The organism is Nocardioides sp. F233, from assembly GCF_057813895.1.
Map to the genome: position 1 here is coordinate 57,672 of NZ_JBVASH010000005.1, position 56,587 is coordinate 114,258.

Annotated in this window: 53 protein-coding genes (2 of these 53 only partly in view); 35 read left to right on the forward strand and 18 right to left on the reverse strand. The window is 72.0% G+C overall.

From position 1 onward, the window contains the following. A protein-coding gene (locus ACZYRU_RS19280; protein WP_488958715.1) for a TetR/AcrR family transcriptional regulator crosses the window boundary here: on the reverse strand, positions 1-477 show its 5' portion. It extends 138 nt beyond the left edge of the window; only the first 477 of its 615 coding nucleotides appear in the window; it begins with the start codon at positions 475-477; the stop codon falls past the left edge of the window. Between the two features lie 96 nt (positions 478-573). Here ACZYRU_RS19280 and ACZYRU_RS19285 point away from each other — a divergent pair, with 96 nt between their 5' ends. Together ACZYRU_RS19285 and ACZYRU_RS19290 are read left to right on the forward strand one after the other, a co-directional pair. Beyond that, entirely contained in the window at positions 574-1,665 is a 1,092-nt protein-coding gene (locus tag ACZYRU_RS19285) for a GlxA family transcriptional regulator (RefSeq protein ID WP_488958716.1), read from the forward strand. A 66-nt stretch (positions 1,666-1,731) separates the two neighbouring features. Beyond that, positions 1,732-2,556 carry an alpha/beta fold hydrolase gene (locus tag ACZYRU_RS19290; RefSeq protein WP_488958717.1) on the forward strand — a complete coding sequence of 275 codons (825 nt, stop codon included), beginning with the start codon at positions 1,732-1,734 and terminating at the stop codon, positions 2,554-2,556. A 23-nt stretch (positions 2,557-2,579) separates the two neighbouring features. Here ACZYRU_RS19290 and ACZYRU_RS19295 read toward each other — a convergent pair whose 3' ends face one another. Both ACZYRU_RS19295 and ACZYRU_RS19300 read right to left on the reverse strand, forming a co-directional pair. Beyond that, positions 2,580-4,271, reverse strand: coding sequence for an amidase (locus tag ACZYRU_RS19295; RefSeq protein WP_488958718.1), 1,692 nt, complete (start codon positions 4,269-4,271; stop codon positions 2,580-2,582). Continuing rightward, positions 4,268-5,329, reverse strand: a complete 1,062-nt coding sequence (locus tag ACZYRU_RS19300) for an agmatine deiminase family protein (RefSeq protein ID WP_488958719.1) — start codon at positions 5,327-5,329, stop codon at positions 4,268-4,270. Before ACZYRU_RS19300 ends, ACZYRU_RS19295 begins: the two co-directional genes overlap by 4 nt. Positions 5,330-5,438: 109 nt before the next feature. On the opposite strand from ACZYRU_RS19300, the gene ACZYRU_RS19305 reads away from it, so the two are divergent. Both ACZYRU_RS19305 and ACZYRU_RS19310 read left to right on the forward strand, forming a co-directional pair. Next, positions 5,439-6,038, forward strand: coding sequence for a TetR/AcrR family transcriptional regulator (locus ACZYRU_RS19305; RefSeq protein ID WP_488958720.1), 600 nt, complete (start codon positions 5,439-5,441; stop codon positions 6,036-6,038). Next, the gene (locus ACZYRU_RS19310; RefSeq protein ID WP_488958721.1) at positions 6,035-6,637 is read left to right on the forward strand and encodes a TetR/AcrR family transcriptional regulator; all 603 of its coding nucleotides are present in this window, start codon (positions 6,035-6,037) and stop codon (positions 6,635-6,637) included. The genes ACZYRU_RS19305 and ACZYRU_RS19310 overlap by 4 nt, the downstream gene beginning before the upstream one ends. Positions 6,638-6,660: 23 nt before the next feature. On the opposite strand, the gene ACZYRU_RS19315 is transcribed toward ACZYRU_RS19310, so the two are convergent. Beyond that, positions 6,661-7,629, reverse strand: coding sequence for a helix-turn-helix transcriptional regulator (locus tag ACZYRU_RS19315; protein WP_488958722.1), 969 nt, complete (start codon positions 7,627-7,629; stop codon positions 6,661-6,663). Positions 7,630-7,807: 178 nt separating this feature from the next. Between ACZYRU_RS19315 and ACZYRU_RS19320 the strand changes: the two genes are divergently transcribed. Beyond that, positions 7,808-9,250: an amidase gene (locus ACZYRU_RS19320; RefSeq protein ID WP_488958723.1), complete on the forward strand. Its 1,443-nt coding sequence runs from the start codon at positions 7,808-7,810 to the stop codon at positions 9,248-9,250. Positions 9,251-9,282: 32 nt separating this feature from the next. Next, positions 9,283-10,116, forward strand: coding sequence for a pyrroline-5-carboxylate reductase (proC, locus tag ACZYRU_RS19325; protein WP_488958724.1), 834 nt, complete (start codon positions 9,283-9,285; stop codon positions 10,114-10,116). A gap of 18 nt (positions 10,117-10,134) precedes the next feature. Here proC and ACZYRU_RS19330 read toward each other — a convergent pair whose 3' ends face one another. Then, positions 10,135-11,343, reverse strand: coding sequence for a helix-turn-helix domain-containing protein (locus ACZYRU_RS19330; RefSeq protein ID WP_488958725.1), 1,209 nt, complete (start codon positions 11,341-11,343; stop codon positions 10,135-10,137). 216 nt (positions 11,344-11,559) lie between these two features. On the opposite strand from ACZYRU_RS19330, the gene ACZYRU_RS19335 reads away from it, so the two are divergent. From ACZYRU_RS19335 to ACZYRU_RS19380, 10 genes are read left to right on the forward strand one after another with little or no spacing between them, the layout of a single operon-like run. Next, positions 11,560-12,579, forward strand: a complete 1,020-nt coding sequence (locus ACZYRU_RS19335; protein ID WP_488958726.1) for an ABC transporter permease — start codon at positions 11,560-11,562, stop codon at positions 12,577-12,579. Next, positions 12,576-13,478, forward strand: coding sequence for an ABC transporter permease (locus tag ACZYRU_RS19340; protein ID WP_488958727.1), 903 nt, complete (start codon positions 12,576-12,578; stop codon positions 13,476-13,478). Before ACZYRU_RS19335 ends, ACZYRU_RS19340 begins: the two co-directional genes overlap by 4 nt. Further along, complete coding sequence (locus ACZYRU_RS19345) at positions 13,478-14,362, forward strand: ABC transporter ATP-binding protein (protein WP_488958728.1); 885 nt, start codon at positions 13,478-13,480, stop codon at positions 14,360-14,362. Before ACZYRU_RS19340 ends, ACZYRU_RS19345 begins: the two co-directional genes overlap by 1 nt. Continuing rightward, positions 14,355-15,185 (forward strand): ATP-binding cassette domain-containing protein, encoded by an 831-nt coding sequence (locus ACZYRU_RS19350; protein ID WP_488958729.1) that lies wholly within the window; start codon positions 14,355-14,357, stop codon positions 15,183-15,185. The genes ACZYRU_RS19345 and ACZYRU_RS19350 overlap by 8 nt, the downstream gene beginning before the upstream one ends. Continuing rightward, positions 15,182-16,249, forward strand: a complete 1,068-nt coding sequence (locus tag ACZYRU_RS19355; RefSeq protein WP_488958730.1) for a sugar phosphate isomerase/epimerase family protein — start codon at positions 15,182-15,184, stop codon at positions 16,247-16,249. The genes ACZYRU_RS19350 and ACZYRU_RS19355 overlap by 4 nt, the downstream gene beginning before the upstream one ends. Before the next feature lie 7 nt (positions 16,250-16,256). Then, positions 16,257-17,699, forward strand: a complete 1,443-nt coding sequence (locus ACZYRU_RS19360; protein WP_488958731.1) for an FAD-binding oxidoreductase — start codon at positions 16,257-16,259, stop codon at positions 17,697-17,699. Between the two features lie 4 nt (positions 17,700-17,703). Beyond that, positions 17,704-18,795, forward strand: a complete 1,092-nt coding sequence (locus ACZYRU_RS19365; protein ID WP_488958732.1) for a sugar phosphate isomerase/epimerase family protein — start codon at positions 17,704-17,706, stop codon at positions 18,793-18,795. Further along, positions 18,792-20,012 (forward strand): M24 family metallopeptidase, encoded by a 1,221-nt coding sequence (locus tag ACZYRU_RS19370; RefSeq protein WP_488958733.1) that lies wholly within the window; start codon positions 18,792-18,794, stop codon positions 20,010-20,012. The genes ACZYRU_RS19365 and ACZYRU_RS19370 overlap by 4 nt, the downstream gene beginning before the upstream one ends. An 11-nt stretch (positions 20,013-20,023) precedes the next feature. Further along, positions 20,024-21,118 carry an amidohydrolase family protein gene (locus ACZYRU_RS19375; protein WP_488958734.1) on the forward strand — a complete coding sequence of 365 codons (1,095 nt, stop codon included), beginning with the start codon at positions 20,024-20,026 and terminating at the stop codon, positions 21,116-21,118. 22 nt (positions 21,119-21,140) lie between these two features. Then, on the forward strand, positions 21,141-22,703 hold the full coding sequence (locus tag ACZYRU_RS19380; RefSeq protein WP_488958735.1) for an ABC transporter substrate-binding protein: 1,563 nt from the start codon (positions 21,141-21,143) through the stop codon (positions 22,701-22,703). Between the two features lie 51 nt (positions 22,704-22,754). On the opposite strand, the gene ACZYRU_RS19385 is transcribed toward ACZYRU_RS19380, so the two are convergent. From ACZYRU_RS19385 to ACZYRU_RS19405, 5 genes are all read right to left on the reverse strand, one after another. Next, the gene (locus ACZYRU_RS19385) at positions 22,755-24,203 is read right to left on the reverse strand and encodes a hypothetical protein (protein WP_488958736.1); all 1,449 of its coding nucleotides are present in this window, start codon (positions 24,201-24,203) and stop codon (positions 22,755-22,757) included. 298 nt (positions 24,204-24,501) lie between these two features. Continuing rightward, a complete protein-coding gene (locus ACZYRU_RS19390; RefSeq protein WP_488958737.1) occupies positions 24,502-25,650 on the reverse strand; it encodes an acyl-CoA dehydrogenase family protein in 1,149 nt (382 codons plus the stop codon). Positions 25,651-25,669: 19 nt separating this feature from the next. Further along, complete coding sequence (locus ACZYRU_RS19395) at positions 25,670-26,362, reverse strand: SDR family NAD(P)-dependent oxidoreductase (protein WP_488958738.1); 693 nt, start codon at positions 26,360-26,362, stop codon at positions 25,670-25,672. Beyond that, positions 26,359-27,222 (reverse strand): ABC transporter permease, encoded by an 864-nt coding sequence (locus ACZYRU_RS19400; RefSeq protein ID WP_488958739.1) that lies wholly within the window; start codon positions 27,220-27,222, stop codon positions 26,359-26,361. Before ACZYRU_RS19400 ends, ACZYRU_RS19395 begins: the two co-directional genes overlap by 4 nt. A gap of 31 nt (positions 27,223-27,253) precedes the next feature. Beyond that, on the reverse strand, positions 27,254-28,084 hold the full coding sequence (locus ACZYRU_RS19405) for an SDR family NAD(P)-dependent oxidoreductase (RefSeq protein WP_488958740.1): 831 nt from the start codon (positions 28,082-28,084) through the stop codon (positions 27,254-27,256). Between the two features lie 229 nt (positions 28,085-28,313). On the opposite strand from ACZYRU_RS19405, the gene ACZYRU_RS19410 reads away from it, so the two are divergent. From ACZYRU_RS19410 to ACZYRU_RS19465, 12 genes are all read left to right on the forward strand, one after another. Then, positions 28,314-29,144 (forward strand): ABC transporter ATP-binding protein, encoded by an 831-nt coding sequence (locus tag ACZYRU_RS19410; RefSeq protein ID WP_488958741.1) that lies wholly within the window; start codon positions 28,314-28,316, stop codon positions 29,142-29,144. After that, the gene (locus ACZYRU_RS19415) at positions 29,141-29,935 is read left to right on the forward strand and encodes an alpha/beta fold hydrolase (protein ID WP_488958742.1); all 795 of its coding nucleotides are present in this window, start codon (positions 29,141-29,143) and stop codon (positions 29,933-29,935) included. The genes ACZYRU_RS19410 and ACZYRU_RS19415 overlap by 4 nt, the downstream gene beginning before the upstream one ends. Positions 29,936-29,950: 15 nt before the next feature. Continuing rightward, entirely contained in the window at positions 29,951-31,858 is a 1,908-nt protein-coding gene (locus tag ACZYRU_RS19420; protein WP_488958743.1) for a flavin-containing monooxygenase, read from the forward strand. A 20-nt stretch (positions 31,859-31,878) separates the two neighbouring features. After that, a complete protein-coding gene (locus ACZYRU_RS19425; RefSeq protein WP_488958744.1) occupies positions 31,879-32,745 on the forward strand; it encodes an alpha/beta fold hydrolase in 867 nt (288 codons plus the stop codon). After that, entirely contained in the window at positions 32,732-33,553 is an 822-nt protein-coding gene (locus tag ACZYRU_RS19430; protein ID WP_488958745.1) for an SDR family NAD(P)-dependent oxidoreductase, read from the forward strand. The genes ACZYRU_RS19425 and ACZYRU_RS19430 overlap by 14 nt, the downstream gene beginning before the upstream one ends. 211 nt (positions 33,554-33,764) lie before the next feature. Further along, complete coding sequence (locus ACZYRU_RS19435) at positions 33,765-34,874, forward strand: ABC transporter substrate-binding protein (protein WP_488958746.1); 1,110 nt, start codon at positions 33,765-33,767, stop codon at positions 34,872-34,874. 63 nt (positions 34,875-34,937) lie between these two features. Continuing rightward, positions 34,938-35,834 (forward strand): LysR family transcriptional regulator, encoded by an 897-nt coding sequence (locus ACZYRU_RS19440; protein WP_488958747.1) that lies wholly within the window; start codon positions 34,938-34,940, stop codon positions 35,832-35,834. A gap of 120 nt (positions 35,835-35,954) precedes the next feature. After that, positions 35,955-38,150, forward strand: coding sequence for an acetate--CoA ligase family protein (locus ACZYRU_RS19445; RefSeq protein WP_488958748.1), 2,196 nt, complete (start codon positions 35,955-35,957; stop codon positions 38,148-38,150). A 36-nt stretch (positions 38,151-38,186) separates the two neighbouring features. Then, positions 38,187-39,719 carry an acyl-CoA carboxylase subunit beta gene (locus ACZYRU_RS19450; protein WP_488958749.1) on the forward strand — a complete coding sequence of 511 codons (1,533 nt, stop codon included), beginning with the start codon at positions 38,187-38,189 and terminating at the stop codon, positions 39,717-39,719. A 14-nt stretch (positions 39,720-39,733) separates the two neighbouring features. Next, a complete protein-coding gene (locus ACZYRU_RS19455; protein WP_488958750.1) occupies positions 39,734-41,086 on the forward strand; it encodes an acetyl-CoA carboxylase biotin carboxylase subunit in 1,353 nt (450 codons plus the stop codon). Positions 41,087-41,101: 15 nt separating this feature from the next. Beyond that, a complete protein-coding gene (locus tag ACZYRU_RS19460) occupies positions 41,102-41,323 on the forward strand; it encodes a biotin/lipoyl-binding carrier protein (protein ID WP_179728960.1) in 222 nt (73 codons plus the stop codon). A gap of 12 nt (positions 41,324-41,335) precedes the next feature. Beyond that, the gene (locus ACZYRU_RS19465; protein ID WP_488958751.1) at positions 41,336-42,319 is read left to right on the forward strand and encodes an NADPH:quinone oxidoreductase family protein; all 984 of its coding nucleotides are present in this window, start codon (positions 41,336-41,338) and stop codon (positions 42,317-42,319) included. A gap of 245 nt (positions 42,320-42,564) precedes the next feature. Here the strand turns inward: ACZYRU_RS19465 and ACZYRU_RS19470 are convergent, their stop codons facing one another. Next, positions 42,565-43,539 (reverse strand): YeiH family protein, encoded by a 975-nt coding sequence (locus ACZYRU_RS19470; RefSeq protein WP_488958752.1) that lies wholly within the window; start codon positions 43,537-43,539, stop codon positions 42,565-42,567. A 131-nt stretch (positions 43,540-43,670) separates the two neighbouring features. Between ACZYRU_RS19470 and ACZYRU_RS19475 the strand changes: the two genes are divergently transcribed. From ACZYRU_RS19475 to ACZYRU_RS19485, 3 genes are read left to right on the forward strand one after another with little or no spacing between them, the layout of a single operon-like run. Beyond that, positions 43,671-44,639 (forward strand): LysR family transcriptional regulator, encoded by a 969-nt coding sequence (locus ACZYRU_RS19475; protein ID WP_488958753.1) that lies wholly within the window; start codon positions 43,671-43,673, stop codon positions 44,637-44,639. A 36-nt stretch (positions 44,640-44,675) separates the two neighbouring features. Continuing rightward, positions 44,676-45,893, forward strand: a complete 1,218-nt coding sequence (locus ACZYRU_RS19480; protein ID WP_488958754.1) for an acetyl-CoA C-acetyltransferase — start codon at positions 44,676-44,678, stop codon at positions 45,891-45,893. A gap of 9 nt (positions 45,894-45,902) precedes the next feature. Continuing rightward, on the forward strand, positions 45,903-46,550 hold the full coding sequence (locus ACZYRU_RS19485) for an HAD family hydrolase (RefSeq protein ID WP_488958755.1): 648 nt from the start codon (positions 45,903-45,905) through the stop codon (positions 46,548-46,550). Here the strand turns inward: ACZYRU_RS19485 and ACZYRU_RS19490 are convergent. Continuing rightward, complete coding sequence (locus tag ACZYRU_RS19490; RefSeq protein WP_488958756.1) at positions 46,538-47,128, reverse strand: TetR/AcrR family transcriptional regulator; 591 nt, start codon at positions 47,126-47,128, stop codon at positions 46,538-46,540. The two genes, ACZYRU_RS19485 and ACZYRU_RS19490, sit on opposite strands and share 13 nt — an antisense overlap. Positions 47,129-47,281: 153 nt before the next feature. Here ACZYRU_RS19490 and ACZYRU_RS19495 point away from each other — a divergent pair, with 153 nt between their 5' ends. From ACZYRU_RS19495 to ACZYRU_RS19505, 3 genes are read left to right on the forward strand one after another with little or no spacing between them, the layout of a single operon-like run. Further along, positions 47,282-48,532 carry a cytochrome P450 gene (locus tag ACZYRU_RS19495; RefSeq protein ID WP_488958757.1) on the forward strand — a complete coding sequence of 417 codons (1,251 nt, stop codon included), beginning with the start codon at positions 47,282-47,284 and terminating at the stop codon, positions 48,530-48,532. Then, the gene (locus tag ACZYRU_RS19500) at positions 48,529-48,723 is read left to right on the forward strand and encodes a ferredoxin (RefSeq protein ID WP_488958758.1); all 195 of its coding nucleotides are present in this window, start codon (positions 48,529-48,531) and stop codon (positions 48,721-48,723) included. The genes ACZYRU_RS19495 and ACZYRU_RS19500 overlap by 4 nt, the downstream gene beginning before the upstream one ends. Next, a complete protein-coding gene (locus ACZYRU_RS19505) occupies positions 48,710-49,876 on the forward strand; it encodes an NAD(P)/FAD-dependent oxidoreductase (protein WP_488958759.1) in 1,167 nt (388 codons plus the stop codon). The genes ACZYRU_RS19500 and ACZYRU_RS19505 overlap by 14 nt, the downstream gene beginning before the upstream one ends. A gap of 3 nt (positions 49,877-49,879) precedes the next feature. On the opposite strand, the gene ACZYRU_RS19510 is transcribed toward ACZYRU_RS19505, so the two are convergent. From ACZYRU_RS19510 to ACZYRU_RS19525, 4 genes are all read right to left on the reverse strand, one after another. Beyond that, positions 49,880-50,857, reverse strand: a complete 978-nt coding sequence (locus ACZYRU_RS19510) for an aldo/keto reductase (RefSeq protein WP_488958760.1) — start codon at positions 50,855-50,857, stop codon at positions 49,880-49,882. Positions 50,858-50,904: 47 nt separating this feature from the next. Next, positions 50,905-52,587, reverse strand: coding sequence for a SulP family inorganic anion transporter (locus ACZYRU_RS19515; RefSeq protein ID WP_488958761.1), 1,683 nt, complete (start codon positions 52,585-52,587; stop codon positions 50,905-50,907). 7 nt (positions 52,588-52,594) lie between these two features. Then, positions 52,595-52,930, reverse strand: a complete 336-nt coding sequence (locus tag ACZYRU_RS19520; RefSeq protein ID WP_488958762.1) for an ArsR/SmtB family transcription factor — start codon at positions 52,928-52,930, stop codon at positions 52,595-52,597. A gap of 127 nt (positions 52,931-53,057) precedes the next feature. Further along, entirely contained in the window at positions 53,058-54,263 is a 1,206-nt protein-coding gene (locus tag ACZYRU_RS19525) for an aminotransferase-like domain-containing protein (protein ID WP_488958763.1), read from the reverse strand. Positions 54,264-54,333: 70 nt separating this feature from the next. Between ACZYRU_RS19525 and ACZYRU_RS19530 the strand changes: the two genes are divergently transcribed. Then, positions 54,334-55,398 carry a hypothetical protein gene (locus ACZYRU_RS19530; protein ID WP_488958764.1) on the forward strand — a complete coding sequence of 355 codons (1,065 nt, stop codon included), beginning with the start codon at positions 54,334-54,336 and terminating at the stop codon, positions 55,396-55,398. Here ACZYRU_RS19530 and ACZYRU_RS19535 read toward each other — a convergent pair. Beyond that, the gene (locus ACZYRU_RS19535) at positions 55,353-56,264 is read right to left on the reverse strand and encodes an LLM class flavin-dependent oxidoreductase (protein ID WP_488958765.1); all 912 of its coding nucleotides are present in this window, start codon (positions 56,262-56,264) and stop codon (positions 55,353-55,355) included. The two genes, ACZYRU_RS19530 and ACZYRU_RS19535, sit on opposite strands and share 46 nt — an antisense overlap. 5 nt (positions 56,265-56,269) lie before the next feature. Continuing rightward, on the reverse strand, positions 56,270-56,587 hold the 3' portion of the coding sequence (locus ACZYRU_RS19540) for a TetR/AcrR family transcriptional regulator (RefSeq protein WP_488958766.1). Its footprint extends 276 nt past the window's final position; 318 of the gene's 594 nt are visible here — the last part of the coding sequence; its start codon lies off the right edge, out of view; it ends in the stop codon at positions 56,270-56,272.

The window sequence follows — 56,587 nt, forward strand, 5'->3', positions numbered from 1 at the left end:
GTAGTGCGCGCTGAGCGCGGCGACGTCGACGTGCGCCGAGCTGCCGTCGAGGTCGCGGAGGAGTCGCTCCTGGAGGATGGCCTCCAGGTCTCGGGTGGTCCGGTCGATGATCGGGCGCAGCTCCGGGATGCGGTCGAGCAGGATGAGGCTGTTGAGCATGAGGCAGCCCCGGCGTCCGGGCTGGCTGGTGCAGTCGCAGATGATGAGCTCGAGGTAGTCGCGCAGGGTGGCCGCGGCGTCGCCGGAGCTCCCCGTCATCCCCGTCCTGACCATCTCCGTCAGGCCCTGGCAGTAGCGGGTGACGGCGCTGACGTAGAGGCCGTTCTTGGAGCGGTAGGCGGCGTAGATGCTCCCGTTGCCGACGGTCGTCGCTCGGGCCACGTCCTCGATCGAGGTGCCGGCGTACCCCTGGCTCCAGAACAGCTGGATCGCGGCGTCGAGCAGCGCTGGCTCGTCGAACTGACGCGGGCGTGGCATGGAGAGAACCTAGTCGTGGTGGTCGACGTCACGAAACGCGTTGCGACGTCCGGCCCCGGGTAGCCGTCGGCGTGGTTATGGAGGCATCATTCCACAATGACGTCGTCACGTGGTGCTCGCCGGATCGGGTTCCTGGCCTTCGACGGCGCGATGCTCCTCGACCTGAGCGGCCCGGCGGAGGTCTTCGTCGCTGCCAACAGGCAGGCTCGCGGGGCATACGACCTCGAGGTGCTCACCGCGACGGGGGGACCGTTCGAGACCTCGGTGGGGGCGCCCATGGTCGCGGCACCGGTGCCGGCGTCAGGTGACTACGACACCGTCCTCGTCGTCGGCAGCGCCGTACCTGCCGCGCGGTTCGTCACTCCCGAAGTGGTGGCCGCCACCCACGACCTGGCCCGGCGCACTCGTCGTCTCGGCTCGATCTGCACGGGCGCCTTCGCGTTGGCCGAATCCGGGCTGCTCGATGGACGAGTCGCGACGACGCACTGGAAGTTCACCGCCGACCTCGCCAGCCGCTACCCGCGCGTCGCCGTCAAGCACGACGCGATCTACGTCCGCGACGAGCGGATCTACAGCTCCGGCGGCGCTGCCGCGGGCATCGACCTCGCCTTGGCGCTGGTCGAGGAGGACCTCGGCACCGACGTGGTGCAGGCGGTGGCTCGCGACCTGCTCGTCTACCTCCAGCGCGGAGCGGACCAGTCCCAGTTCTCTCCCTCCGCCGCCGCGAGGGTGGCAGAGGCAGGTCTGGTCAGGCGTGTCACCGACCACGTGCGCGCCAACCCGCAGCTGCCGCACACCGTCCGCTCGATGGCGTCCCTGGTCAGCCTCAGCGAGCGGCAGCTCACGCGCCTGTTTCGCGAGGAGTTGGACACGACGCCGGGATCGTACGTCGCCGACCTGCGTTTCGGCATCGCCTGCGACTCCCTGCGCGCAGGCTCGACGATCGCCGCCGCTGCTGCCGCGGCGGGCTACTCCGGCACCGAGATGATGCGGCGAACCTTCATGAATCGGCTCGGCCGGTCGCCACGCGCGTACCGCAACGAGGTGTACGACGGGCCGGCCGGTCGCGTCGGAGGAACGGCTCGCGGACGAACGATCAGCGACCTGCGGCCGGTACTCGCCGATGGTGGCGCAATCCGAGGGAATCCTGTCCCACGAGGTGCAGGTACGGGCGCTGCTGCTCGGTAGAGACTCGAGGAGCCGAGCCCAGAGGGCGGGCGCCCGACTCCAGATCCCCTACCCAGGAGCACACCCATGCCCACCATCACCACCGATGACAACGTCGAGATCTTCTACAAGGACTGGGGATCGGGTCAGCCGGTCGTCTTCAGCCACGGATGGCCGTTGTCTTCGGACGACTGGGACGCCCAGCTGATGTTCTTCCTCAGCCACGGCTTCCGCGTGGTCGCCCACGACCGTCGCGGTCACGGGCGCTCGGAGCAGGTTGCCGACGGACACGACATGGATCACTACGCCGACGACCTGGCGGCCGTGGTGAAGCACCTCGACCTCCGCGACGCCGTCCACGTCGGCCACTCGACCGGCGGCGGTGAGGTGGTGCACTACCTCGCCCGCCACGGGCAGGACCGTGCGGCGAAGGCTGTGCTGATCAGCGCCGTCCCGCCGATCATGGTGAAGACCGAGGCGAACCCCGGTGGTCTGCCGAAGGAGTTCTTCGACGGGGTCCAGCACGAGGTCGCCACTCGCCGTGCGGCCTTCTTCCGTGAGTTCGCCGAAGGCCCGTTCTACGGCTACAACCGACCGGGAGCCGAGCCGAAGGAGGGCATCATCGCCAACTGGTGGCGTCAGGGGATGGCTGGAGGCGCCAAGGCGCACTACGACGGCGTCGTTGCCTTCTCGCAGACCGACTTCACCGCCGACCTCGAGGCAGTGACGCTGCCGGTCCTCGTCCTGCACGGCGAGGACGACCAGGTCGTGCCGATCGCCGACTCCGCCGAGCTCTCGGCGAAGATCCTGCCCAACGGCACCTTGAAGACCTACCCCGGCTTCCCCCACGGGATGCCGACCACCCATGCCGACGTCATCAACGCCGACATCCTGGAGTTCATCAGGGACTGACCGGGCAGAAGCGGTCCGAGGGATCAGGCCAGCGGCGGCGTGCGCGGGGGGACCGTGCGCCGCTGGCCGGTGGCCTCGAAGGCCGCGGCCAGCTGGAGCAGCGCCGTGTCGTCGTACGCGCGGCCGACGAAGGTCAGGCCGACCGGCATCCCGGTGTCGGCCATGGTGCCCATCGGCACGGTCACCGTCGGGATGCCGAGGTGCCGGATCGCGAGGTTGCCGTTGGCCACCCAGACGCCGTTGCGCCAGCCGAGGTCGGCCGACGCCGGGTCGACGTCCATGTCGGCCGGGGCGACGTCGGCCATCGCCGGGAACACGACCGCGTCGATGCCCAGGGCGTCCATCCAGTCCTCGAGGTCGAGGCGTCGGGTCTCCTCGAGCCCGCGCACGCCCTCGCCGAGGTGGGGGATGTCGGCGAACGCGTCGTACGGGTGCTCGCGCACCTGCGCGGGGTACGACGCGATGTCGTCGTCGAACCCGGCGTAGCGGTCGGGGAGGGCGCCCTCCGGGGCCGGGAAGATCAGCGCGCCGTCGACGCCGGCGAGGGAGGACAGCTGCGGGTCGCCGTTCGCGGCGAGGAAGTCGTCCCAGGCCCAGGCCGAGAGGTCGACGATCTCGTGCTGGAGGAACTCGGGAGAGACCAGGCCGCGGGTGCTGAGCGTCGGGGCACCGGCGCGGTCGCCCTCGTAGTTGGTCACGACCGGGAAGCCGACGTCCACCACCTCGGCGCCGGCGGCCTCGAGGTCGCGGCGGGCGGCGTCCCAGAGCGCGATGACGGAGGCCCGGGTCTCGATCCGCTCGCCGGTCGGTCCGCCGATCGTCGTACCGGTGCCGGCCTCGGGGTCGGCATTGACGTACATCCGGGGGACGCCGAACCGCTTGCCGGCCACGGAGCCCTGCAGGTCGCGGTAGGTGGACGGACGCACGCTGGAGGATGTGGGGATCTCGACCCACGGCTGCCGACGCCAGAAGTCGCCGCGGGTGTCCTCGTCGTCGGCGACGATGACGTCGAGGAGCTCGAGCAGGTCGGCCATGGTGCGGGTGTGCGGTACGACGACGTCCATGGTCGGGACGAGCGGCCAGTTCCCGCGCACCGAGATCACACCGCGGGAGGGCGTGTAGGCGCACAGGGCGTTGCAGGACGCCGGTGCGCGGCCGCTCGACCAGGTCTCCTCGCCCAGCCCGAACGCCGCGAACGACGCTGCCGTCGCGGTGCCCGACCCGTTGGACGAGCCCGAGCCGAACGCGGAGGTGAGCCAGGCGTCGCTGTAGGGGCTCTCGGCCCGCCCGTAGACCCCGCGCTGCATGCCGCCGTTGGCCATGGGCGGCATGTTGGTCAGGCCCAGACAGATCGCGCCGGCGGCCCGGAGGCGCTCGATGGTGAACGCGTCGCGCTGGGCGACCAGGCCGGCGAAGGCGGGCGAGCCCGAGGCCGCGGTCAGGCCGCGGACGAGGTAGCTGTCCTTGGCCGTGTAGGGGATGCCGTCGAGGGGGCCCAGCGACTCGCCGCGTGCCCGCCGCGCGTCGGACTCGGCTGCCTCGGCGAGGGTGTCGGGGTTGCGCACCACGACGGCGTTGAGGGCGGTCGGCGTGCCGGGGGCGTCGTACGCCGCGATCCGCGCCTCGTAGGCGCGCACGAGCTCCACACTGGTCGTCCCGCCCGACTCGAGGGCGGCGCGCAGCTCGGCGATGCTCGCCTCGACGACCTCGATCATCGCGCCGCGCCCGACGTGGCGCCCGGGCCGGGGAGGGCGGGCTGCTGCTGGGTGATGCAGTGGATGCCGCCGCCCCGCTCGAAGATCGCGCGCGAGTCGACGGTGACGGCGCGACGGCCGGGGTAGGCCTGCTCGAGGATCTCCCGCGCCACGGCGTCAGCCTTCTCCTCGCCGAACCCGCACACCACGATGCCGTCGTTGACGACGAGGTGATTGATGTAGCTCCAGTCGACGAAGCCCTCGTCGTCGGTGATGTTCTCGGGGGCCGGTACGTCGACGATCTCGAACGGGCGTCCGGCCGCGTCGGTCTGCGTGGACAGGAAGGCGCGCAGGTCGCGGGTCACGGCGTGGTCGGGGTGGTCGGGGTCGGGCTGGTGGTGGAGCAGGACCTGCCCGGGGGCGGGCATGCCGGCCACGATGTCGACGTGGCCGTTGGTGCCGAACTGCTCGTAGTCCCGGGTGAGGCCGCGCGGGAGCCAGACGAAGTTCGTCGCGCCGAGGGTCCGGGCGAGCTCGGCCTCCACCCGGGACCGGTCGGCCCACGGGTTGCGGCGCGGGTCGAGCTGCACGGTCTCGGTCAGCAGCACCGTTCCCGCGCCGTCGACGTGGATGCCGCCGCCCTCGTTGACGAGGAGCGAGCTGATCCGTTCGGCGCCGCTGGCCTCGCCGACGATCCGGGCCATCGCCGCGGACTTCTCCCACTCCGACCAGCCGGGGTCGCCCCAGCCGTTGAAGATCCAGTCCACGGCGCCCAGGACGTCGGGCCGGTCGGCGTCGAGCACGAAGGTCGGGCCGATGTCGCGCATCCAGAACTCGTCGAGGGGCGCCTCGAGGATCTCCACGTCCGAGCCCAGCAGGTCGCGTGCGCGACCGGTCTCGCTCGGGTCGACGACCATCGTGACCGGCTCGAACGCCGCGATGGTGTGCGCGACTGCGGTCCAGGACCGGTAGCACTCGTCGGCCGCCTGCGGGGTGTCGCCGAGCGTCGGTCCCGCGCAGGGGAAGGCCATCCAGGTGCGCTCGTGAGGAGCGGATTCAGCAGGCATGCGCCACGTCATGTCCCGAAGGTACAACTAGTCTCGACTAGTGACAAGTTCAGTTTTGCGCCTCGAGGGTGTGCCCCGGCGGTGGCAGGCGACCGCCGCCGTGCCTCCTACGATGGGCGCCATGTCCTCCGCGTCGGTCGCCTCCAAGCGCGCCGCGACCCGTGCGCAGATCCTCGACGCCGCCGTCGCCACGATCGGCGCCGAGGGTGTGGCCGGCGTCCGGATCGACGACGTCGCCGCGGCGGCCGGGGTGTCCCCCGGGTTGATCTACTACCACTTCGCGAACCGGCAGGCCCTGGTGCGCGCCGGCCTGGCGGAGGCGCTGGACCGGTACGCGTCCGCGGCCGGACCGGCGAGCGGGCGTGACCCGGTGGCCCACCTGGTCGACGAGCTGCAGCGACATCTCGGCCTGCCGGACGACGACGGCGCGGCCCGGGGGCGGGTCCGCAGCGCCGCGCTCCAGGCAGCGGTGTTCGACCCGGACCTGCTGCCTGCTCTCGAGCAGTCCACGGGCCGTTGGGTGGCGGGTGTGGCGGGGCTGGTCGACCGGGCCCGGGGCGGTGGTGGCGATCCGACGGACCTCGTGCGGGTGGCGGAGGTGCTCACGGCTCTCGCGGACGGGCTGCGCCAGCGCGTCATGTCGGGGACGTTGGCGCCGGCCGAGGCCCGGCAGCTGGTCGCCGCGATGGTGCCGGTCCTCCTCGCCGGAGCGCCCCGATGAGCCAGGCGACCGCGGAGTCGAGCCGCAGCCGGATCCTCGCGGCGACCTGCGAGGTCATCGGGGGCCAGGGCATCGCCTCGTTCGCGGTGAAGGACGTGGCCCGGGCGGCCGGGGTGACGACCCAGCTGCTCTACTACCACTTCCCCAACCGCGAGACGCTGGTCGCCGCGGCGCTCGAGTACGCCAACGAGCGGGCTCCGTCGGTCAACCTCCTGCAGGGCGAACCGGACGGCAGCGGGTACGACGCACTCCGGGCGGCGCTGCTGGCCGAGTTCGACGACGCGCCGGCGGTCCGCAGCCTCAACGTGCTGTGGAACGAGGTCGCCACCTCGTCGGCGCAGCACCCCGAGCTCCACCTGACGCTCGAGAGGGTCACGTCCGGGTGGGACCAGAAGATCGCCGTCGGCGTGCTGCGCGGCATGGTGGACGGCTCGCTGCGCTCCGACCTCGATCCACACCTCGTCGCCCGGACGCTGACCTGCGCGGTGGAGGGACTGAGCCAGCGCTGGCTCGCCGGGATCCTCACGGCGGAGCAGGCGCGATCCGCTCTCGACCTCCTCCTGTCCTCGCTCGGCGGGGCGGGCGCCGTGCGGGACTGACCCGTAGGACGAGGCGGGCGAGGTCACCCGCCGGCGCGTGGCGACGGGGACAGGGCGACGCGCAGTGCGTCGATCGAGTCGAGGTCGTTCTCGACGGCCACGCGGGCCAGCGCCGTGCGGTTGGCGCACGCGAGCTTCCCCGTCGCGGACTCGACGTGGCTGCGCACCGTCCGCACCGCGATGCCGAGCCCCTGGGAGACCTGCTCGTTGGACCAGCCGCGCGCGACCAGCCCGACCACGTCGAGCTCGCGACTGGTCAGGTCGCCGAGCACCGGCGACCGCCCCATCCGGACGAGCGCCGCCGGCGGCCGGCGTACGGCGTGGACCCACCACCAGGCCCCGTCGAGGGCCCGGTGGGAGAAGCGCACGCCCTCGGGGCGCGCCGCGCTCAACCGGGCGGTGAGCCGGAGCTCGCCGGCGGTCAACGGCGAGCGCGCGGGGTCGCCGGCCCGCACCTGCACCTGGTCGCCGGCCAGCGACATGACCAGCTCGGCGTTCCGGTCGTCGGCGCCGGGGTCGACGAGCGCGGCGAGGTCCGGTGCGAGCATCGCCAGCGCCAGCAGCGACCGGTCGTCGAGCGGCCGGGCGTGTGTCGAGCTCAGCGCTACGAAGCCACCGTGGCCCCGGCCCGGTCCCGATGCCGGCAGCGGCAGCGTCACACCCTCGCGGAAGTGGTTGGGGACGAGCATGTCCTCGTAGGTGCGCGTCCCGTGCAGGTCGAACGGCACGTCGACGAAGCGCATCGGTACGCCGCGTCGTACGACGAGCTGGTGGACCGGGCAGGTACGGCTGTAGGTCGACGCGATGTAGGCGAGCGCCTCCTGCGGGTAGCTGAGATTGACGATCGCGCTGTGGCCGGCGAACAGGGCGGCGCAGTCGAAGCCGAGCTGGTCGCGCACGGCGCGCAGCGGCGTCTCGACGGCCAGGTCGCCACGACCGGCCGCGCGGACGTCCGCCGCGAGCCGGGTCCACCACTGCAGGTCGGCGGCCATGGGCACCCCTTCGTTCGGGTACGAAGTTTTCGACCTCGCCCGAGCGCTGTCAAGGGACGCCTCGTGGCCGGCCGGGGAACGGCTTTTCCGCCGATGTGCGCGACGTCACCGCTGCCTACGTTCCGTGCAGAGCCAGTCCTTCCCCGCTGGCGCCCCGTCCCCACCGAAGGAATGTCCGATGAGAATCGACGAGTACGCCTCCCTCGACGCCACCGCCCTCGCCGCCGTGATCTCCTCCGGCGACGTGACCGCGGACGAGGTGGCCCAGCTGGCCACCGAGGCCATCAGTGCGGTCTCCGAGCTGAACGCCGTCTGCGCCGGTCCGTTCGAGAAGCCCCTCGACCACGCCGCCGACGGCCCTCTGGCGGGCGTGCCGTTCGCCATCAAGGACCTCGTCCTCCACGCCGCGGGCGTCCCGACCCGGATGGGCACCCGGCTCCTCGGCGAGGGCATCACGCCGCCCGCCGACACCTTCTTGATGGAGCGCTTCCGCGCCGCCGGCCTGGCGACGATGGCAGTGACCACCACGCCCGAGCTCGGCTTCAACGGCAACTCCGAGGCGCTCGCCTACGGCTCGACCCGCAACCCCTGGAACCCGGCGCACAGCGCCGGCGGGTCGAGTGGTGGCTCCGGCGCGTTGGTCGCCGCGGGCGCCGTACCCGTGGCACACGCGAACGACGGCGGCGGGTCGATCCGGATACCCGCAGCCTCCAACGGACTGGTCGGCCTCAAGCCCGGCCGCGGGCGGGTCTCGGTCGGACCGGACTCGGGCGACGCACTCTTCGGCATGGGCTGTGAGCTGGCCGTGACCCGAACCGTGCGCGACACCGCGGCACTTCTCGACGCGGTGGCCGGGCCGTGCCCGGGCGACCCGTTCGTGGTCGCCCCGCCGGAGCGGCCGTGGATCGAGGAGGTCGGCGCGGACCCGGGCCGGCTGCGCATCGCGGTGCACACGGAGTCGTGGGCCGGCAGCTGGGTCGACCCCGAGGTCGTACGCGTGGTCGAGGAGGTCGCGGCAACCCTCGAGGCCGCGGGGCACCACGTCGACCGAACGACGCCGGTGATCGACTGGGACCTCCTGCTCGAGACCAACCTCGTGCTCTGGACCTCGTTCCTCGCGCACGCCGTCGCCGGGCTCGAGACCATGACCGGACGCACGGCCGGCCCCGACAACCTGGAGCGAACGTCCTGGGCCTGTGTCCAGCACGGCAGGTCGCTCACCGCACTCGACCTCTGCACGGCGCTCGACGGCGCCAACGCGCTGTCCCGCAGCATCGGCCGGTTCTTCGGCGACCACGACCTCCTGCTCACGCCGACGATGAACACCCCCGCACTGCCGCTGGGGCAGCTCGACGCGGACGCCGACCTCACGGCCTCGGAGTGGACGACGCGGATCTTCGACGCCTGCTCGTTCACCTCGCCCTTCAACCAGAACGGCGCACCCGCGATCAGCCTCCCGCTGGGCCAGTCGTCGCAGGGCCTGCCGATCGGCGTCCAGCTCGCCGGTGCGTCGAACGCGGAGGCGCTGCTCATCCGGGTTGCGGCCCAGCTCGAGGAGGCGATGCCCTGGACCGGGCGCCGCCCCGGCATCCACGCCGGAGGCGCCGCCGCCCTGCGCTGACGGGTGCAGCTCCGCTTGGCAGGATGGGCGCCATGCCTACGACGATCGCCTTCCTCGGCTGTGGCTCCATGAGCGAGGCCATCATGGCCGGGCTCCTGCGGTCCGGCTTCCCGGCGGACCGGGTCCGGGCCACCGTCCGGACGACGGCCCGCGCGGCCTGGCTCGCCGACACCTACGGCGTCGAGGCGACCGCGACCGAGGGCACCGACGCCAACGTGCGGGCGGCGACCGGAGCCGGGGTCGTCGTGCTGGGTGTGAAGCCGGGGCTGGTCCGGGAGGTGGCGGCGGAGGTCGCGCCGGTGCTGGACCCGGCAGCGGTGGTGGTGAGTGTGGCGGGCGCCGTACCGCTGGCGAGCATCGAGGCGGTCCTGCCCGCGGGACAGCCGGTGGTGCGGTCGATGCCGAACACCCCCGCCCGGGTGGGGTACGGCGTCACGGCCCTCGCCGCCGGCGCCCACGCCCGGCCGGCCGACGTCGAGCAGGTCGCCGACCTGTTCGCCACCGTCGGGCTCGTGGTCGAGGTCGACGAGGACCAGATCGACGCGGTCGGGACGGTGAGCGGGTCGGGGCCGGCGTACGTGTTCTACCTGGCCGAGGCGATGGCCGAGGCGGGGGAGCGGCTGGGCCTGCCTGCCGACCTGGCCCGGACGCTCGCAGCGCACACGGTCGCCGGCGCGGGCCGGCTGCTGGACGACCCCGACGCGGACCCGGCTGCGCTGCGGCGCGCGGTCAGCAGCCCGAACGGCAGCACCGAGCGGGCGATCGCGGCGTTCGAGGAGCGCGGGATGCGCGACATCGTGGCAGCGGGTACGGCGGCCGCGGAGGCGCGGGCCAAGGAGATCACCCGCGAGATCGCGGGCGCCTGACTCCCGGCCAAGACCGGCTCAGCGGGTCTGCACCAGCAACCCGTGCAGCTTGAGCGCGAGGTGCAGTGACGCCGAGCGCCAGCCGTCGTCGAGCGCGTCGGCGCCGATCAGCTCGCGGACCCGGTCGAGGCGGTAGTAGAGCGTGGCGCGGTGGATGGTCAGCTGCTCGCAGGCGACGGGGACGCGGCGGCCGGAGTCGAGGTAGGCGAGGGCGGTCTGCCAGTGCTGGGGCGTTCCCTCGGAGAGCAGGGTCTCGGCCTCGGGGCTGAGGTCGACGACGGTCTGCGGCGAGAGGCTGCGGCCGTGGAGGAGGCGCCACGAGCCGAGGTCCTCCCAGGCCAGCGTGGCCTTCCGGCCAGGCTGGAGGGCGGAGAGCTCGGCGGCGAAGCGGGCGTGCCCGAGGGCGTCCTCGAGGTCGGTGGGGGCGGCGGCGGTGGCGGAGCCGCCGGAGGCGAGCTCGAGACCGACGGCCTCCGCGGCGCGGACCAGGGTGGCCTCGAAGTCGCGGCTGTCGCGGGCCGAGACGTGGTTGGAGACGGTGACCAGCACGTCGTCCTCGACGTGGGTGAGGAAGGCCAGGCCGAGCTGGCGGCGGGCCAGCTCGAACTGGAGGCCCTTGCCGTCGGTCGAGGTGATCCGGTTGCGGTGCTTGGGCTGCTGGAGCGACATCACGTGCACGTGGAAGCCGGCCCGCCCGTCGAGGTAGCCGAGCTGGACGGCCTCCTGGACCGCCTCGATGGACGACGACGCCTGGGTGGCGCGGGACAGCAGGCGCTGGAGGTCCTCGACCCGGTCGCGCACGACGTGGTCGTCGGAGCCCAGCAGCGGGACCAGCAGGTCGACCGCGGCGGACGCGGTCGCCATGTCCTCGTCGGAGACCCGCGGCTCGTCGAAGAGCCACAGGTAGCCGAGCAGGGACGCGTCGCGACGGATCGGGAAGCAGACCCGGGCGAGCATCTCCAGCTCGTCGTTCCAGGGCAGCCGCACCGGCTTGCGTGAGGTCGAGATGCCGTGAGCCTCGAGCCACGGCAGGGTCGCCTGCGGGACCGTGCGGGTGATGATCGCGTCGACCCGCCACTTGTCGATCGGACCGTGCTGGGCGCTCGCGCAGACCAGCTCGAGGTGCTGGTCGTCGACCGCGATCGAGCGGTGCAGCTTCTCGGACAGCTCGTTGACGATCAGCTGGATCTCGCTGAGCGGCGTCATGCCCGTGCCCGGTTTCGACATATGTCGAAACTAGTTCAGATGCCCGCCTGACGACAAGCACCTGTCCGCGGATCCAGCATGGACGCCTGTTGAGACCGGCGTCACATGATGTGGCCCGGCTGAGCCAGCACAGCCAGCACTGAAGGGCAATCCGATGGACCAGACCACCACCACGGCGTACGCCGGCCGGGCCAGTCGCCCGGGTCCGGTATGGCCTCGACAGATGTCGTACCTGCGATGAAGCGGTTCATCCTGCGCCGGCTCGGCCTCGCGGTGCTGTCCCTGTGGGGCGTCGCGACGATCGTCTTCTTCATGTCCACGCTGATCCCCGGCGACGTCGCCCGGGTGGCAGCCGGTCGGTTCGCGACCCGGGACCAGGTCGTGGCGATGCGCGAGAAGCTCGGCCTCGACCAGTCGGTGGTCCTCCAGTACCTGCAGTTCCTCGGCCGCCTGGTCCGCGGCGACTTCGGGACGTCGGTCGTCACCCACCAGCGGGTGTCCGACGACCTGCTCGCGGTGCTGCCGACGACCATCCAGCTGGTGCTGCTGACCATGCTGGTCGTGGTGGCGGTCGCGGTGCCGCTGGGCATCGTCTCCGCGGTCAACGAGGGCCGCGCCGCCGACATCGCCTCGCGGATCATCCTGGTGTTCTCGGGCGGCGTACCGATGTTCTGGCTGGCGATCATGCTGCGCTGGGCGCTCGGGCTGCAGCTCGGCTGGTTCCCGATCTCGGGCACCAACGGGGTCGGCATGGCGCCGCCGAAGGTCACCGGCTTCACGATCCTGGACTCGCTGCTCTTCGGCGGGCCGGCCAACGTCGTCGACTCGGTGACCCACCTGGTGCTGCCGGCGGTCGCGCTGAGCATGCCGTTCATCACGACGCTCGCCCGGATCATCCGGTCGAACATGATGACCGCGCTCAAGTCGGACTACATCACCTTCGCCGTCTCCAAGGGCGTGCCGCGGCGCCGGATCGTGTGGCGGCACGCGTTCCGCTCGTCGTTGGGCGCGGTGCTGACCATCTTCGGCATGCAGTTCGGCTGGATGATCAGCGCGGCCGTCCTGGTCGAGGCGGTCTTCTCGCTGCCCGGCATCGGCAGCTACCTCTACGGCTCCATCACCAGTCAGGACACCTTCGCGGTCCTTGCGGCGGTCTTCGTCATCGGCTCGGTCTTCATCCTCACCGCACTGCTCGCCGACCTGCTCCAGCTGGTCGTCGACCCGCGGGTCCGCAACGCCCAGGGAGGTGCGGCATGACCGAGGTCAACTCCGCCACCGCGAACGCCTCGACGGCCGGCATCGGCCGCGCCGTGACCTCCGGCGCCCGGCGCCTGCTGGGCGGGCACCGGATGGGCCTGGTCGACAAGGTCGCCTTCGTCCTGGTGGCGCTGCTCGTGGTGGTCTCGATCGTCGGCCTGTTCCTCACGCCGCACGACCCGTTCGCCGTCAACACCAAGGAGGCGCTGCTGCCGCCGGGCGACGGCCACGTCTTCGGCACCGACGACGTCGGGCGCGACGTCCTCTCCCGGATGCTCGCCGGCGCCGGCCGCACGCTGCTCGTCGCTGTCGGCATCGTGCTCGCCTCCACCGTCATCGGCGTCGCCGTCGCGAGCGTGGCTTCGCTGATGCCCCGCTGGCTGGACGAGGCGATCATGCGGGTCTGCGACATCCTGATGTCGCTGCCGAGCCTGGTCCTCGCGCTCGGCCTCGCGGCGGCCCTCGGGCCCTCGATGATGTCGATCGTCCTCGCGATGATCGCGACCTCCTGGCCCGCGACCGCCCGCCTGATGCGCAACATCCTGCGCGAGACGATGACCAGCTCGTACGTCGAGTCGGCCCGGATCCTCGGCATGACCCGGTTGCGCCTGATGCGCAGCCACGTCCTGCCCAACTCCATGGACGCCATCTACGTGCAGGCCAGCATGGAGATCTCGGGGACGATCGTGATGATCTCCGGCCTCGCGTTCCTCGGCGTCGGCGCCCCGCCGCCCAGCCCCGACTGGGGATCCCTGATCGCGGCCGGCCAGGACTACATCACCACCGCCTGGTGGATCGCCCTCTTCCCCGGCCTCGCCATCACCGTCGCCGCCATCGCGTTCGGCCTCGCCGGCGACGCGATCCGCAGCTCGGTCGACCCCAGCTCGAGGAGGCCCTGATGGACACCACCACCAACAGCGGCGGCCCGCTGCTCAGCATCGACCGGCTCTCGGTCGCGGTCCCCGAGAAGGACCGGATCGGCGGCGGCGCCGGCGACCTCACCCTGGTCGACACGCTGTCGCTGCAGATCCGGCCCGGCGAGCGGGTCGCGCTGGTCGGCGAGTCCGGCTCGGGCAAGAGCATGACTGCCCGGTCGATCCTGCGGCTCGACCCGTTCCTCAGGCTGACCGGCTCGATCCGGTGGCAGGACCAGGAGCTCGTCGGTGCCAGCGAGCGACAGCTGCGGCGGATCCGCGGCAAGGAGATCTCGATGATCTTCCAGGACCCGATGACCGCGCTCAACCCGGTCCTCACCATCGGCGAGCAGGTCGCCGAACCGCTCACCGTCCGCGGCATGTCGCGGAAGAAGGCCTACGCCCAGGCGGTCGAGATGCTCGACCAGCTCCGGGTGCCCAGGGCGAAGGAGCGGATGCGCGCCTACCCCGGCCAGTTCTCCGGCGGCATGCGCCAGCGCGTCGTGATGGCGGCCGCGCTGGTCGCCGAGCCCGACCTGCTGATCGCCGACGAGCCGACCACCGCGCTCGACGTACGCGTCCAGGAGCAGGTGCTCGACCTCCTCGAGGAGCAGTCGCGCGAGCGCAACCTCGCCGTCCTCTTCATCACCCACGACCTCGGCATCGTCGCCGGCCTGGCGCACCGGGTCGCGGTGATGCTGCGCGGCAGCCTCGTCGAGGAGCGCACGGTCGACGACCTCTTCGCCTGCCCGCAGCACCCCTACACCCGTGGCCTGATCGGCTCCGTCCCGCGCCTCGACGCGGACCCCGACGTACGGCTGCGGACGGTGTCCGACTACATGACCCTGGAAGGAGCCGGCAATGCCTGAGCAGACGGCCGCGCCCCTGCTGCGCGTCGAGGGCCTGCGCAAGCGCTACGGCCGCGGCAAGGACGCCCACCTCGCGCTCGACGACGTGTCGTTCGACGTCCACCAGGGCGAGATCCTCGGCCTGGTCGGCGAGTCCGGCTCCGGCAAGTCGACGGTGATCCGCTGCCTGGTCGGGCTGGAGAAGGAGGACGCCGGATCCATCCGGTACGACGGCATCGACCCCGTCACGGCCGGCAGGGACGAGCTGCGCCGCTACCGCCGCGAGGTCCAGATGGTCTTCCAGGACCCGTACTCCAGCCTCGACCCGCGGATGACCGTCCAGCAGATCCTCGAGGAGCCGATGCTCGTCATCGGCGGCTTCTCGGCCGCCGATCGCCGGGCTCGGATCAACGAGCTGATCGACATGGTCGGACTGCTGCCCGAGCACCTCTCTCGCCACCCGCGGCACTTCTCCGGCGGCCAGCGCCAGCGGATCGCGATCGTGCGCTCCCTGGTCGTCGGACCCCGGGTGCTGCTGTGCGACGAGCCGGTCTCCGCGCTCGACGTGTCGGTGCAGGCGCAGGTGCTCAACCTGATCAAGGACATGCAGCGCCAGCTCGACCTGACCGTGCTGTTCGTGTCCCACGACCTCGCCGTCGTCAAGTACCTCTGCACCCGCCTGGTCGTGCTCGACAAGGGCGTGATCGCCGAGACGGGCACCGTCCCGGCGATCTACGACGACCCGCAGCACCCCTACACCCGAGCCCTGATGGAGGCAGTTCCCGTGCCCGACCCCGCGCTCGAGCGCGCCCGCCGTGCCCGCCGTCTGGAGCCCGCGCGATGACCCGGATCGGCGCCGACGTGAAGTTCGAGGACGGCGAGACGCTGCTCGGCGACGACCCGGTCAAGACCCTGGTCGCGCTCGCCGACCTCGGCTTCGAGGGGATCCTCATGCGCACCCTGGACGAGGCGTTCCCCACCCTGGACGCCGGCGCGATCGCCGAGTTCGCGGCCGAGGCCAAGGCCCGGGGGATGTTCGTGCAGGCCGGCGTCGGCAAGGTCAACCCGTACATGACCGCCGAGCTGCCGCGGGTCCGCGACCTCGGCCACGGCAGCTACCTGGCCGGCATGGAGCGGATGATCGCGATCTGCGCGGAGCAGGGCTGGACGGAGGCGTGGAGCGCGACCGGCGGCTACAAGCACGACCTGCCGGCGCCGTACTGCTTCGACCGGTTCCGCACCGATGTCGACTGGTCCGACCAGCTCGCCGCGACCGCGGGCTTCCTGCAGCGGCTCGCCCCGTCGCTGCGCGAGCACGGCGTGCGGATCAACCTCGAGACGCACGAGGAGATCACCACCTTCGAGATCCTCCGGCTGGTCGACGAGGTCGGCGACGACGTCCTCGGTGTCTGCCTCGACCCGGCCAACCTGCCGGTGCGCGGTGAGCTGGTCGTCGACGCCGTCGGACGCGTGGCGAGCCATGTGCACCTGACCCACCTGCGCGACGCCGTCCTCGTCGAGACCGAGGAAGGGCTCGCCCGCTTCCTCGCGCCGGTCGGGCAGGGCCTGATCGACTGGTCCGACCTGCTCGGCCGGGTGCTCGACGCCCAGCCGCAGCTCGACCTCGTCATCGAGGGCATCGGCGGCTCCCGCGCCGAGATGCTGCTCCAGATCGACGACCCGCGCTGGCGCTCGGCCCACCCCGACATGACGGACGCCGACGCGGCCGCGCTGCGCGCCCAGGCCGCGGCGTACGACGGCCTCGTCGCCGCCGGTCGCGTCCCCGGGATCGACGCGCTGCGCGCCTCGCCGCCCACCGACGCCGACTACCGCCAGTTCCTCACCGAGTCCCGCACCGCCTTGATGGCCGCGGTGCAGAGCCGTTCCGCATCCCGTGAACAGGAGTAAGAGAGCAATGGAGAACAAGCCCGAGCTGAGTGGTCTCGTCGCGGCCGTCGACTGCGACGTCGTCCTGCCCGGTGCGCCCGGCTACGAGACGCTGCGTCGCGTCTGGAACGCCGACATCGACCAGCACCCGGCGGCGATCGTGCGCTGCACGACGGCCGAGCACGCCGCGGCTGCGCTGCGCTGGTGCCTGGCCAACGACCAGGAGCTGACCGTGCGCGGCGGCGGACACAACCTCGCCGGCACCAGCGTCGCCGACGGCGCCGTGATGATCGACCTCGGCCTGATGCGCCAGGTCACCGTCGACACCGACGCCCGCACGCTGAGCGTCGGCGCCGGTTGTCGGTGGGGCGACGTCGACCGCGCCGCGGAGCCGTACGACGTCGCGCTGCCGGCCGGCGTCGTGTCCCACACCGGCGTCGCGGGCCTGACCCTCGGCGGCGGCGCGGGCTACCTGTCGCGGATGTTCGGCTCCACCGTCGACTTCCTGCGCGAGGTCGAGCTGATCACCGCCGACGGCACGATCCGCCGCGTCAACGCGGACAACGAGCCCGAGCTGTTCTGGGCGCTCAAGGGAGCCGGGCACAACTTCGGCATCGCGACCGAGTTCGTCTTCGACTACGTCGACCTGCCGGGCCTGGCGACCGTGCGACTCGCGCTGTTCGCGGCCGACGACCGCAAGGAGCTGCTCCAGCGCTTCCGCGACCTCGGGCCCGCGATGCCGGACCGGACCACGGCGTACGTCCGGCTCTACAAGGCCCCGGAGTACTGGTCGCAGCTCCCGCGCGAGCACCGCGGGAAGCCGATCATCTCCGTCGCCACGGTCACCTACGGCGACCCGGCGGAGGAGCCGGCCCTGAGCGCCCCGATGTTCGAGGGCTTCACGCCGGTCTACGAGCGGGTGTGGAGCGTCCCGCACGTGACCCTGCAGCACTCCACCGACGACGAGTTCCGCTACGGCATCCGCCACTACTGGCGCCACGTGGCGTTCGCGGAGATGCCCGACGAGCTGATCGACCTCGCGATCCAGCACGCCGACGCCTACCCCGGCCGCTCGCTCAACTCCAGCGCGTACATCTCCCACCAGGTGATGTGCCCGTTCGAGCTGATCGCCGGCAAGCTCGAGCCGCGCGACCACAGCAACGACTCGACGACCGACATCCACTCGCGGTGGGCGGGCAACATCGGTGCCGACTGGGAGTACGACGACGAGCGCGCCGACCTCGTCGCCTGGGTGAAGCGGTTCAGCGCCGCGGTGAGCGAGTGGGAGCACGGCACCTACATCAACTTCACCTCCGAGCGCAGCGACGCCGACCGCACCCGCGAGATCTACGGCGACAAGTTCGAGCGCCTCGCCCGGGCGAAGGCGACGTACGACCCCGAGAACGTCTTCGACCACGGCCTGGTCGAGCTCGACCTGGCCGCCGCCACCGGCGACTTCGCGGAGGCCTGAGCACGTGTCCTTCCGGATCGGCGTCGACAGCTCGAAGTTCGGGCTCCCGCACTCCCGCCCGGCGACCTCGGTCGTCGAGCGGGCGGCGGATCGTGGGCTGCAGGGCGTCTACTTCCGCTCGATCCTCGAGCTGAGCCTGACCCTGGACCTCGGCGAGGTCCGGGAGGTGATGGCCCTCGCCGCCGACCTCGACCAGCGGGTCGAGGCCGGCGCCGGCAAGGTCAACCCGTTCGCCACCCCCGAGGCGCCCGCGATCCGGGCCCTCGGCGGTGGCGACTACCTCCGCGCGATGACCCGGATGGTCGAGGTCGCCGCAGCGGCGGGGATCCGGGAGCTGTGGTCGGCCACCGCCAACTACCAGTTCCGGATCGCCGGCCGGTACGCCTTCGACCGCTTCCGCACGGACGTCGACTGGTCCGAGCAGCTCGCCGCCACCGAGAAGCTCCTGCACCGGCTCGCCCCGGTGCTGCGTGAGCACGGCGTCCACCTCAACCTCGAGACCCACGAGGAGATCACCACCTTCGAGCTGGTCCGGCTCGTCGAGTCCGTCGGGCCGGACGTCCTCGGCATCACCTTCGACACCGCCAACGTGCTGGTCCGCTGCGAGGACCCGGTCGCGGCGGTGGAGCGGATCGCGCCGTACGTGCGGGCCACGCACGTCCGTGACGCCGCCCTGTTCTTCCGGCCCACCGGCATCGCCCGGGTGCTCGCCCCGTGCGGTGAGGGCGTCATCGACTGGGAGCGGCTGCTCGTGCCGCTCGCCGGCCGCGACCTGATGCTCTCCGTCGAGGGGATCGTCGACCCCGAGCGCGCCGAGATGGACCTCCAGGTCCACGACCCCGCCTGGCAGGCGGGACATCCCGACCTCACGGTGGCCGAGGCGTTCGAGGTCGTCCGCCTGACCACGACGTACGCCGACCGCGTGGCCCGCGGCGAGGCGGCCGGCTGGGAGGAGCTGCACTCCCCGGTCGGCGAGCTCGAGTCACTCGACTTCATCGACCGCAGCGCCCAGCACCTCCGCACCGTCCTCGCCTCGGCGGGGCTTCCCCTCCACCCCCAGCAGACATTGCAGACCGACAGGAGCGTCATCGCATGACCGACCAGACCTACCCCACCCTCAGCCTCGCCGAGCGCGACCGCCGCTGGGCGGCCGTGCGAGGGCTGATGAAGGAGCAGGACGTCGACGGGCTCGTCGTGTTCGGCACCGGCCGCGACCGCGCGGACTCCTACCTGACCAACGAGGGCACCGACACCGTCCTGATCACCCAGCAGGACGACCCGATCGTCTTCATGGGCGACGTCCCGCTCGACTGGTACGACGCCCAGGGCTCTCGCTGGGAGCGCTGGGCCCCCGAGTGGAAGCACGGCGACACCCTCGCCAACCTCACCGATGCGATCCGTGAGCGCGGGCTCGAGCGCAGCCGGGTCGGCATCGTCGGCCTGACCGGCCGCTTCGTCGGTGAAGGCGACGGATCCATCGCCTGGACCACCTGGCAGCGGATCCTCGGCCTGCTCCCCGACGTGCAGTGGGTCGACGTCGCGACGCCGTACGAGTCGCTGATGATCATCAAGAGCCCCGAGGAGCAGGTGCTGCTGCGCAAGGCCGCCTCCCTCGGCGAGGCCGCCTGCAGGGCGTTCGTCGAGACCGCGCGGGCCGGCGGCAACGAGCACGAGGTCGCGGCCGCCTCCTTCCAGGCGATCATCGCCGGCGGCGGCTGGGTGCGCTGGCCGTTCATGCTCGAGCGGGCCGGCGCCAGCATGGCCGCCTGGTCGATCCCGGAGTGGTTCGAGATGGGTGGTGCGCCGCGCATCCTCCAGCAGGGCGACACCATCGCGGCCGAGATCTTCGCGTTCTACGCCGGCCAGGAGTCGCAGCAGCAGATCGACGTGTCGATCGGCGAGCCCAGCACGCTGCGCAGGGAGCTGGAGGAGGTCTGCCTCGCGTCGTACCGAGCGGGCATCGCCGCGCTCAAGCCGGGCATGCGGTTCTCGGAGCTGGCCGCGATCATGGAGGAGCCGCTGACGGCCTCCGGCACCTGGAACACCGGCCCGATGGTGCAGACCGTCTCGCCGATCTACAACAGCGCGACCCGCCTGAACCCCGGCGTGGACCAGGGCCTGGCCAACCTGCCGCACCTCCCGTCGGGCCACGCCATCGACGGCGACTTCGTCATCCAGGAGGGCCACGCCTTCGCGTTCGAGCCGAACGCGCTGCGCGACGGGCAGCGGGTCTGCATCGGCGGCACGGTGCTGCTCTCGGCCAATGGCGTCGAGGAGCTCAACGACATCCCCAACCGCCTCAACGTCGTCTGAGCGATCACCGCATGTCCACCACCACGCTGCGCAACGGCCGGGGCCGCGACGGCCGGCTCGTCGACCTCGTCATCGAGGGTGACCGGGTCCGGACCATCCGGCCGGCCTCGGCCGCGCGCATCGCCGGCGGGGAGACGGACCTCGGCGCACGACTGGTCCTGCCGCTCTTCGTCGACGGCCAGGTGTCCTTCGACCGGCTGCAGCAGCACGCGCAGCGGATGATCGAGTACGGCGCCGGCGCGGTCCGCGCGCACGTCGACGTCGACACCGACCTCGCCCTGAGCAGGATCGACGATGCGCTGCGGCTGCGGGAGATGCTCACCGGGCTGCTCGACGTCCAGGTGGCGGCGTTCCCGCGCCACGGCATCACCCGCTGGGGCGAGCAGGTGGCCAAGCTTCTCGACGAGGCGCTCACCCAGGGCGCGGAGGTCGTCGGTGGGCTGGACCCTGCGACGGTCGACGAGGACGTGGACGGCCACCTCGACGTGGTGTTCGGGCTCGCGGACCGGCACGGCGCACGGGTCGACATCGACCTGCACACCACCGGTCCGGTCGCGGCCGTCGAGCTGCGCGCGGTCGCCGAGCGCACCCGCGCCCTCTCCCTGGGCGGCCGGGTCGTGGTCAGCCACGGCCACGGGCTCGGCACCCTCGAGGGTCGCGACCGCGACGCCGTACCCGCGCTGCTGGCGGAGGCCGGCGTCGCGGTGCTCACCAACGGACCCGCGGGTCCGATGCCGCCTGTCCGCCGGCTCGTCGACCTCGGTGTCGACGTGCTCGCGGGCACCGGCAACATGCGTGACGCCGGGCCCTTCGGCACCGGCGATCCGCTGGCTACCGCTCGGGACGTGGCCTATCAATCGAACTTCCGGGTCGACGCCGACCTGGAGCTCGCTCTCGAGCTGGTTGGAGGACGTGCCGCGACGGCGGTCGGCCTCGGAGAGCGGGAGCTGTACGAGGGCGGGCCGGCCGACCTCGTCGTACTCGAGGCCGCATCCGCGGCCGAGGCCCTGGCCAACCCACCCGCGGGGCGGGACGTGATGCGAGCCGGTAGCTGGCTCAGCACACGCCGCGTCGAGACGTGGTCGCGCCTGATCGAACACCTCTGATGATCTGATGAAAGGGACATCCATGGAACGGCAGCTCTCCCGAGCGCTCAAGGCCGGCGTCGTCACGCTCACCGGCACCCTCGCACTGACGGCGTGCAACATGCAGGCCGGGGACTCCAGCAAGAGCGGTGGTGACGACCCGATCATCATCGGGACCACGAACATCGCCGAGACGCTCGACCCGGTGCAGTCGGCCGACGCGCACAACGACTTCAACGTCGCGGGCCTCTACGACCGTCTGGTCGACTACGACGCCGACGGCACGATGATCCCGCAGCTCGCCACCAAGTGGGAGTACGACGCGTCCGCCACGCACCTCACCCTCACCCTGCGTGACGACGTGAAGTTCCACTCGGGCAACGCCTTCACGGCCGACGACGTGGTCTACACCCTCGACCGCGACAAGAAGATCGGGTCCGGCGTCGCCGCCTTCCTGGAGAACTACGTGTCCTCCGAGGCCGTCGACGCGCACACCGTCGCCATCACCCTCTCCAGCACCGACACGACGTTCATCGGCGCCCTCAGCCCGATCTACATCGTGGACTCCGCGCTGGTGAAGGAGAACGAGGGCGACGACGACGCCCAGGCCTGGCTGGCCACCCACGAGGCCGGATCGGGCCCGTTCACGATGGGCACCTACTCGGCCAAGCAGGAGCTCCAGCTCAAGCGGTACGCCGACTACTGGGACTTCGACGCGAAGCGCCCCGAGGAGCTCGTGCTGCGGATGCTGCGCGACCACAGTGCCAGCCGCGACGAGCTGCTGTCCGGCAGCACCAACCTCTCGATGGACCTCTCCGGTCCCGACCTCGAGGCGATCGAGAAGGACGGGCGCTTCACCATCCAGACGCTCCCGGTCCCGCGGGAGACCTACGCCTGGCTCAACGCCCAGGGCGGCATCACCAAGGACCCGAAGGTCCGCGAGGCGATCCAGCTGGCCTACGACTACGCCGGCCACCAGAGCAGCGCGATGGGCGGCGAGGGCGAGATCGCGACCTCGATCCTGCCCGAGGGCATCGCCTGCCGCGTCGACGCCGGCGAGCCGAAGCAGGACCTGACCAAGGCCAAGCAGCTGATCCAGGAGGCCGGTGTCGAGGGCGCGAAGGTGTCCATCGCCTACCAGCCCACCGTGGACGAGTTCAACGTCGCCGGCACCCTGCTGCAGGACTCGCTCAAGCAGATCGGCCTCGAGGGCGAGCTCCAGGCGGTCACCTTCCCGCAGTACGCGCAGCGGGTCTCCAAGCAGTCGACGATGCCCGACATCGCGCTCGCGTGGGACTTCTCGTCGTACCCCGAGGCCGGTCCGCAGCTGGACCGCGAGTACGGCTCGAAGAACGCCGGCTCGACCAACTTCACCTGGTACGCCAACCCCCAGGTCGACCAGTGGCTCGACGAGGGCCTGAAGGAGACCGACCCGGACAAGGCCTGCGAGTCGTTCACCAAGGTGCAGAACCAGGTGCTCGCCGACCACGCACTGCTCTACGTCGCCTACCCGTCGATCAACGTGATCTCGGACGGCCGGGTGGCGGAGATCCCGTTCTCCCCGACCCAGCAGGACTTCAACGTGGGGCTGCTCCGCGTGAAGTGAGAGAAGACGACCCGCGGTGGGCTGGGCCCGCCGCGGGTCGTCGTTCTGTGCTCAGGCGGCGTAGGCGCCGGCGAGGACGATCGCCTGCTGTGCGTGCAGGTGGAACTCGGCCCGGGTGATCGTGGTGGTGCCGGTGGTCGTCACGAGCCGGTAGAGGCCGTGGGGTGTGCCCCAGATCCACTTGTCGGGGCCGAGTTGCAGCACGGTGAAGCCGAGGTGTGTCTTGGCTCGGTGGTGATGTCGCGACAACGGTGTGTCGTTGTGGTCGCCGGTCTGGCCGGGTGGACCGTGCTTGTCGTAGGGGACCGTGTGGTCGTGGTCCGGCGCCCTGCCTCGCTTGGCGAAGAGGCGGGTGGCGTGGGGGAACACGTCGCCGATCGTGCGGAGCTCGGTGCGGCGCTTGACGTCGGTGGGGTGCTCGTAGCCGTTGACCGACCTGCCGGTGTGCAGGTCGATCACCGGGGTGACCGTGATGTTGGCGTGGCGGCGGAGGAGGTCTCGGACCTGGTCGAGGAGTCGCGGGCCGAGGTTCTCGATGCGGGCGAGGGGGCCGAGGGTGCCGTCGGTGTCCAGGGCGAGGTGGATGGTCAGGTCCGCGGTCGGGTTGCGGGGGTCTCGTGACGCTCGCTGCGCGAGCTCCTCGACCTCCGGGGTTGGCTGCGCGAGCTCCTCGGCCTCCGGGTCGTCGGACATCGAGGCGAGGAAGGCGAGGACGGCGGCGGGGTCGGCGAGCATGGCGAACGCTTCGGCGCGCCAGTGGTCCATGCCCAGCGGCTCTGTGCCGTCGGGAACGTCGGCGTGCTCGGCGAGGGCGGTGGCGAGGTCCTCGACCATCCGGGCGTGCTCGAGCGCGTCTGCTTCGTCGATGCGGGCGACCACGACGCCGATGCCGGCGGTGTTGTCGGTGTCGTCGACCTGTGAGCCGGGGCGGGGTTGGGGGTACCAGACACCCTTGCTCTTCTGGTTGTCGCTGATCCGCTCGGCGTGGGCGACCGGGTCGGCCTCGATCACCTTGGCTTCCGCGATGGTGAGGATCCGCGAGGGTGCTTCGTCCAGCGCGGCGGCGACCGCGGCGTCGACGATCCGGACCTGGTGGCGGTCGAGCTTGCGGGACATCCGCGCGACCTTTCGCACCACCCAGACCTCGCAGCGCCCGCCCTTCACACCGGCCCAGACCTGCGGCAGCCGGTGGCGCAGGTCCAACGCATCCGCCAGTGCACTGCGGGTGGCCAGGACGTTCTCGTGGCGGGCGATGGCGATCTCGACCAGCGCGAGGTCGACCACCTCCGGCGTGCCGTCACCGCCGAGGGCGACCAGCTTCGGTCCGCCGAACCTCACGGGCACGGCTCCCGGCTCGGCCTGCGGGTCACCGGAGTGCAGGTCGGCCCAGGCGAGCAGCAGCTCGAGCTTGTCGACCTCGACCTGGCGACCCGCCCGGACTCGCTCTTCGGCCGCGTGGAGCAACTGCTCCGGCGTGGCTTCCGAGAGGTCCGAGATCATGGGTCGATTCTATCGCACATATGTTCGAACAGCCAGTGTCGGTGGAAGACTTTCCCCTTGTTTCTAGGGAGTTTCGAGGATGGTGTCGGGGTCTCGTGACGGTCGCTGCGCGACCTCCTCGACCTCCGTTGGAACCGTAGGTCGACCGCCGAACCCGCCCCCTACGCGCCCTCCTCGTCGCTGCGCCTTTCAGGGACTGTGCCGGCGACGCGACCGAAGCCCGCTGAGAGTTCGCAAGCAGGGCCGGAGGTTGCGAGGCTCGTCGCTGGCGCTCCTCGTACCTCAACCACCGAGGACGTCACAGCCCCAGGTCACGCCCGATCAGCATCTTCATGATCTCGTTCGACCCCGCCCAGATCTTGGTGACCCGGGCATCCCGCCAGGCCCGGGCGACCCGGTACTCGTTCATGAACCCGTAGCCGCCGTGCAGCTGGACGCAGTGGTCGAGGATGTCGTTCTGGACCTGGGCGGTCCACCACTTCGCCTTCGCGGCCTCGACGGGAGAGAGCCGGCCGTGGGCGTGGGCGTGGATGCACTGGTCGACGAAGGCTTGGGTGACGTCGGCCTTGGTGACGAGCTCGGCGAGCAGGAACTGGTTGTGCTGGAAGCTGCCGATCGGCTGGCCGAACGCCGTCCGCTCGCGGGCGTAGGCGATGGTCTCGTCGAGGATCTGGCGGGCATGGGCGAGGTTGCCGACGGCGGCGCCGAGCCGCTCCTGCGGGAGCTGCTGCATCATCAGCGGGAAGCCGTTGTCGATCTCGCCGATCACGTCGGCCTCGCTGACGACGACGTCCTCGAGGAACAGCTCGGCGGTGTCGGACTCGGCCTGGCCGACCTTGTCGAGCTTGCGGCCGCGGGAGAACCCCGGTGTGTCCGTGCGTACGCCGAACAACGTGATCCCGCGCGCCCGCTTGCCGGGTGAGGTCGAGGCGGCCACGACGACGAGGTCGGCGGAGTAGCCGTTGGTGATGAAGGTCTTCGAGCCGTTGAGGACGAACGTGTCGCCGTCGCGTACCGCGGTGGTACGCAGGGCGGCGAGGTCGGAGCCGCCGCCGGGCTCGGTCATCCCGATCGCGGTCAGCAGGTCGCCGGAGCAGACGCCGGGAAGCCAGCGCTCGCGCTGCTCCTCGGTCGTCAGGTGCACGAGGTACGGCGCCACGATGTCGGCGTGGATGCCCCAGCAGCTGGCGAGCGCCATGGTGACCTTGGCCAGCTCCTCGGTGAGCACCGCGTTGAACCGGTAGTCCGGCTCGCCGTCGAGCTCACCGCCGTACGCCGCCGGCACCTCGAGGCCGAGCAGGCCCTGCTTGCCGGCCTCGGTCCAGAACGTCCGCGGGAGCGCCTTGTCGGCGGCGAACTCGTCGACGTACGGACGGACCTGGCGGTCGAGGAACTCCCGGACCGAGTCGCGGAAGGCCTCGTGGTCGGGGCCGAAGATGGAACGCATCCGGGTGTGCCTCCAGGGCTCAGTGCTTGATGGAGCCCCCGTCGACGACGAGGGTCTGGCCGGTCACGAAGGACGCACCGGGGGAGAGGAAGAACCGGACCGGCTCGACGAAGTCGGCGGTGGTCGCGGCGCGCCTGACGGCTCGGGTGGCGATGTTGCCGTCCTCGGTGCCGGCGATGGCGGTGCTCATCGGGGTCACCACCAGGCCGGGGGCGATCGAGTTGACGGTGATGCCGCGGGCGCCGAGCTCCTCGGCCATGCTGCGCACGAAGCCGATCACGCCCGCCTTCGAGGCGGCGTACGCCGCGGCCCCGCCCGGGCCCCTGAAGGCCGTACCGGAGGAGAACAGCACCACGCGACCGTGGTCGGCGAGGGAGGGCGACAGCGCCTGGACCAGGTTGATGGTCCCCTCGAGGTTGACCCGCAGGACCCGTTGCCACTCCTCCGGCGTCATCTCGGCCAGTGCGCCGAAGGCGGCGACCGCGGCGCAGTGGACGAGCGCGTCGAGCCGGCTCACGCCGAGCGAGGAGAGCGCGGCGCCGACGGACGCTCCGACACCGGGGTCGGTGACGTCGGCGCACACGCCGTCCGGTCCCACCCCGGCCCGGTCCAGCACGACGACCCGCCAGTCCTCCGCCAGCGCGGCGGCCACCGCCTGGCCGATGCCCGAGGCGCCCCCGGTGACGAGGACGACCGGGCGCGGGGTGCTCATCGGATCCGGCTCCGCATCAGCTTCTGCAGGCCGAGGATCGCGTAGTCGAGGGCCATCGACATGATGCCCATGGCGAGCAGGACGGCGAAGGACTCGGCGACCTGGAAGTTGTTGGTGGTGACGACCAGGCGCTGGCCGAGGCCCTCGTAGGCGCCGACCATCTCGGAGACGACCGCGCCGAGGACGGAGTAGACGGCGCCCAGTCGGAGCGAGCCGACGATGCTCGGCAGCGCGTGCGGCAGCTCGACCTTGAAGAAGCGCTGGCGGGCGTTCATCGACAGCGACTGGGTGAGCAGGCTGACGTCGTGGTCGATGCTCTTGAGCGCGGCCATCGTGGTGGTCATCAGCAGGAAGAACACGACGCTCGCGGCGACCAGCGCCTTCGGCGTGAAGCCCAGGCCGAACCAGAGGATGAAGATCGGCGCGAGTGCGGGGCGCGGGAGGCTGTTCATCAGGGTGAGGTACGGCGCCGCGGCGCGGTCGAGCACCTCGGAGCGGGAGAACACCAGCCCGGCCAGGATGCCGGCGACACCACCGGCGAGCAGACCGGCCATCGCGCCGCTGAAGGTCGCGCGCAGGTCGACCCAGAAGACCGAGTCGGTCAGCTGGTGCCCGAACGCGTCGAACACCTCGCGCGGGGTGGAGATCAGGAGCGGGTCGACCCAGCCGCGCGTCGTGGCCTGCTGCCAGAGCAGGTAGAGGGCGACGAGGAAGCCGACGCGCAGGACCCAGACGAGGGTGAAGGTACGACGACGGGCCCGTCGCCGCTCGGCGAAGATCTCGCGGTCGTCGGCAGCGGCCGGACGGGGGCGCTGGACCGGTGCGGAGGTCACGGCGTTCTCGGTCATGGGCTCGGTCATGGGAAGGGGCTCCTCGGGAAGTGGAGGTCGGTCAGGCGTCGACCGGCTGGCGGACCAGGTCGATGTCGGCCGGCGTGGAGGTCAGGGGGCCGCCGGCGACGGGCAGCACCGCGCCGGTGATGTAGCTGGCGGCATCGGAGCACAGGAACAGGCACGCGCCGGCGATCTCCTCGGGCCGGCCGACCCGCCCGATCGCGACGTACCTCTCGACGCGCTGGAGGATGTCGCCCTCGGCGGCGAACCGGGACGACTCGGTGAGGATGGCGCCGGGCTCGATGCAGTTGACCCGGACCCCGCGGTCCGCCCACTCCCAGGCCATGGTCCGGGTCAGCGAGGCGAGCCCGGCCTTGGCGGCGGCGTACGCGCCGCGCAGCGGGTGGGCGTGGTTGGCCGACACGGAGCCGACGTTGACGATGACGCCGCTGCCCTGCTGCTCGAAGGTCGGCAGGCAGGCGGTGGCGCAGTGGAAGGCGCCGCTGAGGTTGGCCTCGACGGTCGCGTTCCAGGCGTTGGGGGAGAGGGTCTCCAGCCGGGCGCCGAAGTTGCCGCCGGCGTTGTTGACGAGCACGTCGATGCGGCCGTACGCCGACAGCGCGGCGTCGCGGATCGCCTCCGCCGTCTCGCGGGTGCGGATGTTGCCGGTCACCCAGACCGCCGCGATGCCGCGCTCGGCGAGCTTGCGGGCCAGCGACTCGAGGGCGTCCTCGCGGCGGCCGTGGAGCACGAGGCGCGCGCCGGCGTCGCCGAACGCGTCGGCGACGGCCGAGCCGATGCCGCCGGAGGCACCGGTCACGACGACCACCTGGCCGGCGAAGTCGAAGCTCGCACGCCCGATGGGCAGGGGCTGCTGTCCGGAAGTCATGGTTGCAGCGTGGTGCGCGTCACGTCCGGGTGCAACGCGTCGTCCCCTATCGCCCCGATAGCCCGGGCGGCCGCCGATTTCCTTGACTCGCCGGAGGCCCTGAACCACGATCGAACAACCCGGGCGAGTGAGCCGCCTCACACGGTGAAACCCTCGGGCTCTCGAGTCGCGGAACCCCTGTTCGCGACCCCCTTCGGGAACGAACGACCCCTTGCTGGAAGGTGATGACATGACGGCGACCACGGTGCGCAGCGACGAGGCGACGCGCGGCCTCGGCGTGACCTTCGAGCACGTGGAGCACAGCTTCATCCACGGCAAGCGGGCCGTGAAGGTTCTCGACGACTTCAACCTCGACATCGCACCCTCCGAGTTCGTGAGCATCGTCGGTCCCTCGGGCTGCGGCAAGACCACGGCGCTCAGCATGACGGGCGGCCTGGTCCGGCCGCGGGTCGGCTCGGTCCGGCTCGGCGGTCAGGAGGTCAGCTCGACGTCCGAGGACGTCGCCTTCCTCTTCGCCCGCGACGCCCTCCTGCCGTGGCGCCGGGTGCGCAGCAACGTCGAGCTCGGCCTCGAGGTGCGTGGCGTGCCCAAGAAGGAGCGGCGCGAGCGGGCCACCGAGTGGCTCAAGCGGGTCCGGCTCCACGACTTCGCCGAGTCCGACGTCCTCCACCTCTCGCAGGGCATGCGGCAGCGGGTCGCGATCGCGCGGACCCTGGTGCAGAGCCCGAAGGTCGTCCTGATGGACGAGCCCTTCGCCGCGCTGGACGCGCAGACCCGCGCCTTCCAGCAGGAGGAGTTCATCCGGCTGTGGGAGGCGGAGCGGCCGACGGTCATCTTCGTCACCCACGACCTGGAGGAGGCGATCCTGCTCAGCGACCGCGTCATCCTGATGGCCGCCCGGCCGGGCCGGATCATCGCCGACATCAAGATCGGCCTGGAGCGTCCGCGCACCCAGGAGATGCGCACCTCCTCCGACGTCTTCCGCCAGCACTTCGAGGAGCTCTCCGACCTGCTCCGCAAGGAGGTCCTGGCCGTGGACTCGTCCCAGGGGGACAAGTGAGCGAAGCACGCTTCGCCGCGTCCGACGGTACGACGATCGCCCACCGAACCTTCGGCACCGGTCCCCGCGTCGTCACCGCCCTGCACACGCTCAGCCTCGACGGCTCCTGGTACGCACGCCTCGCCGAGGAGCTCGGGGCGTCGTACCGCGTGGTGTGCCCCGACTTCCGCGGCCACGGTGGCAGCGACGAGGGCCCGGAGCCGATGACCCTGGCTCGCCTCGCGGCCGATGTCGTCGACCTGTGGGACCACCTCGGCATCGACCGCTCGGTCGTGCTCGGTGTCTCGATGGGCGGCATGGTCGCCCAGGCGCTCGCGGCGACCGCCCCGGCCCGGGTCGAGGCGCTGGTGCTGAGCGCGACCGGCGGCGGGTTCGCCGAGGACGCCCGCGAGGGCGCACTGCAGCGCCTCGCCGGCGTCCGCTCCGCCCCCGACATGGGCGCCCTGGTGCCGGTCACCCTCGAGCGCTGGTTCGGCGACGACGGTGCGGCCGCGGACGTCGACCGGGCCCGGACCACCCTCGAGCGGACCAGCACCCGGGTGCACGCCGACGCCCTCGAGGCGATGCTCGACGTCGGCCGGTTCGGCCCGCCGGAGCCGGCGGTACCGACCCTCGTCGTCGGCGGTGACGCCGACGTCAGCGCCCCGCCGGCGGCGATCGACGCGCTCGCGGCCAAGTACCCCGGCTCGCGGCGCGTGTCCGTGCCCGGCCCCCACCTCTTCGCCCTCACCGACCCGGCTGCCTTCGCGGCCGAGGTGCGGACCTTCCTCGACGAGCACCCCATCGCCTGACCGGGAGACCCCACGATGACCAGCACCATCCCGAGCTTCCCCACGATCGAGGAGATCCGCGCCCGCGCGGCCTCGACCGAGGTGCCGGCGCTCCTCATGACCGTCGCCCACGTCACCGGCGACGTGTCCGTCCTGCGCGACGAGTGGCGGCCCGACCCGGCGCTGCTGCCCGCGAGCGGCCTGGCACCGGAGGTCGCGGACGCCGCGCGCGCCTTCGCCCTCGACCGGCTCGAGACCGCTCTCGCCGAGGACCGGCCGGTCCACGTCGAGCCGCCCGCCGGAGTGCTCGAGGCGATCGGCCGGTGGAGCCTCGGCGCCGCCGCCGACGGGATCGACGACCTGATCGCCGCCGCCTTCGTGCCCGACGGCGCCGACCCGCGGGCGCCGCGCTGGACGCTCGAGGAGCTCGCGCCGGGCCGCACCTTCGACGTCGCCATCGTCGGCACCGGCATCTCCGGGCTGCTCTCGGCACTGCGGATGAAGCAGGCGGGGATCCCGTTCACGATCTACGAGAAGAGCCACGAGGTCGGCGGCACCTGGAGCGAGAACACCTACCCGGACTGCCGCACCGACGTCCACAGCCACATCTACACGTACTCGTTCCACCCGCACGACTGGCCGTCGTACTTCTGCCGGCAGTCGGTGATCCTCGACTACCTGCGCGGCTTCGCCGAGAAGAACGGCCTCCTCGAGCACATCCGGTTCGGTACGGCGGTCGCCTCGGCCACGTGGGACGAGGACTCCCACACCTGGTCGGTGACCGCGGTCGACGACGAGCAGCGCGAGACGACCACGTCGTACTCCGTCCTGATCAGCGCCGTCGGTCAGCTCAACCGTCCCTCGATCCCGGCGATCGAGGGACTCGAGAAGTTCGCCGGCCCAGCCTTCCACTCCGCCGAGTGGGACCACTCCGTCGACCTCGCCGGCAAGCGGGTGGCCGTGATCGGGACCGGCGCGAGCGCGCTGCAGTTCGCGCCCGCCGTCGCGAAGGTCGCCGAGCAGGTGACCATCGTGCAGCGCAGCGCGCCGTGGCTGATGCCGACGCCCGAGCTGCGCCGGGACATCGACGCCGACGAGCGCTGGCTGCTCGCCTGCCTGCCGCTGTACCGCGCCTACTACCGGCTCTCGATCTTCCTGCCGCGCGTCATCGGCCAGCTCTCGGCGGTCACCGTCGACCCGGACTACCCGCCGACCGAGCGGGCCGTCTCCGCGGAGAACGAGCAGCTGCGGCAGATGCTGACCGGCTACCTGCTTCAGCAGGCGGGCGAGCGCACCGACCTGGCCGAGGCGATCGTCCCCGACTACCCGCCGGGCTCGAAGCGGATCGTGCGCGACGACGGCACCTGGGTCGCGACCCTCAAGCGGGACAACGTGCGGCTGGTGACCGGCGGCGTCACGCGCGCGGACGAGACGGGCATCTGGACGTCCGACGGCAAGCACGTCGAGGCCGACGTGATCCTGTTCGGCACCGGGTTCAAGGCCGCGGAGTACCTCATGCCGATGCAGATCACCGGCCGCGACGGCCGCGACCTGCACGAGCTGTGGGGCATCGACGCGGCGGCGTACATGGGCATCACGATCCCCGGGTTCCCCAACCTGTTCTGCGCCTACGGCCCCAACACCAACCTGGTGGTGCACGGCAACCTCGTCTTCTTCCTCGAGTGCCAGGCGGCGTACGTCGTCGACGCGATGCGGATGCTGCTCGAGGGCGGGCACCGGTCCATGGACCTGCGCGCCGACGTCTTCGAGCGCTACCAGGACGAGATCGCCGAGCAGAGCGCCCTGCGTGCATGGGGCTGGTCCAAGACCCACAGCTGGTACCACAACGCCGAGGGCCGCTCGACCGTCATGTGGCCGCTCCCCGCCCAGCGTTACCTGCACGGCACCGCCGCCGCGCAGCCCGAGCTCTACGACATCGCGTGAGACCTGAGGAGAACAACCCCGTGATCCAGACCGAGACCGTCGTCGTCAACGACCTCGAGACCCGCTACCTGCACGGCGGCCCGGAGGGCGCCCCTGTCGTGGTGTTCCTCCACGACGGAGCGTGGGGCGCGAGCGCCGACGTCACCTGGGGCGGCGTGCTGCCGCTGGCCGCGGAGCGCTTCCGCGTGATCGCCCCCGACCTGCTCGGCTTCGGCGGCAGCGCCAAGGCGATCCGCCTCGACCAGGCGCCCTTCGGCTTCCGGCTGCGCCACGTGCTCGCGCTGCTCGACCAGCTCGGCATCACCGAGCCGGTGCACCTCGTCGGCTCGTCCTTCGGCGGCTCGGTCGCGCTGCGTGCCCTCACCGACCCGGCGCTCCGGGCGCGGATCGCGTCCGCCACCACGATCAGCGGCACGGGCGGTCCCTGGCGGACCGAGGCCGGCGCGGCGCTCGGTCCGTTCGACGGCACCGAGGCCGACGTACGACGCATCGTCGGGCTGCTCGTCGACGACTACGCCGGCATCGACGACCAGGTCCGCGAGCGCTACCGCTGGGCCGTCGTCCCCGGGCACTACGCCGGCGTGATGGCGATCCACACGCCCGTCCCCGACGCGCTCCAGGTCGAGCGCCCCGCCGACCCGTACCCGGCCTCGCTCGCCGGCGTCGAGCAGCCGGTGCTGCTGGTCGCCTGCACGGAGGACCCGCTCGTCGACCAGGCCTGGACCGGCCACCTGCGCGAGGTGCTTCCCCAGGCCCGGGTCGCCGAGCTGCCGCGCAAGCACTCGCCGAACATCTCCCACCCCGAGGAGACCTGGCAGGTGCTGGAGGACTTCCTCGCCGGCGCTGCCGGCCTGACCCGCGAAGGAGCCACGAGTGCTGCCGAGTGACCCCCTGCACCCGGTCGGTGCGACCGAGGTCGACCACTCCGCGCTGTTCCGCCTCGACGGCCGCACCTACGCGGTCATCGGTGCGGGCGCCGGAATCGGCGAGCACGTCGCGCGCACGCTCGTGGCGATGGGCGCCCAGGTCGTCTGCGTCGACATCGACGAGGCGAGCGTGCGTGCCGTCGCCACCGACCTCAAGGCGATCCACGTCGTCGCCGACGTGACGACCGAGGAGGGCGCCGCGGCGCTCGCCGCGGTGATCGACGCGGAGGTCGACGTCCTCGACGGGTACGTCGACGTGATCGGCCAGATGCAGCGCAAGGCCCTGGGCGAGTTCAGCCTCGCGGAATGGCAGCAGGACCTGCGGGTCAACCTGCACCACGCCTTCCTGCTCGGCCAGACCCTGGCACCGCGCGTCGCGCAGAGCCCTGCCGGGGCGATCGTGCACGTGTCGAGCGTGATGGGTGCCCGCGCGGGCCGTCGTTCGCCCGGCTACGGGCCGGCGAAGGCCGCCCTGGAGGTCTGGGTCAAGCAGCTCGCCGCGGAGTACGGCGACCGCGGGGTCCGCGTCAACGCCGTCGCGCCCGGTCTGTTCCTGTCCCCGCGGTTCGTCAGCGGGGCCGGCGCCCAGGCGGAGCCGATGCTGTCGGCGCGCACCATGCTCGGTCGGCTCGGGCAGCCCTACGAGGTCGCTGCCACGGTCGCCTTCCTGCTCTCGTCGGCCGCCGGCTACATCACCGGCGCCACCATCCCGGTCGAGGGCGGGTCGCTCTCCACGGACTCGACCGGGCTCGACGACATCCCGCTGTGAGCCTGCATGTGACCCCGGTCTCACAAGCCCTATCAGCCCGATAGCCGTTCTGACGGGGTCCCTTCCTTGACTCGGGAAGGGGGTCGCACGAGGATCGGGAAACCGGTTCGCGCAAGGTCGAACAGATCGCGAAAGCCGCTAGAAATCAGGGAAATCTCCGCTTCGATCGAGGCGGTCCCAGCTCTCTCTCGGATCACCACAAGGAGTGGACATGACCGGATCTCAGCGATCCATGGCCTCGCGCCGGGGCTTCCTGCGCTACACCGGGATGGGCGCCCTCGCCGTCGGTTCGGTCGGCCTGCTCGCCGCCTGCGGTGACGACGGCGGCAGCACCGCCGGCAAGGGCGGCGCGGCCGGCGCGCTCAAGAAGCCGACCCGGTTCCGGATCGCCAGCGCCCCGGGCGACAACTACTTCCTCGACCAGGTGAACGTCTCCGAGAACCAGTTCGACGCCTACAACCTGCAGATCGGCAAGCTGATCTTCCCGCAGAGCGGCGTGCAGGCGATGCAGCTGCTCGCCGGCGGCGGCGTCGACGGCATGGTGCAGGACCCGATCCTCACCATGGCCAGCTACGTCAACGGCCAGAAGGGCAAGCGGCCGGTCATGGTCGGCATGCGGATCCCCGAGACGACGTACTCCATCGTCGCCAACGCCGGCACCGACTTCCCCGACGAGTCGGCGTCCTTCGAGGACAAGATGTTGGCGCTCAAGGGCAAGCGCGTCGGCGTCGCCGCCGTCGGCGCGGGCTCGGACCAGCAGCTCAAGCTGGCCCTCGAAGCAGCGGGCATGACGTACGACGACGTCGAGCACGTCGGCGTCGGCCAGTTCGCCTCCGGCATCGCCCAGATGAAGGCCAAGCGGCTCGAGGCCTACGTGACGGTCACCTGGGCCACCACCCGGCTCGCGGCCGCCCAGACGGGGGGCCGGATCTACGTCGACTTCCTCGCCGACAGCACCCCGGAGATCCTCCGCAACCAGCAGGTGCAGTACTTCATCACCCGCGAGGACTACCTCGAGAAGAACCCCGCCGTCATCCAGGCCTGGCTCGACGCGCAGACCGAGGGCAAGGACTGGGTCGTCGCCAACCCCGACAAGGCCGCCGACCTGCTCAACAAGACGAGCTTCGACGGCAAGGGCGAGCAGTTCGCCAAGGACTACATCGCCCACTTCACGGACGTCGTCGTGCCGAAGATCCAGCCCGACTGGAAGGTCCCGAAGGACGCGGTCGACTTCATGATCGACATCGCCGTCCGGCTCGGCACCGTCAAGGAAGGCCAGGTCTCCTACGAGGACCTGGTCGCCGAGTCGGCCCGCGCCTGACGCACCCGCGCCGGACCCGCGCCCCCCGGGGTGCGGGTCCGCCGACGGGTCTAGCATCGCGACATGCGGTTCGAACAGCTCAGCTACCTGGAGGCCGCCCTCCGCACCGGTTCCTTCCGGCAGGCAGCCAAGGAGCTCGGCGTCTCGCAGCCGACGATCACCATGCAGGTGCAGCGCCTCGAGGAGGATCTCGGCGTCATCCTGGTGCTGCGCGACGCCCACGGGGTGCGGCCGACGTACGCCGCCGAGCGGATCCTGCCCCACGTCGTGGCTGCCATCCGGGCCGAGCACGCCATGCGCCAGGAGGCCAGCTCGCTGGAGAACCTCAAGGTCGGCAACCTGCGTCTGGCCGTGGTCCCGACGGCCAGCGACACGATCATGCCGGGCGTGGTGAAGCGGCTCCACGACGAGCACCCCAGCATCCGCTTCGAGGTCGCCGAGGGCGGCTCCGACATGGTCCGCCACGGCGTCCAGACCGGCCACTTCGACGCCGGCCTGCTCACGTACCTCGGCTTCGACGAGCTCTCCGACGAGCTCCACTACGTCGACCTGCTCACCGGCCACCTGGTCCTCTGCGTCCCCGAGGACCACCCCATCGCCGACAAGGACGAGGTCACCGCCGCCGACCTCGCCGGCGAGCCCCTCGTCTTCTTCTCCAAGGGCAGCATCCTGCGCCGTGCCTTCGAGAAGCTCGTCGCCGACGTCGAGACCAACGTCGTCTACACGACCGACGGTGTGAAGGCCGCGCAGCGCATGGTGCAGGCCGGCGTCGGCATCTCGCTGGCGAACACGCTCTCGCCGTACACCGCCAGCGGCGACGGCGTCATCCTGGTCCCCATCCGCGAGGACTGGGCCCGGGCCACGCTCGCCGCCGTCGTCCGCAAGGACGAGGCGCGCCCTGCCGTCGTGCAGACCTTCCTGCGCCTCCTCAAGGAAGCCGCGCACCCTCCCCGCCGATAGCCCTTCGGTATCACCCCGCCAGTCACTCGGATCTTCCCGGCCCTCACCGGCTCCCGTGAGACTGCGTGCGTTGCGTCACAACGCCGCAGATCTTGCGTACGCCGATGAGGAGAAGGTCCCGTGTCAATCGATTCGAGCACGATCCCGGTCCAGGAGCTGGCCTCGCGGGTCGTCGAGGACGCCCTCCGGTCCGGCCTCCAGGTGCTGCCGGAGTACGTCGGCAAGATGCTCCTCGCCGCCGCCGGGATCACCGTGCCGGCCGGTGTCGAGATCGCCGACGTCGACGAGGTCCCGGCGGAGCTGACCGGGCCGTTCGCGGTCAAGGCGGTCTCGACCACCCTGGTCCACAAGACCGACGCGGGCGGTGTCCGGATCGGTGTGAGCCGCGAGCAGCTGGCCGAGGAGACGGCCGCGATCCGCGCCAACCTCGCCACGGCCGGCCACGACTGCGAGGGCTTCCTCGTCGAGCAGATGGCCCCGAAGGGCGAGGAGGTCGTGGTCGGCGCGGTCCGCACCGAGGGCCTCGGCTGGGCCGTGATGGTCGGCCTCGGCGGCGTGTTCGTCGAGGTGCTCGAGGACGTCGCGTTCGGCGTCGCGCCGATCACCCGCGACCAGGCGGCCGAGATGCTCGCCGAGCTCCGCGGCCTCCCGCTGCTGCAGGGCGCACGTGGCCGCACGCCGGTCAGCACCGACGCCCTGGTCGACGTGATCGTCGGGCTCGCCGGCGCCGGTGGTCTGCTGGAGGCGCTTCCCGCGCAGGTGCGCGAGATCGACCTCAACCCGGTCATCGTCTCGCCGACCGGTGCGGTCGCGGTCGATGCCCGGTTCGTGCTGGACGCCGACGCCGAGGACACCGAGACCGACCGCTCCACGGGCGAGGTCGCGGACCTCGGGCCCCTCTTCGAGCCGCGCCGGGTCGCGGTGCTCGGCGCCAGCGCGAAGGGCACCAACGGCGGCACCCTGTTCATCCGCAACCTGCTCGGCTACGGCTTCCCCGGCGCGATCGTCCCGATCCACCCGAGTGCCGAGAGCATCGAGGGGATCGCCGCCGTGCCGTCGCTCGCCGAGGCCGGCGACATCGACTACGCGTACGTCGCCCTGCCGTCGGCCGCCGTCGCCGACGCGCTCGCCGCGGCTCAGGGCCGGGTCCGGTTCGCCCAGGTCATCTCCAGCGGGTTCGCGGAGACCGACGAGGGCGTCGAGCTGGAACGGGACCTGGTCGCCCGGATGCGAGCGCTCGGCACCCGGGTGATCGGTCCCAACTGCCTGGGCACCCACTCGACCCGGGGTCGGATCACCTTCGTCCCCGACGCACCCAAGGAGGTCGGCGGCGTCGCCGTCCTGTCGCAGAGCGGCGGTCTCAGCGTCGACATCCTGCGCCTCGGCGAGGCCCGCGGCGTCGCCTTCCACAGCGTCACCAGCATCGGCAACAGCGCGGACCTGACCGCCGCCGAGATGCTCGAGCACCTCCTCGACTCGCCGGACACCCGCGTGGTCGGGCTCTACCTCGAGTCCCTCGCCTCGGGCCGTGCGGTCCTCGACGTCCTGTCCCGCCGGGCCGACGCCAAGCCGGTCGTCCTCCTCGCCGGCGGCCGCACGGCGGACGGCTCGCGTGCCGCGACCAGCCACACCGGCGCCCTGTCCGGCCACCACCGGCTCTGGCCCGCGCTCGCCCGCCAAGCAGGCGTCGAGCTGGTCGACACCCTCGGCGACTTCGTCAACGTGCTCGCCACGATGGACCTGCTCGACGGCGGGCACCCGGTCGACAACAACGAGGTCGTGCTCTTCGGCAACGGTGGCGGCGCCAGCGTGCTCGCCGCGGACGCCATGCAGCGCGTCGGACTGACCACGCCGCGCCTGCCCGACGCGACCATCGCGCACCTCGACGGGCTCGGCCTGCCGCCCGGCAACGGCCTGGCCAACCCGATCGACGCCCCGGCCCCGACCCTCGCCGTCAACGGCGGCGCAGTGGCCAGGGACATCCTCGGCGCCGTCCTCGACGCGACCCGCCCGGCCGCGGTCATCTCGCACTTCAACGTCGGCATCATCCAGCGCAACATGGGCGCCACCCACGGTGACGTGACCGGCACCCTGATCGACGCGATCGCCGCGGCCCGCGACGCCGGACCTGTGCCCTGCCACCACCTGATGGTGCTCAAGACCGACGGCAAGGCCGACATGGAGGCGCTCGTCCGCGACTACGCGCTGCGGGCCCGGGAGCGCGGGTTCCCGGTGTTCGCCGAGCTCGAGGAGGCCGCCGTGGTCGCCCGCGCGCTGGTGCGCCGCGGTCGTCGTACGGCCTCCTCCACCCACTGACACACCCAGCAACCAACCGAAAGAGGCGACGTCGCCATGGAGCAGTCCCTTGCTGCGAAGCACCACGAGGAGCGCCGCGCCGCGGCCCTGGCGATGGGCGGGGAGGCCAAGCTCGCGAAGCGGAAGGCCGCCGGGGTGCTCAACGTCCGCGAGCGGGTCGACCTGCTCGTCGACGAGGGCACCTTCCACGAGCTCGGCCTCTACGCGACCTCACCTGTCGACGCCGACAAGGACATCACCCCGGCCGACGGCAAGGTGACCGGCACGGGCGACGTCGGCGGGCGTCGTACGGCGCTCATCGCCTACGACTTCACCGTCAAGGGCGCGTCGAGCAGCTCGGTCAGCAACAAGAAGATGGCGCACCTCAAGGACATGGCCGTGCGCTGCGGCATGCCGCTGGTGTTCCTCACCGAGTCGACCGGCGTCCGGATGCCCGACGTCATGGGCGGCACCGGCATGGGCAACGGCAACGAGAAGGACCGCTTCCGCCGCAACCGGCAGAGCCCGTGGGCCACCGCGGTGTTCGGGTACGCGTTCGGGTCGGCCACCTGGCACACGGTCTGCGCCGACTTCGCGGTCTTCCGCAAGGGCACGGTGATGGCGGTGTCCAGCCCCGGCCTGGTCAGCCGCGCCACCGGCCAGGAGGTCGACGGCGAGGTCCTCGGCGGCTGGAAGGTGCACGCCGACGTCACCGGCCTGGCCGACGCGGTGGCCGACACCGACGAGGAGGCGATCGCGCTGGTGCGGCAGTTCCTGTCGTACCTCCCGGCCCACAACGGCGAGGCGCCGCCCGTCGCCGCGGTCCCCGAGGGATCCGGCAGCCGGGCCGAGGAGCTGCGCACCCTGGTGCCCGAGTCGCGCACCCAGGTCTACGACATGCGCAAGGTGCTCGAGGTCGTCGCCGACGAGGGCAGCGTCTTCCCGATCAAGGCCCGCTTCGGCAAGAGCCTGGTCACCGCGCTGGCCCGGGTCGACGGCCAGACCGTCGGATTCATCGCCAACAACCCGATGTTCAAGGGCGGTGCCATCGACGCCGACGCCTGCGACAAGGCGACCAGCTTCCTGGTCCTCTGCGACTCCTACAACATCCCGGTCGTCTTCATGGTCGACCAGCCCGGCTTCCTGATCGGCCTCGAGGCCGAGCGCAACAAGGTCGCCGGCAAGGTCATCAACTGGATGAACGCGCTGTCCCAGGTCACCGTCCCCAAGGTCACCGTGATGCTGCGCAAGAACTACGGCCAGGCCTACGTCAACATGGGCGGCGCCGGTACGGCGGACGCGAGCGCGGCCTGGTGGTCGGCGGAGGTCAGCTTCATGGACCCGCGCTCCGCGGTCGCCGTCGTGCACGGCATCACCGAGGAGGAGCACCCCGAGGAGTACGCCCAGCGCCTCGACGAGATGGCCCGTGAGTCCACCGGGTACGACGTCGCGCGCGTCTACGGCGTCCACGACGTCATCGACCCCGCCGACACCCGCGACTACATCGTCCGCTCCCTGCGCGACAACCACCTCGCCCGTACCGACGGCGTCGGTGAGCACCTGCTCAGCGGCTGGCCGACGAGCTTCTGAGAGGAGCGCCGACGATGACGAACCCGTTCCCCGAGCGCGTCCTGGTCGCCAACCGCGGCGAGATCGCGCGCCGTGTGATCGCCACCTGCCGACGGCTCGGCATCGGCTCGGTCGCCGTGCACCACGCGGTCGACGCCGGCCTGCCGTTCGTGGAGGAGGCCGACGTCGCGCACGAGATCACGGGCGACGTACCGGTCAAGGCCTATCTCGACGGCGCCCAGCTGATCGAGGTCGCGAGGGCGACCGGCGCGACCGCGATCCACCCCGGCTACGGCTTCCTCGCCGAGAACGCCGAGTTCGCGCAGCAGGTGACCGACGCCGGTCTGACCTGGATCGGCCCGACCCCCGAGTCCATCCGCACCATGGGCGACAAGGTCGAGTCCCGTCGCGTCGTCGCGGCCCACGGCGTGCCTGTGAGCGGCGGCGCCGACGACGCGCTCGCCTCCGTCGAGGAGGCCGCCACCGAGGCGACCCGGATCGGCTACCCGGTCATCGTCAAGGCGTCCGGCGGCGGAGGCGGTATCGGCATGGCCGTCGCCCACGACGAGGAGCAGCTGCGCAAGGCGTTCGAGAGCACCCGCTCCATGGCCGAGCGCAGCTTCGGCTCCGACCGGGTCTTCGTCGAGCGGTTCGTCTCGACCGCCCGCCACATCGAGGTCCAGGTCCTCGGCCGCGCCGACGGCAGCATCGTCGCGCTCGGCGAGCGCGACTGCTCGGTCCAGCGCCGCCACCAGAAGCTCGTCGAGGAGTGCCCCGCACCCCACCTGTCCGACGACGTACGCCGCCGGCTGCACGAGAGCGCCGTGCTGGCCGCCGGGTCCGTGGGCTACCACAACGCGGGCACGGTCGAGTTCCTGCTCGACACCGTCACCGAGGACTTCGTGTTCCTCGAGATGAACACCCGGATCCAGGTCGAGCACCCGGTCACCGAGCTCACCCACGGCGTCGACCTCGTCGAGCAGCAGCTGAGCATCGCGCAGACCGGCACCACCACCGCGGACTTCGCGCCCGCCCTGCAGGGGCACGCCATCGAGCTGCGGATCTGCGCGGAGGACCCGAAGCGGTTCTTCCCCAGCCCGGGAGACATCGACGTGTGGGAACCCCCCACCGGACCGGGGATCCGGCTCGACGCCGGCTACGGGCAGGGCACCACCGTGACGCCGTACTTCGATCCGATGATCGCCAAGCTCTGCGTCCTCGCCGACACCCGTGAGGAGGCCGTCGAGCGCGCCCGCGCCGCGGCCGCCTCGTTCGAGATCGGCCCGCTGACCACGAACCTGCCGTTCCTGGTCGAGCTGCTCGACTCGGCGGAGTTCAGCGCCGGTCGCTACGACACCAACATCGTCGCCAACATCAAGAGCAAGTAGAAGAGGAGCCGTCCCGTGCCGGAGACGATCAGCGCCGAGATGAGCGCCAACATCTGGAAGATCCTGGTCGCCCCCGGCGACGCGGTCGAGGAGGAGACCCCGCTCATCATCATGGAGTCGATGAAGATGGAGATCCCCGTCCTGGCCGAGTCGGCCGGGGTCGTGGTCGCGCTGCGTGTCGCCGAGGGCGACATGGTCAACGCCGGCCAGCCGCTCATCGACATCACCACGGACTGAGGGGGTTCTGCGATGAAGGCATGGTCCGTCACCTCCCTCGGCGAGCCGAAGGACGTCCTGCAGCTGGTCGACGCCCCCACCCCCGAGCCCGGCCCGCGCCAGGTCCTGGTCCAGGTCCTCGCCAGCGCCGCGAACTTCCCCGACGTGCTGCTGTGCCGCGGGCTCTACCAGATCAAGCCCGAGCTGCCGTTCACCCCGGGCTCCGAGCTCTGCGGCGAGGTCCTCGCCGTCGGCTCCGAGGTCACCCGGCTGTCCGTCGGCCAGCGGGTGCTGGGCCTGTGCGCCCTGCCGTACGGCGGCTTCGCCGAGCTCGCGCTGATGGACGAGCACACGACGTACCCCGCACCCGCGTCGCTCGACGACGCCCAGGCGGCGTCGCTGTTCATCGGCTACCAGACCGGGTGGTTCAGCCTGCACCGTCGTACGGTCCTCCAGCCCGGCGAGACGCTGCTCGTGCACGCCGCCGCCGGCGGGGTCGGCAGTGCCGCCATCCAGCTCGGCAAGGCCGCCGGGGCGCGGGTGATCGGTGTCGTCGGTGGCCCGGAGAAGGCCGAGTACGCCAAGCAGCTCGGCGCGGACGTCGTCGTCGACCGTCGTACCGAGGACTTCGTGGCCGTCGTCAAGGACGTCACCGAGGGCCGCGGCGCCGACGTGGTCTACGACCCGGTCGGCGGCGAGACCTACCAGCGCTCGACCAAGTGCATCGCGTTCGAGGGCCGGATCCTCGTGATCGGCTTCGCCGGCGGCGAGATCCAGAGCGCCGCGCTCAACCACGCGCTGGTCAAGAACTACAGCATCATCGGCGTGCACTGGGGCCTGTACAACGCCCAGAACCCCGCCGCCGTCGCTGCTTGCCACGACGAGCTGACCCGCCTCGCCGACGTCGGCGCCGTGCGCCCGTTCGTCAGCGAGACGTTCGGCATGGACGAGGTCCCCACCGCCGTGCAGCGGCTCGCCGACGGCGAGACCGTCGGCCGGCTGGTGTTCCAACCGTGACAGTCCCGTCCCACGACGACGCGAAGGGCGCCGGGCCGACTGGCCCGGCGCCCTTCGCGCTGGTGTTCCTGTGTGCCGGGCGGGACTGCGCTGACCTGGAAGTAACACGTTGTCCACCCGACTACCTGTCGATTCTCAGCACGACACGCCGTGTGAAACGGCCCGAACCTGCTGAGAAGTGGCGAGCAGTCGGATCGACAGCGTGTTACAGCACCCTGCGCGCCGACGCCTCGGCGTCGTCGCGGTCAGGCGATGGCCAGCACGCCGACCAGCGACACCGACGCGACGACCAGCGTCGAGACCATGCCCAGCGCGAGCGGGCGGCCGCCGCTGTGGAGCAGCTTGCCGAGGTGGACGCCGGTGCCGAGCGCGAACAGCGCGGCGGCGAGGGTGATCGTCTGCAGCGTGCTGATCACGTCGAGCACCCCGGCCGGCACGATCCCGCTGGTGCGCAGCAGCACGCAGGCCAGGAAGCCGAGCACGAAGAGCGGGACGATCGGCGGGCGGCCGACGGTGGCGCCGTCGGCGGCCGGGTGGGTACGACGGCGGGTCGTGCTCACGACGGCCACGACCGGGGCGAGCAGGAGGACGCGGGTCAGCTTGACCACGACGGCCAGTGCGACCGCGGTAGCACCGGCGGGGCCGGCCGCGGCGACGACCTGGCCGACCTCGTGCACGCTGGCGCCGGCCCAGATGCCGAGCTGGCGGTCCGAGAGGCCGAGAGGCGCCTGCAGCAAGGGGATCGCGATCATCGCGAGGGTGCCGCACAACGTGACCATGGTGATCGCGGTGGCGACGTCGTCCTCGTCGGCGTCGGCGGTGCGCTCCATGCCGGCGATCGCCGAGGCGCCGCAGATCGAGAAGCCGGTGGCGATCAGCAGACTGCGGGCGGGGCCGACCTTCATCTTCAGGCCGAGCCACCAGGTGAAGACCAGCGTGCTGACCAGGGTCAGGACGACCAGCGCGATCACCGGAGCGCCGAGGGCACCGATCGCGGTCAGCGACAGCGAGAACCCGAGCAGCACGACACCGACGCGGAGCAGCTTCTTGACCGCGATCCGCAGGCCCGGCTGGGCGGCGATCGGGATCAGGTCGAGGTTCGCGGCCACCGCACCGAGCAGCACCGCCCAGGTGAGCACGCCCACGGAGGGGACGACGTGGTGACCCGCGGTGGCGAGCGCCACGCCGATCCCCGTGATCGCGAGGCCCGGCAGCAGCACGGATCGCTGCGTACGTCGGGCGCTCGTCGTCGTTCGGACCGGAACGGTTCTCGTGGCCATGTCCTCCACCCAACCGGTGTGGGGCAGGCTTCGGTAGTGAGCACCTCGGCATCACGTCATACGGAGAACGCATGAGCACCCCCACCCGACGACCGGACCTCGACGACCTCGAGGTGCTCGCCCTCGTGGCGCGGACCGGGAGCATCGGCCAGGCCGCGCAGGAGCTGCGGCTCTCGCAGCCGAGCGTCTCGCGCCGGATGCTCGCGCTCGAGCGCCGGCTCGGCGTCACGCTGCTGCACCGCACCAAGCAGGGCACCACCCTCACGCCGCACGGCATCCTCGTCGTCGACTGGGCCGGCGAGCTGCTCGACGCCGCCGAGCGGTTCACCCGATCGGTCGCGACCCTGCGCGCCGAGGGCGAGCTCGTCGTCCGCGCGGCCGTGTCGATGACGATCGCCGAGCACTACGCGCCCGCCTGGCTGGCCCGGCTGCACGCGGGTGCACCGGACCTGCAGGTCTCGCTGAGCGTCGCCAACTCGACCGAGGTCGAGCGGCTCGTGCGCACGGGTGCGGCCGAGCTCGGCTTCGTGGAGGTGCCGACCGCGCCCGACGGGCTGCGCCACCAGCAGGTCGGCGCCGACAGGCTCGTCGTCGCCGTCGCGCCCGGGCACCCGTGGGCGGAACGGACCGAGCCGGTCACGGCCGCCGAGCTCGCCGTCGGGGGCGTCCTCGTGCGCGAGGAGGGCTCGGGCACCCGGGTCACCCTCGAGGAGGCACTGCACCGCGAGGGGCACGCGCTGGTCCCCGGCCTCGTGATGGCGTCCAACAACGGCCTGACCCACGCGGCGATCGCCGGCATGGGGCCGGTCGCGCTGTCCGAGCGGGCGCTGGAGGCCGACCTCAAGCTCGGCGAGCTGTGCGCCGTACCCCTCGACGGGGTCTTCCTGCTGCGCCCGCTCACCGCGATCTGGCCGGCCGAGGCGACGCTCTCGGACGCCGCCGTACGTCTGCTCGCCGCCGCCGGGCCGACCGGCACCGCGCGTCCCGGCTATCCCACCGATAGTGCCGAGGGGGGTTCCGGTCGGACCTCCGCACCATGATGCTGGGGGAGTCATCCCCTGACCCGAGGAGTCGTCATGCCCGAAGCCGTCATCGTCTCGACCGCCCGCTCGCCGATCGGCCGGGCCGGGAAGGGCTCGTTGAAGGACATGCGGCCCGACGAGCTGTCGGTGCAGATGGTGCGGGCGGCGCTGGCGAAGGTGCCGGGTCTCGACCCGGCCGAGATCACCGACCTGATCCTCGGCGTGGGCCAGCCGGCGGGGGAGGCGGGCAACAACCTGGGCCGCGCGGTCGCCGTCCTGTCCGGGATGGACCACCTGCCCGGTGTGACCGTCAACCGCTACTGCTCGAGCAGCCTGCAGACGACGCGGATGGCGTTCCACGCGATCAAGGCCGGCGAGGGCGACGCGTTCATCTCGGCGGGTGTGGAGACGGTGTCGCGGTTCTTCAACGGCTGGTCGGACAACCCGGAGGGCCAGAACCCCGCGTTCGCGGACGCGCAGGCGCTGACCGACAAGCGGGCGCAGGGCGGTGCCGAGACGTGGGTCGACCCGCGTCAGGCGGGCAACCTGCCCGACCTGTACATCGCGATGGGCCAGACCGCGGAGAACGTCGCGCAGGTCCTCGGCATGTCGCGCGAGGAGCAGGACGTGTTCGCGGTCCGCAGCCAGAACCTCACCGAACAGCGGATCAACGAGGGCTTCTGGGCCCGCGAGATCACCCCGGTCACCCTGCCCGACGGCACCCAGGTCACTGCGGACGACGGCCCCCGCGCGGGTACGACGCTGGAGGCGGTCTCCGGCCTGAAGCCGGTGTTCCGCCCCGACGGCACCGTGACGGCGGGCAACGCGTGCCCGCTCAACGACGGTGCCGCGGCGCTGGTTATCATGTCCGACACCCGCGCCAAGGAGCTGGGCCTGACCCCGCTCGCCCGCATCGTGTCGACCGCTGTCACAGGACTTTCCCCCGAGATCATGGGCCTGGGCCCCGTCGAGGCGATCCCGGCCGCGCTCAAGCACGCGGGCATGTCGCTCGGTGACATCGACCTTTTCGAGATCAACGAGGCGTTCGCGGTGCAGTCGCTCGGATCGGCGCAGCAGCTCGGCATCGACGTCGACAAGCTCAACGTCAACGGTGGCGCGATCGCGGTCGGTCACCCGTTCGGCATGACGGGTGCGCGGATCACCGCGACGTTGATCAACTCGCTGCAGTGGCACGACAAGCAGTTCGGTGTCGAGTCGATGTGCGTGGGCGGTGGCCAGGGCATGGCCATGGTCCTCGAGCGCCTCAGCTGAGGGGCGCGCGTGACGCACGCACCCGTCGATGCCGTCGCCGTCGTCGTCGACTTCGGTGGCGTGCTGACCACCAGCGTCGGCTCGGCGCTCGCCGTGCTGGGCGCCGGCATCGGGCCCGACCCGATGCTGCCCGCCCGGCTGCTGTCCCGTGACGAGCAGTCGTCGCGGCTCCTCGTCGAGCACGAGGAGGGCCGGCTGTCGCAGCGCGGCTTCGAGGAGGGCTTCGCCGAGCGGCTGCGCGCCCATGGCGCCGACGCCACGGCCGACGGGCTGGTCGCGACCATCCAGGCCGCGCTCCAGCCGGACCGGGCGATGCTCGACCTGGTCCGCGACCTGCGGTCCTCCGGCACGCCCGTCGGGCTCCTGTCGAACTCGCTCGGCGACGACTGCTACGCCGGCTACGACCTGCCCGCGCTCTTCGACGCGGTCGTGATCTCCGCCGAGATCGGTGCCCGCAAGCCGTCGCGCCGTGCGTACGGCGCCGCATGCGACGCCCTCGGTGTCGCACCCGGCCAGGCGGTGATGGTCGACGACCTGGAGCACAACATCGTCGCCGCCCGGCGCTTCGGGATGGCGGGCGTCGTGCACTCCAGCGCCGCGGTCACCGCCGCCGCGCTCGCCGGGCTCGGGATCCGGGTCCCCGCTCAGTCCGCCTGATCGGGACGCTCGGCCCGACCGGGGACCCGGACCAGGCCGAGCACCCCCCGTCGTACGGCGGCCAGCTGGTCGGCGTCGAGCCCGAGGCCGCGCTGGTAGACCGGCTCCATCAGCGTCCAGCCGACCAGCAGCGAGCCGATCGCCGCAGCCGTCACCCGGGCCTCCTCGACGTCGAGCGCCGGCTCCTGCCCGGTCAGCTCGGCGACCAGGGTGCGCATCAGCGGGAAGTCCCACTGCATCGAGTCCATCAGCTCGGGCGAGGAGACCAGGTTGGCGAACGTGCGCCACGCATCGGTGTCGAGCGGCCGCGTCGGGAGCTCCTGCCACCAGGAGCGGGCGGAGCCCGCGCGGGTCGCGCCCTCGCCGAGCTCCGCGGTCAGCTCCTCGAGGACGGCGCGGAAGACGGCCTGCTTGGAGCCGAAGTACTGGTGGATCAGCCCGTAGTTCACCTGCGCGGCGGTGGCGATCCGGCGCCCGGAGATCTGCGCGGCGGGCATCTCGCCCAGCAGCCGGCGCGCGGCCGCGACCAGTGACCGCTTCACCTCCTCGACGCCCCGGGGGGCCGGTTCCTCGCTCACGGGCGTCACCGTACAACGCCCGCCGCGGCGTCGTACGGACGGCGCGAGCGGGCGGATTGCAGGGCGATAGCCGTCCCGGATCACCCCGGTTGACAGATTTAGCCAAGTGGCTAAAACATGGTGCAGGTCACACCGTCCGAGGAGGAGTCCCCCATGGAGCAGCCCGGTTGCCCGCACCTGCGGCAGTTCACCCTCGCCCCGCCCGTCGAGCGCCCGCTCGACGAGCCGGACTACTTCGGTGAGCTCCGCACGGAGTGCCCGGTCTCGAAGGTCAAGCTCTCCGAGACCAAGGAGGCCTGGCTCTTCACGAAGTTCGACGACGTCAAGGCCGTCCTGTCGGACCCGCGGTTCAGCTCGGAGTCGGCACGCGAGGGCTTCCCGATCGAGGGGCAGCCCGGTGGCCTGCACCCCGTCAACGTCGGCATGTTCATCCGTCAGGACCCGCCGTTCCACACGCAGCTGCGCCGCATGATCGTCCCCGCCTTCACGCCGAAGGCCGTCGCGGACGCCGCCGCCTTCATCGAGAAGGCGATCGTCGCCCGGCTCGACGCACTGGCCGCGCTCCCGCAGCCGGTCGACCTCGTCGAGGCCTACGCGATCGCGATCCCCTCCGACGTGATCGCCCGGATCATGGGGGTCCCCGCCTCGGAGACCGAGCGCTTTCAGGAGCTCACCGAGCGGCTGGTGACCATCACGCTGACGCCCGACGAGCTCGATGAGGCGATGGACGGGTTCATCGCGTTCTGCGACGAGATGATCGCGCTCAAGCGGGCCGAGCCCGGCGACGACCTGATCACCCAGCTGATGACCGACCGCCTCGACACGGGCGAGATCGACCGCGATCGGCTGCTCGGCTTCATCATCCTGCTCGTCCTCGGCGGCCACGACACGACCGGCGGCATGATCGCCCTCGGCATCTTCACCCTGCTCAAGCACCCCGACCAGCTGGCACTGCTGCGCAACGGTGACCGCTCGTGGGGCGTCGCGGTCGAGGAGATGCTGCGGATCCACTCCGTCGCCCGCTCCGGCCCGCGCCGGGTCGCCTCGGAGGACCTCGAGGTCAACGGCTTCCAGGTGCGCGCCGGCGAGGGCGTGATCCCGTCGGTCCTCTCGGCCAACCACGACGGCGAGAAGTACGGGCCCAGCCGGTTCCGTGACTTCACCATCCCCGAGGAGCGCCCGCGCCACCTCGCCTTCGGATTCGGCCCGCACCAGTGCGTCGGCCAGAACCTGGCCCGCGTCGAGGTCGGGGTCGCCGTCGAGCGGATCCTCGAGCGCTACCCGAACATGCGCCTGGTCGACGACCGGGTGGAGAACGTCCAGGTCCGCAAGGACCGCGGTTTCTGGGGGCTGCGTGAGCTGCTCGTGGACCTCGGCCCGGCGGCGGAAGGAGTCGAGCGGTGAAGATCGAGATCGAGGCCGACAAGTGCTGCGGCGCCGGCCAGTGCGTGATGTTCGCGCCGGCGTACTTCGACATGGATGACGCAGGCATCGCGTTCACCCTCGTCGAGGAGGCGGACCCGGCGGACGTGGCGGACATCCAGGAGGCCATCGACTCCTGCCCGACCCTGGCGATCCGCCTTGTCGGCGACTGACCGGGTCGTCGTCCTCGGCGGCGGCCACGGCGGCACCCAGGCCGCCGACGCGCTGCGCCGGTTCGGCTGGACCGGGCCGGTCACCGTCGTCGACGCCGACCCCTGGCAGCCCTACCAGCGCCCGCCGCTGTCGAAGGGTGTGCTGGACGACGCCCGCGACGACCTCTGCTTCCACGAGCCCGAGCACTACGCCGACGAGGCGATCGACCTGGTCCTCGGCGACGGCGCCGTTCGTGTCGACCGCGAGCGCCGGCAGGTGCAGCTCGGGTCCGGCCGGCTGCTCGGCTACGACCACCTCGTGCTCAGCCTCGGCTCGGTCGCCCGGCCGGTCCCGTTCGACACCGGCGGCCTCGACGGCATCGGTGCGCTGCGGACCCGTCAGGACGCCGACGCCCTGCGCCGCTGGGCCTTCGAGGCCCGCTCCGCCGTCCTCGTCGGCGCCGGTTTCATCGGCCTCGAGCTCGCCACCCAGCTGCGCGGCATCGGTCTCGACGTCACCGTGGTGGAGACCGCGCCCGGCCTGCTGACCGCCGCCCTCTCCGACGTCACCGCCGACTTCCTGCGCGCCCGGCACGAGGTCGACGGCGTCCGTCTGCGCTTCGGCACCCGCGTCGTCGCGGTCGACGGCACCGACGGCCGGGTCCGCCAGGTCCGCCTCGACACCGGCGAGCTCCTGCCGGCCGACCTCGTCGTGGTCGGCGTCGGCGCGGCCCCCAACGACGCTCTCGCGGCGGCCTCCGGCCTCGCGGTCGACGACGGCATCGTCGTCGACCACGACTTCCGCACCAGCGACCCCGCGATCTTCGCGATCGGCGACTGCGCCCGCTTCCCCTCGCCCGGCGGCCCCTCCCGGCTCACGTCGGTCCAGCACGCGTTCGACTCCGGCACCCGGGTCGCCAAGGTCCTCACCGGCCGCGCCGCCGGACCGGTGCCGGTGCCGTGGTTCTGGACCGACCAGGCCGGCGTCAAGGTGCAGATGGCCGGCACCGTCGGCGGCCACGACCGGGTCGAGGTCCTCGGCAGCATCGAGGACGCCCGCTTCTCCGTACGCCGCTACGCCGGCGACCTGCTCGTCGGAGGCGAGTCCGTCGGCTGGCCGCAGGAGCACCTGGCCGTGCGCCGGGAGCTGGCCGGCGTACCGGCTCGCGCGTGACCCTCAGCCGTCCAGGAGCTCCAGCTGCGCGAGGCTGTGGTGCTCGCCGGCCGCCGGTCCGAGCCCGTCGAGCCGGGCGAGCTGGTCGTCGGTCAGCACGACGTCGGCGGCCGCGAGGTTCTCCTCCAGCCGGGCGATCCGCTTCGTCCCCGGGATCGGTACGACGTCCGGCCCGCGGCTCAGCAGCCAGGCGAGCGCGACCTGGGCGGGCGTCGTACCTGCTTCGGTGGCGACGGCCGCGACCTCGTCCGCGAGGCGCAGGTTGTGGTCGAAGTTCTCCGCCTGGAAGCGGGGGATCTGCGCCCGCCAGTCGCTCGCCGAGATGTCGGCGGCCGAGCGCAGCGTGCCGGTGAGGAAGCCGCGGCCCAGCGGCGAGTAGGCGACGAAGCCGATGCCGAGCTCGCGCAGCACCGGCAGCACGGCCGCCTCGGGATCCCGGGTCCACACCGAGTACTCCGACTCCACGGCGGCGAGCGGGTGCACCGCATGGGCGCGGCGGATCGTCTCGGGCCCGGCCTCGGAGAGGCCGATGTGCAGCACCTTCCCCTCGGCGACGAGCTCGGCCAGCGCGCCGACCGTGTCCTCGATCGGGGTCGTCGGGTCGACCCGGTGCTGGAAGCAGAGGTCGATCCGGTCGGTGCGCAGCCGGCGCAACGACCCCTCGACGGCAGCTCGGACGTTGGCCGGGCTGCTGTCGGGCAGGCCGGCGTCGCCGCGGACGTGGGAGATCATCCCGAACTTCGTGGCGACCACGGCGCGGTCGCGATGCCCGACGAGCGCCGCGCCGACCAGCTCCTCGTTGACGTACGGGCCGTAGAACTCGGCCGCGTCGATGAAGGTCGCGCCGAGGTCGAGCGCCCGGTGGATGGTCCGGATCGACTCGGTGTCGTCGCTGCCTGCGCCGTCGAAGCCGGCGGCCATGCTCGCCGTACCGATGCCGATGCGGGAGACGGTCAGGTCGTTGAGCCGGGTGGTCTGCACGGGCCGAGCCTCACGGTCGGGCCGGGGGCGCGACAACGACCGGCCGGCTATCGCGGCGATAGGCCCGGGTCGTGCGCGACCCGCGCGGCGTGCAGCCGGGCGTGAGCGATCGCCTCCGGCGTCGTCGCGAACAGGTGCCGCTCGTGGGCGAGCTGCCGGTGCACACCGAGCTGCTCGAGGACGGCGACGTGCTCGGGCCGGGTGCCGGACAGCAGCACGGTGACGCCCCGCTGCTCCAGGCGGCCGATGGTGTCGGCGAGCACGTGGGCGCCGGTGGCGTCGACAGCGGTCAGGTGGGACATCCGGAGCACGACGACCCGGACCCGGTTGACCTCGGCCAGCTCGAGCAGGAAGTCGTGGGCGGCGGCGAAGAAGAGCGGACCGTCGAGGCGGTAGGCGACGATTTGCTCGTCGAGCAGCCGGCGCTCCTCGTCGTGATGGTCGCTGTCGTCGAGGGGCACCTCCTCCAGCCGCGCCGTCGCGGCCGTGTGGCGGAGGGCGAAGAAGCCCGCGGCCGCCAGGCCGACGAGGACGGCCTGGACCAGGTCGAGGGCGACGGTGGCGGCTGCGGTGAGGACCAGGGTCGCGGCGTCGCCACGGGTCGCGCGCAGCAGCGGGGCCAGGCTGGAGACCCGGACCATCTGCACGGCGGTCGCCACGAGGACGCCGGCGAGCGCGGCCAGCGGGATCTGGCCGACCCAGCGTGCAGCCGCCAGGACGACGACGAGCAGCAGCACCGCGTGCGTCAGGGCGGCGAGGCGGGAGCGCGCACCGGAGCGGACGTTGACCGCCGTACGCGCGATCGCCGCGGTGGCCGGGATGCCGCCGAAGAGCGGGCTCGCGAGGTTGGCCAGGCCCTGCCCGAGCAGCTCGCGGTCCGGGTCGTGGCGCTGCCCGACACTCATCGCGTCGGCCACCGTCGCGGACAGCAGGCTCTCCAGCGCGCCCAGGGCCGCGACGGCGACGGCCGCGAGCACGAGGGTGTCGAGGTCGGCCCAGGGCACCGTCGGCAGGTGCGGCGCGGGCAGGCCGGACGGGACTTCGCCGATGGTCGCGAGCGGCCGGGCGCCGGAGCGATCGGCCAGGAGTGCGTTGACGACCGTCGCGACGACGACGAGGAGCAGGGCTGCCGGGAAGCCGGCGCGCACCCGGGCCATCGCCACGATCGCCACCGCAACGCCCAGCGCCGTGGCCGGCGAGGACCAGGCGGGCGCCTCTGCCCAGGCCCGCACCGCGTCCGCGGCCAGGACCAGGATCTTCTCCGCGTGCACATCGACGCCGAGGGCCGCAGGCAGCTGCTGCAGCGCGATGATGACGGCGATCCCGGCGGTGAAACCCTCGATCACGGGCACGGGGACGTACCTGATCGCCCGGCCCGCACCGGTCGCTGCCAGTGCCAGCAGCATCAGGCCGGCGAGCAGCCCGACCACGAGGACGCCGTCGGCGCCGTGGGCGGCGACGATCGGGATGAGGACGACGGTCATCGCGCCGGTGGGACCGCTGACCTGGACGTGGCTGCCGCCGAAGACTGCCGCGACGGCGCCGGCGACGACTGCCGTGACGATGCCGGCCCCGGCCCCGACGCCCGAGCTCACGCCGAAGCCGAGCGCCAGCGGCAGCGCCACGAGCGCGACCATCACCCCGGCGGTCAGGTCGTGCCGCAGGTCCGCCTGGGTCCAGTCGGACCTGCGCGGTGCCAGCTGGCGCAGTCGCGCGAGCACCGGATTCATCGCGCGCTCATCGAGCGCCGGGGACCATCAGCTCGTCCTCGAAGTCGGCGCGGGTCTCGGCGAGACCGACCAGGATCCTGCGGGCGGACATCAGCAGGTCGCGCACCTCGGGCGCGCTGATCGAGTAGACGACGGCCGTGCCCTCGCGCCGCGACACGACGAGAGAGGTACGACGCAGCACGGCCAGCTGCTGCGACAGGTTGCTCGGCTCGATCGCGATCTGCTCGAGCAGCTCGTGGACCGCGTGGTCGCGCTCGGACAGCAGCTCGAGGATCCGGATCCGGGCCGGGTGACCGAGGGTGCGGAAGAACTCGGCCTTGGTCTGGTAGAGCGGCACTCCCATCGCCGTACCTCCCTCTCGTCGGCGTCCGGTACCGCCACGATACATGACTTGAAGAAGTCTTCATGTCGTGATCCCTGTGGGGAGTGGGGGAAGGAGCGGACCGGCCGCATGGACGAGCGCACCTGACTCAGGCCGCGGCCACCTCGGCGATCGCGTCCAGCAGCCGGCGTACCCCCTCGGCGAGGACGTCCTCCTGCTCCAGCGAGAACGCCAGCCGCAGCTGGTGCGCGCCGCCGCCGTCGGCGTGGAACGCCGAGCCCGGGACGAACACGACGCGGCGCTCGATCGAGGCGTCGAGCACCCCGTGCACGTCGCTGTCGACGGGCAGGGTGACCCAGGTGAAGAAGCCGCCGTGCGGCACCGACCAGCTGACGCCGGGACCGGCGCCGGCCAGGGCGTCGAGCACGGCGGCCGCACGTGCCTCGTAGAGCCGGCGGGCCCGGGTGAGGACGGCGAGCCAGTCGTGGCGCAGGACGTACTCCTCGACGACGGCCTGGCTGAGTACGGACGCGCAGATCACGGTGGCCTCGGAGGCGAGCTGCAGCGGCCGGCGCAGCGGCTCGGGCGCGACGGCCCAGCCGACCCGGAGCCCGGGAGCGACCACCTTCGAGAACGAGCCCAGGTAGACCACGTTGTCGGGGTCGAGCGAGCGCAGGCTCGGCAGCGCGCTGCCGTCGAAGGACAGCAGTCCGTAGGGGTTGTCCTCGATGACGGTGATCCCCGCGTCGCGGCAGATCCGCACGACGTCGGGCCGTCGCTCGGCCGCGAGCGTGACGCCGCTGGGGTTGTGGAAGTTCGGGATCGTGTAGAGCGCCTTGACCCGGCGACCCTCCGCGCGCAGCCGGGTGATCGTCTCCTCCAGCGCTGCCGGGACCAGGCCGTCGTCGTCGATCGGGACGTGCACGACGTCGACCTGCATGCCGACGAACAACCCGATCGCGCCGACGTACGACGGACCCTCGGCCAGCACCACGTCGCGCGGGTCGAACAGCAGCTTGACCACGAGGTCGAGCGCCATCTGCGACCCCGCGGTCACCTGCACGTCCGCGGGGTCGACCGGGATGCCCTCGGCGGCCATGGTCCGGGCCACGGCCTCGCGGGTGCCGGGCGCGCCGGTGCCGCCGCCGTACTGCAGGACCTCGAGGCCGCGATCGCGGATCACCCGGGCCGCGACCTCGCCGAGCTCGTCGAGGGGCAGCACCGACAGGTCGGGGTTGCCGCCGGCCAGGGAGATGATCCCGGGTTCCATCGACACCTCCCAGAAGTCCCGGACCGGCGAGGGCCGGAAGCCGCCGGCACGGGCCGCGAGCAGGGACGCGATGAGGTCGGACACCTGCCCAGTGTCACCACGGCGGCCCCGAAAGTGCGCTTGACTCGTCCCGCGCGTCGTCGAAGGAGGGTCCATGTCCCGGTCGAACGCAGCGGTACGCCGGCTGCGCGGTCTCGTGGCCGCCGTGCTCGCGCTGCTCGCGATCCTGTGCGCCACCGCCTCGGTCGTGGCCGTGTGGGGGCGTGACCAGGTCCTCGACACCGGTCGCTACCTCGAGACCGTCGCGCCACTCGCCGGCGACCCGGTGATCCAGGACGAGGTGGCCGCCAAGGTCAGCGGCGCGATCACCGCGCAGCTCGCCGATCGGCTGACCCCGGAGATCGAGGCCCAGGTCGTGGCGGCGACGTACGACGTCGTGCGCTCGCACGCCTTCTCGCGACTGTGGGTCGGGGCCAACCGGATCGGGCACACCGAGCTGGTGCGGCTGCTCACCGGGGACGAGCCCGCGGGTGTCGTCGTCCGGGCCGGGCGGATCCGGCTCGACCTGACCGACCTGGTGGCCGCGGTCCGTAGCCGGCTGGCCGCCGCAGGACTGGCGATCGTCACGTCGATGCCGCCGATCACCCTGGTCGTCGACGTCGCCGATGCCGACGGGCTGACCGCGGCGCGCGACGCCGTCGACCTGCTCGACACGATCGCCTGGTGGCTGCCGGTCATCGCCCTCGCGCTGCTGGTCGCCGCCGTCCTCGTCGCCACCCGTCGCCGGCGCACGGCCGCCCGGACCCTCGTCGTGATCGCCTGGGCGATGGTGCTGCTCCGTGCGGCGATCGCGATCGGCAGGCGGGTCGCCGCCGACAGGATCCCGGCCGACGTCGCGACTCCCGTTGCCGTGGACCACTTCTACGACCAGCTGCTCCACCTGTTCGTCGCCGGTGTGCTCGGCACCGCGATCACCGCGCTCGTGCTGGTCGCCGTGGTGGCCGTGACCGTGGTCGACGTACGACGTCGGCGGGTCCCCGCCGGCCACCTCGCCGCCGCGCTGGGCGCCGGCGCTGCCGTCCTGGTCGTCGCAGGGTGGGGCACCGCCCCGGTGTGGGTCCTCGGCGTGGTCGTCGCGGTGGCCGGCGTGGTGCTGGCGGTGCGCGGCGGCCGTCAGGCCGAGACGGAGTCGAGCAGCCCGGCGACCAGCTCGACCTGACGCGGGTCGTCGCTGGTCGGGATCAGCTGCACCTCGTCGGTGCCGATCGCCGCGAACCGGTCGAGCAGCACCCGCAGCTCGTCGACCGTGCCGGCGAAGCCGGCGGTCGGGGCGAGCGCGTCGACCAGTCCGGGCGGCAGCCAGTTCATGTAGTGCCGCAGGTGCTGGTGGACCTGTGCCCGCGGGTCGGGCGTGGTCTCCGACAGTGCGAACCTGAACGACGTCGTGAGTCGCGGCGCCGGCCGTCCACCGTCGGCCCATGCCGCGCGCGCGACGTCGAAGAGGGCTGCGGTCTCGACGACGTCGGCGGTCAGGGTCATGCCCGCGACACCGTCAGCCCACCGCGCGGCATGGCGGACCGTGCGGTGCCCGAGGGTGCCGACGAGCAGCTCGGGCCCACCGGCCTGCGCCGGCCGCGGGCCCACCGGGCGGGTCGCGCCGGTGAGGTTCTCGCCGCTCCAGACCCGGCGCAGCACCCCGGCCCGCTCGGCCATCTCGGCCATGGTCCGGCTGCTCCAGTCGGCCGACACGGCCGCGTAGTCCTCCTCGCGCCCGCCGACCCCGAGGCCGACGCTCAGCCGTCCGCTGCTGAGCTGGTCGCCGGTCGCGAGCGCCTTGGCGAGGAGCACCGGGTCGTGCAGCTGGGGGACGACGACCGTCGTACCGATCCGCACCCGACGGGTCCACGCCGCGACCGCGCCGAGCAGGGTGAGCGCGTCGGGGTTGTCGAAGGCGATCCGCTCACCGAAGCACAGCGAGCTGTAGGGGCCGGCGTCGATCCGCTCGGCCCAGTCCCGCAGCACGTCCGGCGCGATGTCCGGCTCCATCACGGGCAGGGTCATGCCGACGTCCATCGGGGAGCTCACGGGGCTCAGCCTCGCGCCCGCAGGCCGGTCGCGACCAGGTCGACCAGTGCCTGGTACGCCTGGGCGTCGTCGAGCCCGGTCGCCGTACCGATCCGGCCGTCGCCGATCGCGTCCATCACCTCGGCGACGGCGGCGCCGACGAAGGTGGCGTTGACCTGGCGCAGGGTGCCGGCCTCGACCCCCTCGGTCACCAGCGCCTGCACGCGCGCGGCCGCCCGGGCGGTGTTGGCGCGGTAGACCTCGGCGCCGGGCGGGAACCCGGCCAGGTCGGCGTAGAACCGCGGCGAGGCAGGAGCGAGCTCGTCGGCCACCGCGGTGAGGTA

Bases quoted from the DNA above. Each gene is read 5' to 3' on its own strand.
- ACZYRU_RS19360 (WP_488958731.1), top strand. From the start codon at position 16,257: ATGGAGAACAAGCCCGAGCTGAGTGGTCTCGTCGCGGCCGTCGACTGC.
- ACZYRU_RS19475 (WP_488958753.1), top strand. From the start codon at position 43,671: ATGAGCACCCCCACCCGACGACCGGACCTCGACGACCTCGAGGTGCTC.
- ACZYRU_RS19450 (WP_488958749.1), top strand. From the start codon at position 38,187: ATGGAGCAGTCCCTTGCTGCGAAGCACCACGAGGAGCGCCGCGCCGCG.
- ACZYRU_RS19455 (WP_488958750.1), top strand. From the start codon at position 39,734: ATGACGAACCCGTTCCCCGAGCGCGTCCTGGTCGCCAACCGCGGCGAG.
- ACZYRU_RS19285 (WP_488958716.1), top strand. From the start codon at position 574: ATGACGTCGTCACGTGGTGCTCGCCGGATCGGGTTCCTGGCCTTCGAC.
- ACZYRU_RS19350 (WP_488958729.1), top strand. From the start codon at position 14,355: ATGCCTGAGCAGACGGCCGCGCCCCTGCTGCGCGTCGAGGGCCTGCGC.
- ACZYRU_RS19395 (WP_488958738.1), bottom strand. From the start codon at position 26,362: ATGAGCACCCCGCGCCCGGTCGTCCTCGTCACCGGGGGCGCCTCGGGC.
- ACZYRU_RS19495 (WP_488958757.1), top strand. From the start codon at position 47,282: ATGGAGCAGCCCGGTTGCCCGCACCTGCGGCAGTTCACCCTCGCCCCG.
- ACZYRU_RS19515 (WP_488958761.1), bottom strand. From the start codon at position 52,587: ATGAATCCGGTGCTCGCGCGACTGCGCCAGCTGGCACCGCGCAGGTCC.
- ACZYRU_RS19405 (WP_488958740.1), bottom strand. From the start codon at position 28,084: ATGACTTCCGGACAGCAGCCCCTGCCCATCGGGCGTGCGAGCTTCGAC.
- ACZYRU_RS19465 (WP_488958751.1), top strand. From the start codon at position 41,336: ATGAAGGCATGGTCCGTCACCTCCCTCGGCGAGCCGAAGGACGTCCTG.
- ACZYRU_RS19340 (WP_488958727.1), top strand. From the start codon at position 12,576: ATGACCGAGGTCAACTCCGCCACCGCGAACGCCTCGACGGCCGGCATC.
- ACZYRU_RS19390 (WP_488958737.1), bottom strand. From the start codon at position 25,650: ATGCGTTCCATCTTCGGCCCCGACCACGAGGCCTTCCGCGACTCGGTC.
- ACZYRU_RS19400 (WP_488958739.1), bottom strand. From the start codon at position 27,222: ATGACCGAGCCCATGACCGAGAACGCCGTGACCTCCGCACCGGTCCAG.
- ACZYRU_RS19330 (WP_488958725.1), bottom strand. From the start codon at position 11,343: ATGTCGAAACCGGGCACGGGCATGACGCCGCTCAGCGAGATCCAGCTG.
- ACZYRU_RS19335 (WP_488958726.1), top strand. From the start codon at position 11,560: ATGAAGCGGTTCATCCTGCGCCGGCTCGGCCTCGCGGTGCTGTCCCTG.
- ACZYRU_RS19310 (WP_488958721.1), top strand. From the start codon at position 6,035: ATGAGCCAGGCGACCGCGGAGTCGAGCCGCAGCCGGATCCTCGCGGCG.
- ACZYRU_RS19385 (WP_488958736.1), bottom strand. From the start codon at position 24,203: ATGATCTCGGACCTCTCGGAAGCCACGCCGGAGCAGTTGCTCCACGCG.
- ACZYRU_RS19435 (WP_488958746.1), top strand. From the start codon at position 33,765: ATGACCGGATCTCAGCGATCCATGGCCTCGCGCCGGGGCTTCCTGCGC.
- ACZYRU_RS19520 (WP_488958762.1), bottom strand. From the start codon at position 52,930: ATGGGAGTGCCGCTCTACCAGACCAAGGCCGAGTTCTTCCGCACCCTC.
- ACZYRU_RS19380 (WP_488958735.1), top strand. From the start codon at position 21,141: ATGGAACGGCAGCTCTCCCGAGCGCTCAAGGCCGGCGTCGTCACGCTC.
- ACZYRU_RS19420 (WP_488958743.1), top strand. From the start codon at position 29,951: ATGACCAGCACCATCCCGAGCTTCCCCACGATCGAGGAGATCCGCGCC.
- ACZYRU_RS19370 (WP_488958733.1), top strand. From the start codon at position 18,792: ATGACCGACCAGACCTACCCCACCCTCAGCCTCGCCGAGCGCGACCGC.
- ACZYRU_RS19440 (WP_488958747.1), top strand. From the start codon at position 34,938: ATGCGGTTCGAACAGCTCAGCTACCTGGAGGCCGCCCTCCGCACCGGT.
- ACZYRU_RS19530 (WP_488958764.1), top strand. From the start codon at position 54,334: ATGTCCCGGTCGAACGCAGCGGTACGCCGGCTGCGCGGTCTCGTGGCC.
- ACZYRU_RS19300 (WP_488958719.1), bottom strand. From the start codon at position 5,329: ATGACGTGGCGCATGCCTGCTGAATCCGCTCCTCACGAGCGCACCTGG.
- ACZYRU_RS19375 (WP_488958734.1), top strand. From the start codon at position 20,024: ATGTCCACCACCACGCTGCGCAACGGCCGGGGCCGCGACGGCCGGCTC.
- ACZYRU_RS19305 (WP_488958720.1), top strand. From the start codon at position 5,439: ATGTCCTCCGCGTCGGTCGCCTCCAAGCGCGCCGCGACCCGTGCGCAG.
- ACZYRU_RS19320 (WP_488958723.1), top strand. From the start codon at position 7,808: ATGAGAATCGACGAGTACGCCTCCCTCGACGCCACCGCCCTCGCCGCC.
- ACZYRU_RS19410 (WP_488958741.1), top strand. From the start codon at position 28,314: ATGACGGCGACCACGGTGCGCAGCGACGAGGCGACGCGCGGCCTCGGC.
- ACZYRU_RS19480 (WP_488958754.1), top strand. From the start codon at position 44,676: ATGCCCGAAGCCGTCATCGTCTCGACCGCCCGCTCGCCGATCGGCCGG.
- ACZYRU_RS19355 (WP_488958730.1), top strand. From the start codon at position 15,182: ATGACCCGGATCGGCGCCGACGTGAAGTTCGAGGACGGCGAGACGCTG.
- ACZYRU_RS19315 (WP_488958722.1), bottom strand. From the start codon at position 7,629: ATGGCCGCCGACCTGCAGTGGTGGACCCGGCTCGCGGCGGACGTCCGC.
- proC (WP_488958724.1), top strand. From the start codon at position 9,283: ATGCCTACGACGATCGCCTTCCTCGGCTGTGGCTCCATGAGCGAGGCC.
- ACZYRU_RS19345 (WP_488958728.1), top strand. From the start codon at position 13,478: ATGGACACCACCACCAACAGCGGCGGCCCGCTGCTCAGCATCGACCGG.
- ACZYRU_RS19295 (WP_488958718.1), bottom strand. From the start codon at position 4,271: ATGATCGAGGTCGTCGAGGCGAGCATCGCCGAGCTGCGCGCCGCCCTC.
- ACZYRU_RS19290 (WP_488958717.1), top strand. From the start codon at position 1,732: ATGCCCACCATCACCACCGATGACAACGTCGAGATCTTCTACAAGGAC.